The organism is Microbacterium oxydans (assembly GCF_000956405.1).
GTDB lineage: Bacteria > Actinomycetota > Actinomycetes > Actinomycetales > Microbacteriaceae > Microbacterium > Microbacterium oxydans_C.
Map to the genome: position 1 here is coordinate 1 of NZ_JYIV01000020.1, position 56,487 is coordinate 56,487.

Sequence of the window (56,487 nt, forward strand, 5' to 3'; positions counted from 1 at the left end):
CGACTTGCATGTGTTAAGCACGCCGCCAGCGTTCATCCTGAGCCAGGATCAAACTCTCCGTAAAAAAGAAATGCATACGAACCGGGGAAAAACCGGAACGCAGCGAGTTTGATGCTGACCAAAGAGATAAATCATTGCTGACTATCCGTTGCCAACCCCACAAGGAGGTTGGTCTTTGATCCAAAGGAATTCTCAACTAGCCGAAGCTAGACGAGGATAATTTGGCATTTGACAAGTGCACGCTGTTGAGTTCTCAAGGATCGGATGCTCCCACGACCCAGCCATCACAGCCAGGCCCGCAGGGCAACTTCTCTATCTTACCGATCTTGTTTCCGTTGTCAAGTCCGAGTTTCTTCGGCCTGACCGTGGGAACGGATCAGCATCCTTCATCCTGTTCACTCTGTGAGTGTGTGGGATTCGGGAGGTGTTAGCTGCTTGACGGGAGCCGGTCCGAGGACCTCCGCTCAACCGTTTGGGGCGAACAAGTAATAAGTTACGCGGGTTCTGGGGTTCCGGCAAATCAGGGCTGACCGCCGGGCGTGTCGCGCGCCTACGCCCGCGGATCCGGGTGATTCTCCTGCCTCACCCGGCGCGCAAGGGTGTGCTCGTCACGTCGATGCTGCCGAAGGGGAAGGGACTGAAGACCGTCCACGACCCGGAGGTGAATCCCTCCAAGGGGATCTGGAAGAACCAGAAGAGGGAGACGATGATTGCGACCCCCACCAGCGCCGCGATTCCGATGGCTGCGCGGTTCAGTGTCCCGAGGGCAGAGGCTTCGTCGCTTGCCTTCATCACTCGCCCCAGCGTGATCAGCACGATCGCGGCGATGCCGATGTACACCATGGGGCTGGGACGGAGCGCCAGATCGATGCACACGGGCGCCTGGTCGGTCGACTGTCCGTCCGAGTCGATGAAGCCCCCGCTCCCGTCGAAGCCACCGGGGCAATAGCTCCTGCTGGCGACCATGAGTGAGGAGTACACGAAGACGGCGAGCAGTGTCGTGATCAGGACGCGGCGGATCTCCGCGACGATCTCGATGCCGGGAAGGCCCGTGGCAGCGGCGGTTGCCGACGTGGTCGGTGCGAGCGACATGAGGGCCTCCTTGGTGGGCGGTCGTCTCATGATGGCGCAGCATGTGGAGGGAGGGAAGAGTGCGTCCACCGGCGCCCGTGATCGGGCTCTCCCCTGCTCCCCGGAATATCGGTAGTGTTCGCCCAGAGCCTGAGCAGAAGGAGGGCAATGATGCCCGCAGCACCCCAGGGTTGGTACGCCGACCCCGAGCACCCCGCACAGCAGCAGCGCTGGTGGGACGGCACTCAATGGACGATGCACACCGCACCTGTGGGTCAAGCACCGACTGCGGCCGTAGCTGTGACTCCCGTCGAGGCCGTGCCCGCAGGGGCGAAGTCGTCTCGGATGAAGATCGTCCTCATCGTGGGAGCATTGGTGCTCGCCATCCTCCTGCTCACCCGCAGCCTGGGTGTCATCATGATCCTCGCAGGGCTGGTTCTCTTCTTCGTCGCCATCTATGGGATCGTGCGCGGCTCGGCGAAGCTCTTTCGCGTGCGCTCGCGCGGAGCGGCGTGGGCTGCTCTGGGGATCGCGTTCGTTCTGATGTTCGCGGGGTCCGGAGCGAACGCTGCCCTCGGCGGACCGGGTTCGGACACGACGAGCTCAGGATCGTCGTCGGACGCCAAGCCGTTCGTCTCCACGCAGACCGAGAAGCCGACTCCCTCTCCCAAGCCCACCACCTTCGAGGAGGTCGAAGAGTCGACGGTCGTTCCTTTCGAGCGGACGACGGCCGATGATCCGCAGCTCGACGTCGGACAGACCGCCATCACGACAGCCGGTGTCGACGGAACCAAGGTCACCACCTACCGCGTGACCTATGTGGACGGCGTGGAAGTGCTGCGCGAAGTCATCGGCGAGATCATCACCGTCGCTCCGGTGAACGAGGTGACATCGAACGGAACGCGACAGCCTGCGCCGGCACCGGTGCCTCTGGTGCAGCCCGCGACTCAGTGCCACTCGAGCTACGCCGGGGTGTGCGTGCCGATCGCGTCGGACGTGGACTGCGCGGGCGGGAGCGGGAACGGACCGGCGTATGTGCGCGGGCCGCTGCAGGTGGTGGGGCCGGATGTGTACGACCTCGACCGGGACGGTGACGGGATCGCCTGCGACTGAGACAGGCCTGCGCCACCACCCGTCGATACGCTAGTCCTCAGCGGGGGCGCGACGCCTCGGGGATCGGGGCCACAGCCTCAGAGGGAGTGCGCAATGACGGGTGAGACCTTCTCTGAAGACGAGTTCCGCAGTCAGTGGAAAGAGCAGGCGGATGAGATCGGCCGCTTCAACCTCGCCATCTTCGGCAAGACGGGTGTCGGGAAGTCGACGCTGATCAACGCGATCTTCGGCGAAGAGGTCGCTCCCACCGGAGTCGGCGAGCCCGTGACGATGGACGAGCATCTCTATATCCATCGTTCCGGCTTCCTCGGCCTGCTCGACACGCGTGGCCTCGAGATCGGCAAGGACACCGATGAGCTGATCCGCGAACTCGGCGACTACCTGAAGACGATGCGCCAGCGGCCTCTCTCCGAGCAGATCCACGTCGCCTGGTACTGCGTCCGGGCGACGGACCGACGGTTCGAGGACACCGAGGCGGAGTTCATCCGTCGCCTGCACGAGCTCGGCCTGCCCGTCGTCGCCGTCCTGACACAGGTGCCGTCTCGGAACGGCGAGTATCACGCCGACGCTCTGACCCTGGCGGATCACATCGCCGGGCTCGGCCTGCCGATCGTGGGCGGTCGTCCGATCCTGGTGATGTCGACGGCGGACGAGTTCACCGGCCAGGTGCAGCACGGGCTCACGGAGCTCGTGGATGCCACGTTTCGCGCAGCTCCCGAGGGTGTTGAAGCAGCGTTCGCAGCCGCCCAGAAAGTCGATCTGGCAAGAAAGCGCAAGCAAGCTCAAACAGTTGTCCGCGCGGCTGCCACGGCGGCGTTGACGGTCGGAGCGATCCCGATCCCCGTCGCGGACGCCGGTGTGCTCATCCCCATTCAGCTCGGGATGATGGCGAGGGTCGCGGCGATCTACGGCGTCAGGGTCGAGACCGCCACGATCGCGGCGACCGCGGCGACCGTCGCCGTCTCTGCCGCAGGACGAAGCGCCGTCGCCGGCCTCCTGAAGTTCATCCCCGGAGCGGGAACGGTGGTGGGTGGGGTGATCTCGGGCACCGTCGCCAGCACGTTCACCCTGGCGATCGGATACGCGTGGGCGGTGGTCTGCGGTGAACTCACGCAGGGTCGACTGCGAGGCGTCGATGGTGCGCTCGACAGCAACCTGGTCCGCGAGCTGTTCCAGACGCAGGTCGGCGTGTGGTTCAAGAAGGTGAGTGGCGGGCGGGGTTGAGCGGCGGTCCGCACCCAACCGAGGCGCCGCCACCCACCCTTCGGACTAGTCCTTGTATCTGCGAACGGCCTCGCGGATTCCATCCGCGTGCGCGTAGATCTCATCGAGCTCTTCGATCGCGTGCCGCGTCTCGACCTTATCCTCGTCCAACAGCCCCAGGTACTTCTGCTTCCCGTTGAAGTGAAGGCGGGCCACAGGCTTCCGGTTGTTGTCATCGAGCAGCACAGCGAAGTAGCTCTTCGCATCGCGGTGCGTGACGCGCTGCGGCTTGACCTCGCCACAGGCGATCGCCTTCACGATCTGGTAGCCCTCTAGCTCTTCGAGAGTGGTCTCAATCTCGGTGTCGCGGTCGAGGTCTGCTTCCGCGACCTCAGCACTCGTCGCCGGCGAAGGGTCTGACGTGTGCGTAATTCCGCTCACGCCGAGGGCGGTCTTCAATCGATCATTCACGCGCTCGTTCAGGAACTGGTGCGCAGCTTTGCCAACCAGCCCAGTGAACTGCTGCCGCACTTTCTGTGTGTAAGAGCCGTCGTAGACACGCGTTGCGAAGAACTTGATCCACTCGTCCGTCGGCTCGCGGAATTGGCTTGCAATCTCTCGCTTCAGAGCTCCGATGTACTTGAGCTCCTCCGCCGCGCTGATGATCGAGTCGAGGTCGAAACTCTCCTTGCTCAGCTTCTGGATCTCGGGAATCAAAGTCTCGTCGATGTCCAGCAGGTCGAGGACAAGGAACGGCTTTGCATCCATGCGGTTCGGAGCATCGAGGTCTGTGTAGAAGTGCCAGACAACACCGTTCGTCAGAACTGCGATGCGCGCGTTCGTGACGGCGAAGTAGCGGAAGAGCTGCGAAGCGTGCTCGATCTTGAGGGATCCCATCGATGGCTTGCACTCGATGAGGATCTGAACCTCGCTGTCGCGCATGATGGCGTAGTCAATCTTCTCGCCCTTCTTGGTCCCGACGTCGGCCGTGAACTCGGGGACGACCTCCAGCGGGTCGAAGACGTCATAGCCAAGAATCGTCGAGATGAACGGCATGACGAATGCGTTCTTCGTCGCCTCCTCCGTCCCGATCGCCGTCGCCTGGTTCTTCACCTTCGTTGCGAGGGAATCGAGACGCTCTGAAAACTCCACCGTTACTCCGCTCTTCGTTGAACACGCTTTAGTCCAGACGATAGCGGACCTTGGGGTGAAGCATGTGCGGTGCGGCATATCGATATGCTGCGTCGCGTGAGCTCTACGACGCCGGCCCGACTCTCGCTCGAACTGAACGTCACCCAGAAGCGAATCCGCGCCTTCCTTCGGGAGCAATACGGCAGGCTGCCCGAAAGCCTCAATCGATGGGAACTCGAGGACAGTCAGGCTGACGCGGTGCGGGCTCAGTTCGATCGGCAGCTCCGACCCACCGACCCGATTGTCTGGGCATTGGAGATCGGCGACACTGTGCTGCGGCGAGAGTTGCACGCTGCCTACAGGGGTCAAGAGCAGGGCGGGATCATCACGCCCAAGTCGATTCCCGACATACTCGTCATCACTAGCCCGGAAAGCGGAGCGAGGCACGGGTACGACGCCTTTGAAGGGCTGCAGGGAGACGGTTCCTTTCTCTACACGGGCGAAGGTCAGTACGGTCCGCAAGTATTCGCCCGCGGGAACGCTGCGCTTCGAGACGCCGCCGTAAACGGCCGCCCCATCCGCCTGTTCACAAAACAGGGCACCTACGTCACCTACGTAGGGGAGTTCACCACCGGCGAGCCAGCGTTCAGTATCGAGACAATCCCGGACTCCGACGGGAATCCTCGCGAAGGAATCATCTTCAAGCTCGTTCCGGTTGACGCCGATGTGGAAGCACTCGATGCGCCATCCGCGCCCGCCCCAGAAAGCGCGCAGACCTGCTATTGGACACCTCCCGAGTCTTCGTCGTACGTCATCGGAGCACCACTCATCCCTGGCGAGCGCGTCGTCTCCCGAATCGAGTTCAAGTTGCAGACGGAATTCGGGCAGTGGGTCAAGTCTCGTGGTCAGACGCCTCAGCGCCTTCGCCTGAGCTCCGCAGGAGCCACGATCGAGCCCGATCTCTACGTCTCGGAGTCAGGCTGGGTCGTCGAAGCGAAGAAGTCGCCCGCTCGCGAATATGTCCGCACCGCGATTGGACAAGTCCTCGACTACTCCCGGCTGGTTCGGGAGTCCGGCAGGCCCGGAATCCCCGTCATCCTGCTTCCCAGCAGACCAATCGCTCACCTCGAAGCCTTGCTGTCCGATCTGGGCATCCTCCTAGTCGTCCGCGATGACGAGGGGTTCGTGGTCATCGATTAAGGTCCCCGGCTGCAAGTTCCGCGACTGCAGGCAGGTCCGGGGCAGCCCAATCGAGATCAGGTAGGTCGCTATGAGTAACCCAACGCAGTTCATCATGGTCGAGACTCTGCGTCGGTGGCTCTCCAAGCAGCCTGGCGCGAAGACAAATCAGGCGGATCGTGCTCTCGCCGACCCGGGTCTCATCGGTTCGAAGTGGGGCGATGACCTCGATGGAGGTGCTGAGCTCTTCTTGTATCTCTCGAACTAAAGCCTCGCTATTCGTCTCACCCTTTTCGAGTTTGCCCCCGGGAAACTCCCACTTCCCTCCAGCCGCCTTCTCAAGTCGACGGCGGCACGCGAGGATCTTGCCGTCATGCTCGATGACGGCTGCAACGACCTCAATAACTCGGCTCTCGCTCACTACGCCTCCGGAAGCAAGCTAACAGGGAGTGCTCTCGGGCCCCTACCCCGACCCTGCTAGCGTCGCATCATGCCGTCGCCGCAGACTCTCGCCGCCCTCCGCGCCTTCGTAGCTGAGCGCGACTGGGATCAATTCCACTCGCCGGAGAACCTCGCCAAGAGCATCTCGATTGAGGCCGGCGAACTCCTCGAGTGCTTCCAGTGGTCGCCTGACTTCGAGCAGGACCAGGTGGAAGCGGAGCTCGCGGATGTCGTCACCTACTGCATCCACCTCGCGAACAAGATCGGCGTAGACCTCGACGACATCATCATGAAGAAGTTGGAGTCGACGAAGGCGAAGTATCCCGTCGAGCTGGCCAAGGGCCGCATGACCAAGTACACCAAGCTTTCCGAGGCGCCGGAGTGACAGATTTCAGCATCCAGCGCCTCCCTTTCCGCCGCGACGCCGTTGATACGTGGGCGCGCGACGACGCCCGGCACACTAATTGGCCTGTTGTCTATGTAATCGAAGGCGACGCCCAGCGCAGCTCTCCTGGACTCTACGTCGGCGAGACAGTGAGCGCTGCCACCCGCATGCGTCAGCACCTCGCCGGCTCGAAGAAGAACGAGTCGCTTGAGTCGATCCGCGTCGTCGTGGATCACACGTTCAACAAGTCAGTCTGTCTCGACCTTGAATCGCATCTCATTCGCTGGTTCTCGGGCGACGGCCAGTACCGCATCCTCAATGGCAACGACGGTCTGACAGATGCTCAGTACTACGACCGCGCCCTCTACCGTGAGTCCTTCCGCGACGTGTTCGAGGCGCTACGCGCAGAGGGACTCTTCTCGCGCAGCATCCCGCAAATCGAGAACTCCGACCTGTTCAAGCTTTCGCCCTTCAAAGCGCTGACCGATGACCAAGGCATCGCGATCATGGACATCCTGGAAGGTCTGCTCGAAGATCTTCAGGACCCCGGCGCTCGGTCGACGCTGGTAGTCCAAGGCGATCCGGGGACTGGCAAGACGATCATCGCGATCTTCCTGATGAAGTTGCTCGCCGATATCCGGGACTACGACGACCGCGACGGAGTCGAGCCGGACTCGATGTTCTCGGAGTTCTTCGTCCCCGAGAATCGCGAGCTGCTCAAAACTCTTCGCATGGCTCTCGTGATCCCACAGCAGTCTCTGCGAATGTCGGTGAAGAAGGTCTTCAAGAAGACCCCCAAGCTCGATGCTGCGATGGTGATGTCACCGTTCCAGCTCGGTGAATCGGACGAGACTTTCGACCTCGTCCTCGTCGACGAGACCCATCGCCTCGGACAACGAGCCAACCAAGCATCAGGCGTGCAAAACAAGAAGTTCCGGGAGATCAACGAGGCGCTGTTCGGAAGCGACGACCCTCGCCACACTCAGCTCGACTGGATCAAGGCTCGGAGCAAGCATCGGCTCCTGCTCGTCGATGGGGAGCAGAGTGTGCGACCTCATGATCTTTCCCCGGCGGCACTTAGTACAGAGATCGCCGGAGCGAAGGACGCGCACCGCTTCTTCCGGCTGACGACCCAGATGCGCGTGCAGGCTGGCGCAGACTATGTCGAGTTCGTGCGCGCCGTCCTGCGGGATGAAGCGCGGTCGCTCCCTGACCTCGGCGAGTATGAGCTCCGCCTCTTCGACAACCTCGGAGAGATGCGCGATGCCATCCGCCAGAAGGATGCCGAGGTAGGCCTTTCCCGCCTCGTCGCAGGCTACGCGTGGGATTGGGTGTCAAAGAAGAACCCTGACGCCTTCGACATCGAGCTTGACGGTGAGCGACTGCGGTGGAACGGCACGGATAGGGACTGGATCAACTCGAAGGGGTCACTTGAGGAAGTCGGCTCGATCCACACCGTGCAGGGATACGACCTGAACTACGCCGGCGTCATCATAGGTCCGGACCTCCGCCTCGACCCGGCAACTGGGAGGATCGTTGCTGATCGCGAGAGCTATCGGGACAAGAAGGGCAAGGAGAACACCGGGCACCTGAAGCATGCATTCGGGGACGGCGACCTGCTGACGTTCATCCGGAACATCTATGGAGTGCTGTTGACGCGGGGGATGCGTGGAACTTACATCTACGTGTGCGATCCAGCCCTGAGAGAGCGGCTGGCGGCGCTCATCCTCTAGCTCCGTCTCCACTGAACCGCTCCCCCGACGCAACCTGTTGCGCCACCCGGCGCAACGCCAGCAACAACGGCTCCACCAACACCGACCCCAGCACCACGTACCGCACGGCCGCCTCCGCAGACTCCCCCGGCACCCCCGCAATCTCCGCCTCCGCAATCCGCCGCGCACTCGCGAGATACTCCGCCATCGCCGCATCCGGCACAATGAACCCGACGCGCTCCAACCCCTGCAGCGCCCGCGCGACCGCATGCAGTACCGCCTGATCGCACATCCCCGGCTTCCACCCGAGCCCCGCGACAAGAGCCTCAGCATCCGTCAAGTCCAGCGACTCATCCACCGGCGGAGTGATCGCCGCATGCGCTGCCCCCAGCAGCTCGTGCGCACTCTCCGGCGGATCATCCAGCGCCCCGAGCACCCGCCGCGTCTCGGCAATGCTCACCCCTGCGTCGAGCAGGGCCCGGATCACCCGCAGCCGCTCCACGTGCTTCTCGCCGTACGCGGCCTGAGTCGCAGACGACCGCTCACCCTCGGGCAGCAGCCCCTCGCGTAGGTAGTACTTGATCGTCGGCACGGTCACGCCGGTCTGGGCTGACAGTTCGGAAATCCTCATGGCCACCTCTTGACTTCGATAGTAGCGCTATCCATTATGGATAGCGACGCTATCCAATCAAGGAGACATCATGTCGAAAGTCATCACGGGCCGCATGACCCACCGCCACGAGGGCGAGCTCGTCGTGTTCCACATCGGGATGCAGATCAACCGCTGGTGGCGACCCGACCTGTGGATGCCGGCCTTCTTCGCCATGCCGGGGATGCTGCGCGAGCTCAGCACCGACCCCGACTCGGGCATGCTCGGCTACCACCTGCTCTTCGGCTCGGGCGGACCCTACGTCGTGCAGTACTGGTCATCCGTCGACAAGCTGTACGCCTACGCGTCCAGCCCGAACCAGCAGCACCGCCCCGCCTGGACCGCCTTCAACCGCGCAGCCCGAAAGGCTCCGGGAGCCGTGGGCGTCTGGCACGAGACCTTCCGCGTCGACACCGCGGAGAGCATCTACGTCTCGACGAAGCCGATGGGGCTGCCGAAGGCCACGGAACTCGTCCCCGTCGGCAAACGGCACGACCGAGCCCAGGCGCGGTTTGCAGACGGGCGGACGGGCACGTCACCCTCGGCACCGATCGAAGGTGAGCGCTCGGTCTAGGCCATCTTTTCCGCATCGTTCGCGGCTCGAGTCCACGTTCCGGAGCCCAGCACCATGCCCGCTTCGTCGGGTCCTCAAACGCGATGCGCGTCACAGCGTTGTTCCGTGCCTTGAGGAGGGGCCGATAGTCGCCGTCGGAGCGAGCCGTCTGAGCACCACCCCACGGCTGACTCGAACCGGCTCGGGTGCTCATGAGAGTGTACGACCCTTGCGGCAACGACGTCAGGGCGATGGCATCGCTCGCGTCTATGCACCACGCGACGAATCGTACTCATCGCCTTGTGGTCGCGGTTCGCACTCATCGCATGCTTCGGCCACGATCCGAGCGCTGCACCCGACCTTCCGGAGCACCCCAGGCCCTCCCGCCGAAACGGTCGTGACGGCAGTCAGCCCCGTTGGCTCCGAGCCTGACCCCGAGCAGGAACCGGGTCAGATGGAGAAGCTCCACGACGGACCGAGAAGCCCCGGCGCTCGCCTGGTCCGCGAGGAGAATGGCGAGTCCACCCCGGCTCCGCGTTCATGAACAGCGACCTCGAATATATTGCTTGTGCACTCATACGTGGTCTTCAATGGCTTCAACAGCGACAGTGAAGTCGACCGATTGAGGGGCAGCACATGAAGAAACGAATTCAGATCGCGGGGCTGATCACGACGCTCGCGATCGGTGCAACAGCACTCACGGGTGCATCGGCCACGCCGGCCGACGCCGGCTCGCTGACCTCCACCACGGCGAGCACCATCAGCACGAGCACGTCGAACTTCGGCCTTGCCGCCGCTGAGGACTCGGATTCACCCGACTGCGTCGCTTGCGGCGCCCCGATCAAGAAGGCCACGAAGGTGAGCGGCCCTGTCCTCATCTCGAAGAGCTTCGTCCGGTATCTGACCGGCGCCTGGGCCCGGTCGACCGGCTATTCGTGGAGCTCCGCCACCACCGTCAACGCCACCATCGATGCCAGCGTCGGCATTTCTGCAGCCGGCGCAGCCAGCAACCTCGGCGTCTCAGCGAGCGCGACCAGGAGCTACTCGATCACGGTCAACATCGCCGCAAGCAGCAGCAGGTACTCAAAGCTCGGGCTCGCATCCAACTTCAACCGCTACTACGTCAAGTCCACGTACTACCAGAACGGCACGCAGCTCCCCGGGTCCCCCTGGACCTACGGCTACCTGTACTCGCCCACCAACGATCAGTATCTCGTCGTGTACTACCAGTGACGTGAGCGGAGCAAGACGGATAGCGGAGGCCGCGATCGTGCTCGGCATGGTCCTGGCCTGCGCTACGGCCTGTGCGTCGGAAGCTGAACCCCCACGGAGCTCTCCGCCCTCGTTCGCCGTCACCTCGGCAGACGTGGTCCTCGCCGAGGGAGAGCCCTACCCCGTCAACCTCATCTTCATCGCGGAGGAGGGCGATCCGATCTGGACTGGCCTGACGGGCGTCGAGCTACCCGGCGACGCATCCGTCGGCCCTGGCCAGTTCGACATCATCCGAGGCGAAGGATCTGACGGCTTCCAGCTCGGCAACATCACCTTCGCGGTCGACGTCCCACCGAACGGCCTCTCTTTCACCTCCGTCGGTCTTGTCTACGAGGGTTCGACTGACCCCGTGCCGGTCGACGTCGGGTCGTGGACGTTCTCCGAGGCGTCGCGCGAAGAGTTCGCCACCGATGAGGCCAAAGCGGCTGTTGCGGCGATCGAAGGATGTACGCGCGCAGACCTTCCCGTTCCGGCGACAATGGCAGCGGTGAACGAGTTCCGCACAGGGTCAGCCGACGTGACAGCAGACGAGATCGTACTCAGCCCCGAAAACGGGGCGATCAGCGTGGACTTCTCCTGCACCGATGATGCGGACTTCTACGGCACTCGCTTCGCTCCCATCGCACTCGGATTCCAAGACATCGACGACGCCGATCTCCAGCGCATCCGACGACGTTAGGCGCCACCGCTAATCCGGAACCACATCACCGTGCCGCCTCGCTCAACACCGACCGACGCGGAACCCACTACCCTCACACCATGCCCACCGATCGCCCGCGCGCCTGGATCTTCGACGTCGACGGCACCCTCGCACTCATCGGCGACCGCTCGCCGTACGACATGCGCAACGTATCGATCGACACCCCGAACCACCCGGTCGTCGTCGCAGCTCAAGCGTTCGCCGCGCACCCCGACGTCGACGCGCTCATCGTGGTCTCGGGCCGCGACGAGACCGCCCGTCGCGCCACCGAGGCCTGGCTGACGTTCAACGAGATCCCGTTCGACCGCCTCCTGCTCCGCCGCACGGGCGACCAGCGCGCCGACAACATCGTCAAGGCCGAGATCTACGACGCCCACATCGAACCGCACTTCTCCGTGATCGGCGTGGTCGATGACCGCCGCAGCGTGGTCGAGATGTGGCGGTCCCGCGGACTGGTCTGCTTCCAGGTGGCCGAGGGAGATTTCTGAGGCCCACCCCTTCGCGTTCAGTGTTTCGACGCAATCCATTTCCCGGATCTGTGTCCTGTGCGCTGGTGGTCGTCCGTCGTCTGGGTAAGTAGATGTAGAAAGACCTGGAGGAGAACACATGCGCTACGTACTTTTCATCTGCACCGACCCCACCGCTGAGCCCTACGTCGAGGCCGAGGACAACGCCGGGGAGTGGGTGGCGTCGCTGCAGGACAGCGGCTCCTATGTCTTGGGCGACCGTCTGCGGCCTGTCGAAGACGCCACGACCGTGCGCGTCCGAGCTGGCGAGCGGATCGTGGCCGACGGACCGTTCACCGAGAGCCGCGAATGGATCGCCGGGTTCGACGTGATCGACGCCGACGACCTCGACGCCGCGATCGAGATCGCCGCCGCACACCCGATGGCCCGATTCGGCTTGGTGGAGGTGCGCCCCGTGTGGCCGCTCGGGTCGACGATGTGACCACCCCGGAGGAGTCGCCGGGCACTTTTCCGGATGCCATGGCCGCCGTGCGACACGTGGCGTCGATCGAGTACGGCCGTGTGGTCGCGAGCGTGATCGGCACAGTCCACGACTGGACTCTCGCCGAAGACGCCGTGCAGGACGCTCTGGCGCGAGCAGTCGAGCGGTGGCCAGGCGACGGGGTTCCGGCGAACCCCGCCGCCTGGGTCACGACCGTCGCCCGCCGCCGCGCGATCGACCTCGTCCGTCACGCTGACGCCGAGCGCCGGGCGGTGGCACGCCTGGAGCACGAGCCGCACCAGAGGTCCGACATCACCCCGAAAGCCGACGACCACGACGCGTTCCCGCACGGGGACGAGAGGCTGAAGCTGATCTTCACCGCCTGCCATCCCGCGCTGACCTTGGAAGCCCGCGCGGCGTTGACGCTCCGCACGGTCCTGAACGTGTCGATCGAACAGCTCGCCGCGATCTTCGCGGTCGCACCCGCGACGATGGAGAAGAGACTCGTGCGCGCTCGAGCCAAGATCGCGCACGCGAACATCCCGTACCGCGTTCCGGATGCCGCGCAGCTCGACAGTCGAAGTGCCAGCGTCTGCGAGGTTCTGTCCGCCCTGTTCACCATCGGCTATTCCGATCCGACGCTCCAGCCCGATCCCGGCGTCGAGGCGATCCGACTTGCTCGGCTGTGCCGGCAGCTACTCCCCGCGGATTCCCCGGCTCGACTCGAGTTCACGGGGCTTCTCGCCCTCCTGCTTCTTCAACACTCCCGCCGCGCAGCACGCACGACGACCGACGGCCTGTCCGTGCCGTTCGACGAACAGGATCGCGAACTGTGGGACGTCTCCGAGATCGAGGAAGGGCTGCGGCTTCTTGACGGCGCCGTAGACGAGGCGGCACGGGCGGGCATCCACGGCGGACGGCACCTCATCCGCGCCACCGTCGCGGCCGAGTACGTCCGCCCTGCCTCGGGGACGGAGATCGACCACGCCCGCATCGCCGACATCTATGGGGTGCTGGAACAGGTGGATGCATCGCCGTTCGTACGGCTGAACCGTGCGGTCGCCGTCGCGAACGCGGGACGACCGGCCGAAGCCCTCGCGCTGACGGAGGCGCTCGAGAGCTCGCTGGGAGGACACCACCTCTACTCAGCGGTGCGGGGAGATCTCCTGCAGCGCCTCAGGCGCGTCGAAGAAGCGAGATCCGCGTTTCGCGATGCCGCACGCACCGCCCCGACGGAACGCGAGCGACGGTCATACTCCCAGCACGCTGACGACATCGCCTCGGCGTCGACCTAGCCGGCACCAACCTAGCCGGCACCGAAGAGTCCGGCCGCTCCAGGCCTCCGATCCTCACCGCGATCGCTTCCATGCGATCGCGAGATCGGTCCTACTCACTGCATATCGACTCGAGAGCGATACCTGCCCCAGTCGCGGCACCGATGACGAGGAGGCCAGCGAAGATGTCCGCGAATATATTGCTTTGGTCCTCCTTTGCGAGCTTCTATGAGACAGGCGGGTCGATTCTGACATCCAGGAGGACTCATCATGAATCACCATCGAACGACCGCACTGAGATGCGAACCTCGAAGCTGGTTCGGCGTGATCACGGAACCCGGTCGCCAGTTGAGCGTGACGGTCGCGATGGGCTTGCTGATCGTGGCCGCGACGGTACTGTCCGTCCGCTTCCCCGAGCTCGGTTCCTGGCTCTTCGTTGCCACGGGGCTCCTTGCCGCCATGTGGTACGCCCACATGATGAAGCGGTGGCGAGCTGCACATGGTGATGAGGTACAGCGACGTCTCGGCCGCAGGATGCAACCCGTAGGAGCGATTGTGAAGCAACGAACGAGACGAGCAATGGTCGGCATAGGATTCGTCGGTGCCGGCGTCATCATCCTCGCCATCGTCATGGCGATTGCTGAGGGCTACATCTCAGACGCTGAGCACACGGCTGGGAACCTCGCACCTGCCGCTCTGACCGGCCTGCTTGGCGCATGCCTCATGCTCGTCGGCTTCGGGAGCATCCTCTTCCGAAAAGAGTGACCAAGGGCCTACAGCTCAGCTCATCCGGCCCCGCTGCCCGTCAGGGCGGCGGGGCCATCCCCTGCCCGCACACCGTTCGTGGCGCGGCGATCCGCCCCGAATCGGGCTACGGTACCGAGATGAACCAGTCGACCCCGACGATCGAAGCGCTGCACGCTCTCACGGACGCAGACGCCGAAGCAATCGCATCGCTCCTGGTACAGCTCTCCGCATCCGCGGCATTCGACCGCGCTCGAACCGAGGCGGTCATCGCGCACGAGGCGACGGAGCTCTTGGTTGCACGTGACTCTGGGCGCATCGTCGGCACCGCGACTCTCGTGACCGCACCTTCCCTGACCGGATTGCGCGGCCATGTCGAAGACGTCGTGGTCGACGAGGCGGCACGCGGGCGCGGCGTCGCGCGGCTCCTCCTGGAGCACATGACGCAGCTCGCGCAAGAGCGCGGAGTCCGGACGCTCGAGCTCACTTCCCGCCCATCCCGAGAATCCGCGCTGCGACTTTACGAGTCCGTCGGGTTCCACAGACGTGAGACGAACGTGCTCCGATTCACCCCCGCCACGGACTAGTTACCCACTCCGTGAAGCCCTCGATCGTCACGGCCTCGTTCGTGACTGACGCGAGCGTGCTTCGTCAATCGGTACTCCGCAACGCTGGTTGAGCACCGCGATCACACGATTGCCGAGGACCCATCCTCGATACCGGGCTCGTAGCCTGCGGCCGGGGTTGTCATCGCTCTCCACCACGATGACGATCGGTCGGGGCGGCACATCCCTCCCGACAGTTTCGCGTCAACACGTCGATCATGGCTTCCGTCGCGCCTTACGCGAGGCGACGGTCCACCCGGCGAGGTTCGATCCGGCGAGGAACGCGAGAAGTCCGATCACGAGGTAAGCGGGGAGCGCATCTCCGGCTGGACAGTCAAGCGTGCCGGTCCACTCGAACCAAGCCAAGAACCCGAACCACACGGCCACGGGAATGAGCGAGAGAACCACACCCAGCTTCCGTCCCGCTCGTCCGACCAAGATTCCCCAAAGAAGAAGAGCCACCCCTGCAACGACGTACCCCATGCTTGCGTCCTAGCAATTCCGTACCCACGGCCACCAGACGCCCGCGGGTCCACCGATACCGACGACGTAGTGGATTGAGATGCATCGATTGCCCACCAACTGCGACGCCCCGATCGCGGCGACTGTCGCACAAGAGACCTGGAGGAGCTTTGCGAACGGCACAGGAGACTTGCTCAGCACTCCGGCACAAGCTGCGTAGCCGCCGATCGCTGCGCGACTCTCCGCTTTGTTCAGGTGGACTTGAATGTACGGCCCGAAGAACTGAACGGTGGGATCCGCGACGACGGGGAAAACCGCTCCGGTCGTGTCCACAATCTGCGACAGGGTTGAGCCGGAGATCTCGTAGCGCGTGGGGAGCGCCTGACCCGCAGCGTCAATAGCCCAGGGAGCTTCGATGCCTCCCACGAAGCCATTGGCGTTCGACACAGAGACCGAACCATCGTCGAGGAGAAGCAGCTGAGTGCCACCGTTGAAGGTCCACTGGGGATCTTCTCCGAGCGGGTCCGACAGCATTGCGGAGAGCCGCGTCGCCCCCTCCTCAGGAAAGCTGACGGCGTATGTCACAGATTCGCCCTCCGCGAGTGCATACTGCCCGGCTTCCGAGATCGCCGCGTTCTCGGAAGCGCCGAGGGTGACGTCCACATTGATCCCGTCCAGAGCCACAGATGCAGAACCCCCATCCATCTGCAGCGCAGGCACTTCGGCGTCCGCCGGCGTGGAAGCGCCCACGGCGGCAACCTCCGCATCCTCGAGGACACCCGTGATGTCGTCGGATTCTTCGGGAACGGATGCCTGCGCAGTGAACGGCACGAGAGCAAGAACGAGACTTAGTGCGCTCCCGCAGAGAACGGTCCGGCGGGAAGCAGTATTCGTCATGCGAACCACATAAGCACACGAATGAGGACATACCAGTATGCAATGCTGGCGGACTCCCGGTCAGCTCAAGGACTGCCTACGCCGCAATCCCCCGCAGCAACCGCACCACCGTCTCCTCCACCCGCTCCGCACTCAACGGCTGCCCGATCAGCGCGGAGTACGACGCCATCGCGATGAACTGATCCGCGATCGCCCCCGCATCCACATCCGCCCGCACATCCCCCGCAGCCCGTCCGCGCGCCACCCGCTCCGACACCCACTCCCGGATCGGCGCCGCCAGCCGCTCGTTCAAGACGAGCCCCAACTCAGGATCAGCCGCCGTCACCTCGATCAGCGCCCGCGCCAGCGACACGCCCTCGGGCCGCGCAAGCCCTACGGACACCGCCGTGAACCAGGCGCGCAGGTCGGCTCCGAGGTCGTCAGTCATCGGCACGACGACATCCGAACCAGGGACCACGCCCTCGAGCAACGCCTCTCCGAGGATCGCGGCCTTCGACGGCCACCACCGGTAGATCGTCTGCTTCGACACTTCCGCCTCAGCCGCGAGGCCCTCGATCGTCACGGCGTCGTATCCGTCTGCGGCGAGCGCGCGCCGCATCGCGTCCAGCACGGACTGGCGGGCTTTCTCACTGCGAGGTCGAGGCACCCATCCACCGTACTCAGGCGTACACTGGAACATAAGTAGACGCACCGTTGCGAAACTACAACGGCACCCGAGCAAGGAGAACGAGCATGGCCCTCACCGCACACTCCACCATCGGCGACTGGATGAACGACCCCACCGGCGGGCCTCTCATCCGCGGACTCTTCGAGAAGACGGGCGCCGACCCCGAACTCCTCACCCCCGTGCTCGGACTCCCCCTGCAGCAGCTCGTCGCCATGAGCCAGGGCCAGCTCCCGCAGTCGGTCGTCGACGACCTCGTGCGCGCCGCGAACAACGGCGAGATCCCCGAGGCCGACGACTCCGAGGGCTGGACCGAGAAGGTCACCTCCGGCCGCTTCGCCGGCAAGACCGTCATCGTCACGGGCGCCGCATCCGGCATCGGCAAGGCCACCGCCTCGCGCATCGCCCGGGAAGGCGGACGCGTGATCGCCAGCGACATCGCCGCCGAGAAGCTCGACGCCCTCAAGGCCGAGCTCCCGGACGCCGACATCGTCACGGTCGCAGGCGACCTCACCAAGCAGGACGCGATCGACGCCGTGCTCGCCGCCGCGGGCGACCGCATCGACGGCCTCGCGAACGTCGCCGGCATCAACGACGACTTCTCCCCTGCCGGCGAGACCCCGGATGCCGTCTGGGACCGCGTCATCGCGATCAACCTCACGGCTCCGTTCAAGCTCATGCGCGCGGTCATCCCCGTGATGGAAGCGGCCGGTCGCGGCGCGATCCTCAACGTGTCGAGCGAGGCGGGCCTGCGCGGCAACGCCTCGGGCAACGCCTACACGGCCAGCAAGCACGGCATCATCGGCGTCACCAAGTCGGCAGCGTTCATGTACGGGCCGAAGGGCATCCGCGTGAACTCCGTCGCCCCGGGCGGCGTCGCCACCGGCATCCCGATGCCCCCGCACATGTCCGAGTACGGCTCCGGCCGCCTCGCCCCGTTCCAGCAGGCCATCCCGACCGTCGCGACCGCCGAGCACCTGGCCGCCTCGATCACCTTCCTGCTGTCGGACGACGCCGTGAACATCAACGGCGCCATCCTCGCCTCCGACGGCGGCTGGTCCGTGCAGTAAGCCCGCACCCGCGACGAAACGCTCCCGCTGACCGACAGCGGGAGCGTTTCGTCTTCCCCCACGCGTCCCGTGACGTACAGGCATCCGCCAGGATATGTATCGGAAACACACCTGCCCTAGATTCAGAAAACCAGGGCCACAAGCCCCCTCCGCACCACGACGACGTGACCGGTCGCCCCGAGTTCTGCCTATCCGAAAGCACCCATGCCTCGACTGACCTCTGCCAGCCGTAGACGACTGATCGCGACTCTTCCGATCACCGCTCTCCTCGCCGGATCCCTCCTCGCCACATCACTACCCGCCGCGGCCGCCGCCGCAGACCCGATCGACGGAGCCCACACCTCGGGCGACCCCATGTTCCCGAACATCGGCAACGGCGGATACGACGCCCTCGACTACGTCGTCTCCCTCAGCTGGAGCCCGACCGGAGTCGCGAACGGACTCATCACCGGGGACATCACGACGGCCACGACCACCATGACCGCCCGCGCGCTCTCACCGTTGCGCACCTTCTCCCTCGACTTCGAGGGCATGAGCGTCGACGCCGTGGTCGTCAACGGAGTCCCCGCCACCTGGACGCGCGAGATCGACGAGGCCACCGAGAAGTTCAAGCTCATCGTCACCCCCTCCACCCCGGTCGACGGGGACTTCATAGTCGCCATCACCTATCACGGCACGCCAGTGGTGCACGTCGACAGCGACGGCGCCTTCGAGGGCTGGAACGGCACGAACGACGGCGCGATCCTCCTCGGACAGCCGATCGGCACGATGGCCGGATTCCCCCACAACAACACCCCGAGCGACAAAGCCACCTACACGATCTCGGTGGATGCCCCCTCGGTGCTCGCCAACGTGGCCGGCGTGCAGGGCAATGCGGCCGTCGCCAGCAACGGCGAGCTGAAGTCGAAGACCGTCTCGGGCGACCGCACCACCTGGGTATGGCGACAGGACAATCCGATGGCCTCCGAGCTCGCGGTCATCGCGATCGGCCGCTTCGACGTGATCGAGGGCTCGATCACCCTGACCGATGGCCGCACCATCCCCTCCTGGTCGTTCATGGACACGGGGCTCAGTGACGCGAACAAGACCACCATCCGCAACCGCGTCGCACAGCTCGAGACCATCACCCGCAACCTCGAGTCGATGTACGGCCCCTACCCCGGCAACAGCACGGGCGTGATCGTCGACACGGTGCCCAGCGGCGTCAACTACGCGCTCGAGACGCAGGACCGCTCGTTCTTCCCGAGCGCGAACTCCGTGAACGGCAACACCCTCATCCACGAGCTCGTCCATCAGTGGTACGGCAACAACGTCGCACCGACCACCTGGACCGACATCTGGATCGGCGAGGGCATGGCCACCTGGGGGCCGACCCACTACAACAGCGCCGCGGGCTTCGGCGGGGGCACGAGCACGGAGCAGAGCTACTTCACGTCGTGGAACAACAAGGCCGCGTCGAGCTCGGACTGGAACATCCCCCCGGGCGCGCAGACCGCCTCGGACGAACTCTACGGTTACCAGACCTACACCCGCAGCGCGCAGTTCTGGGAGGCACTGAAGATCTCAATCGGCGACGACGCGTTCTTCGCACTGATCAAGGAATGGCAGACGCGCTTCGCCGGTCAGAGCCGCACGAGCGCCGACCTCAAAGCCCTCGCCGAGGAGCTCTCCGGCCGCGACATCACGGCCCTCTGGAACGACTGGATCCTCGAACCAGGCAAGCCCGCCTGGCCCGACAAGCTGTCGCTCTCGTTGACCACCGGCGTGCCGGCGACGGAACCGCTCGACACCGGCGACAGCGTCACCTACTACCTCAGCGCCACCAACACGGGCCGGGTCGCACTGGCCTCATCCGTGGTCACGGTCGATCTCAGCGAGGTGCTGTCACGAACGACCTCGTTCACCCCGCCGCCCAGCATGGTCCTCGACGGCACCACGCTGACCTGGACAGTGCCCGCCGGCACCCCGCCGGGCACGGTGGCGGGCATCGCATTCTCGATCGACATCGCAGCGGACGCACCGAGCGGCGCCTTCTCGGCGACCGCACGCGTCGCGAGCCTCGGCGGCACCTGCGTCACCTGCGTCGCGGACCTGTCCGTCATGGAAAAGGTCGCACCGACCACACCACCGACGATCACAGGCACGGCCGCCATCGGCGAGACCCTGACCGCGACCTCGGAAGGGTGGCCGGCAGGCACGACACTCAGCTACTCGTGGGCGATCGACGGTGAACCTGTCATCAGCTCAGCCCGCGCGGCCGCGCCGGACGCCCGGTTCGTCGTGCCCGCGGGTGCCCTCGGCAAACGGATCACGGTCACCGTGACCGGGACACTCGACGGATTCCGCGCCGGTTCCGTCACGAGTGCCGCCACCGAAGCCGTGGCGCCCGCGGTGACCTCCGGCGGCGGAGCCACCGCCCCGGGTGGCGCCGGCCCGAGCACCGGCCAGCTAGGTCAGACGGGTGCAGAGCTGCCCGTCGGCGGAGCGATCGTCGGCGTGCTGCTGCTCCTGCTCGGCGGGGCTGTCATCGCCCGGCGTCGCCGCCACCACGTCGACGCCGCCTGAGACATCGGGGATGCCGTGACCCGATCGCGGCATCCCCCGATGTTCGCTCTACCCCGCGCTCACGGGCAGTCCTACACTCGCTCCATGCTGAAGCTCGTGTAGATCGTGATCCGCGTGACGGACCTTCCCTCGCAGTCCGCGTTCTGGAAGGCAGCCCTCGACTACGTCGAACGCGACCCGGCGGATGACGACTGGGTCGTGTTGAAGCCGCGCGACGCCGACGCTCCCTGCATCGCCCTCGACGCCCACCGCTCCGAACGCGTGCTGCCTCCGCGCATCCACCTCGACATCTACGCCGAGGATCAGGCAGTCGAGGTGCAGAGGCTCCTCGACCTGGGCGCGCGCGAGGTGCACTGGGACGGACGTCCGGCCGACGCCGACTACGTGATCATGGAAGACCCGGAAGGCAACCGCTTCTGCATCGTCGATCGCCCGGATTGGTCAGGCTGGAACCGGTCCGATCACACCTGACCGGACCGCCCGTCCCGCGCCATCGCCTGCCGGTGCGAGGTCAGTGCCGCACGCACGGCGGAGTAGATCACCAGCCATGTGATCAGAATCCCGATGAGGATGAACGCGAGGTTCATGAGAAGGAGGGGTACGAGCGAGTCGGAGAACATCGCCCCAGGATGCCGCACCCCACGCACCCGCCCGATCAGACTCCCCGCATCCGCGCCACGGCCGCCCGCACCAACGCGGCATTGCCGGGAGCGGTCGCCCCGTCGGGGAGCAGCAGCGTGTCTTCCAGGCCGATGCGTGACGCCAGGCCGAACTCGACAGCGAGGTCGAACACGGGCCAGGTCGACCCCTCCTCGCCGTGCAGCAGGATAGGGAGGTCGGGTTCCTCGAGCTGCACGTGGGCGATCATCCCCTCGGCGTGGTCGCGCAGCACCTCGGTCGGCTCATCGGGGAGCTCGATCAGCACCCGCAAGCACTGCCCACGAACGGGCGACCGCTTCCACACCTCGAATCCGGCCGCGTCCCACAACCCGACCTCGACCGCGACGCCACGCTTCAGCAGCAACGCCGCCACGTCGTCGGCACCGGCCTCGTGCCAGTTGACCGACGCGAGATCAGGCAGCTCCGTCCACGCCCCGATGGCGGCGAGCCGTCGCTCGACATCGGGTTCGGCCCATGCGCCCGTCGTCACGCCGACCGGCACTCCGGGGCTCGACGCGCGGACCGCCGTCACCCAGCGAGCGACATCGTCGGCGGCGAGGCTGTCTCGACCGGCGGCATCCTTCGGGTGCACATGCACCTCATCCGCCCCCGCAGCCACCGCGCGCGCGGCATCGTCGGCCACGACCGAGGCATCCGCACTCAACCACGGGTGCTCGACCGCATCACGCGCGCCGTTCACGCACGCCTGCAGCAGTGGACGTGCAGACCGGGCGGGCGGGTCGGAATCCGCCGCGGTCATCGGCCGATCAGCTCGCGCGGGTGCAACTCGTAGGAAGAGGCATCGGTCGACGGGCACTCTTCAGTGCGCACCGTGTGCTCGACCTGACGCGCGACCGCCGCGCTGCGGCCGACCTTGACCGCCTCGGCCTCGCTCATGAAGCTGCTGCCCAACGTCTGCGATTCACCCTCGATGCGGTTGAACCAGATGCCGTTGCGGTGGAACGTCTCGATGTCGCCTGCAGCCATGGCGGGATCCCTTCTCTCACATTCCTTTCTACGTGAGACCACCGACACGACAGAGGGGCTTGACAGCCCCCGCACCATCGCCCGAGCGAGACCGGTTCAGACCGGAAGACCCGCCCGACGCACTGCGTCACCCATCGCCGCGAACGCCTCTTCCAGGATCGGGCGCGGAGTCGCGAAGACCACCCGCACGTGCCCCTCGGCACCGCGTCCGAGCAGGCGCCCCTCGGTCAGGACGACCCCGGCCTGCTCGCGGAAGAACTCGGCCGGCGGCCCCGGAATACCCAGCGCCGATGTGTCGATCCACCCGATGTACGTCGCCTCGGGCACACGGTACACAGCGCCTGGCAGGTGCTCTTGCGCCAGGGCTGCGAGCTGCCGACGCGAACCGTCGAGGTAGTCGGTCACCTCCGTCAGCCAGGACTTGCCCGACCGGTACGCCGCCGTCGAGGCCACCACGCCGAGGGTGGCCGCACCGTGCTGGACCGCGAAGCCGAACCGCTTGTACAGCTGCTGGTCGGCCTCGTTAGAGGTGATCAGCTGCGCGGTCTTCAACCCTGGGATGTTCCAGGCCTTCGAGGCGCTCGTACCTGTGACCGTGTGTGCGGCCGTCGCCTCCGACACCGACGCGTAGGGCACGAACGGCGCACCGTCATAACGCAGCGGGGCGTGGATCTCATCCGCGAACACCCGCCCGCCGCGCCGTTCGACGATCTGTGCGATCGCCTCCAGCTCCTCACGCCCGACGATCGTGCCCGTCGGGTTGTGGGGGTTGCAGAGCACGAGCGTCCGCGCCCCGGCGGCGAACGCCTCATCGATGCGTTGCAGGTCGTGCTGCCAGCGTCCGTCGACCTCGACGCCGGGGACCTCGATCACCGGGTGCCCTATCGCAGGCAGATACGTCAGGAACGGCATGTACGCGGGCGTGGGCACGATCACGGGCGAACCCGCCGGCGCATACTCCTGCACCGCCACACCGAGGGCCGCCATCACGTCCGAGACCGGATGCACGCGTTCGGGATCGACCGCCCAGCCGTACTCGTCGCGCATCCACTCGGCCGTCGCCTCACCCAGCTCCGCAGCCTGCGGGGGTGACAGGTAGCCCAGGTTCTCGTCGTCGATCGCGCGATGCAGTGCCTCCGCGATCTCGGGCGCCACTCCGAAGTCCATCTCCGCCACCCAGGCGCCGATCCGTCCTGGGTGCAGACTCCACTTGCGGCTCTGCGGCCGGTCGAGGAACAGGCGGGTACGGGCGTCGAACGGGTGCGCGGGAGAGGCGGAGGTCATGGTCTGGGTTCCCGCCGAGTCAGCCGGCGGCGTCGATACAGGAAAGACGCAGGACGCGGATCTCGGACACGGGGAACTCCATTCGCAGCGGGACCAGTCCAATCTACGGACGCCCACGCCCCGCCGCATTTCGCGTGTCGATCCGTGACACCCTGCTCCGCCCCGCGGCACGCCTGCCTGCCCGCTCGCCCGCCGGGACGCCTGCCGGACGCGATTGCCGGAGGATCGGACGGATGCATGAAGATACGCAAGAACTCCTCATGCATCCGTCCGATGTTCATGCATCTGTTCGGGGAAGGCCGGGAGCCGGGGGGCCGGAGGGCCGGGAAGTCCGGCCGTCCGGATCAGGCGACGTCGAGCACCCAGGTCACGCCGAAACGGTCGGTGAGCATGCCGAAACCTGCCGACCACGCCGATGCGGCAAGCGGCTCGATCACGGTCGCGCCCTCGGCGAGCCCGTCCCAGTACCGCTGGACCTCGTCGAGCGAGTCGGCGCGCAGGGACTGGAAGAAGGTGCGATCGGTGATGGTCATTCCGTTGTCGCGGCGCGTGGTTCCCGCTGTCGTCGTGGGGTCCTGCTCGTCCTCACCCGGGATGTCATACGCCATCAGGCTCACGGCACCGTCCAACTGCCCGAACACGACCTTGTCGAACCCGGGAACACCCTCGGGCATACCGAACTGTCCATAGGTGGCGACCGTCACCTGCCCGCCGAACACGGACTGGTAGAAGTCAAGCGCGTGCCGGGCGGTGCCGCGGAAGTTCAGGTGCGTCGTCGTGGTGATGGTCATGGTCTTCTCCTCGTCACGGGCCCCGCCGATCGGGACCTACTGACGACCACGATCACAGGAGTAGCGGTCGGTTCCTGTCCTCTACTTCGGGCAGACTGAATCGCATGACCGGGAGTTCGTCACGCATGCTCGCACTGCTGTCGCTGCTGCAGACCCCACGCGACTGGCCGGGGTCCGTACTGGCGGAACGCCTGGAGGTCAGCCCGCGCACTGTACGCCGCGACGTCGACCGGCTGCGCACGCTCGGCTACCGGATCAGTGCGATCAAGGGACCTGACGGCGGCTACCGTCTCGCGGCAGGGTCGGAGCTCCCGCCGCTGCTGTTCGACGACGACCAGGCCGTGGCGATCGCGGTCGCCCTGCAGACGGTTCCCTCGAGCGGGATCGACATCGATGAGGGCGCCGCCCGAGCCCTCGCCACCGTGCGCCAGGTGATGCCGTCCCGACTGCGACATCGAGTGGACGGCATCCGCTTCGCCGATACCGCCGCCGAAGTGCGCGTCGAGCCGGCCGTCCTGGAGGCGGCGAGCGCAGCCGTCCGCGACCGGCAGATGCTCCGCTTCGACTACGGCCCCGACCGCGACCGCCCGGCCCGTCGCACCGAGCCGCACGCGGTGGTAGCTCGCGAGGGACGGTGGTACCTGCTCGCCTGGGACCTGGAGGCCGACGACTGGCGCACGTTCCGCCTGGACAGGATGACACCGCGGATCCCGACCGGCCCGTCGTTCACCCCGAGACCCATGCCCGCCGCGGATGCGCAGACATACCTCGCCGCCCGGGCCAAAGGGTCGACGACCGAAGACCGATGGCCGTGCGTAGGCGAGGTCGTGATCGCGCTCCCTGCCCGCGATATCGCTCCCTGGGTCGGCGACGGGGAGCTGGAGGAGCTCGCCGACGGGTCATGCCGCGTCACGGTCGGATCCTGGTCGTGGGTGGGGGTACTCGCCTCGGTCGCCCGGTTCGACGCGCCGTTCGCCGTCGTCGGACCGGAAGCGCTGCGGGAGGCGGCGGGAGTCCTGGCGCAGCGCTTCACCGCGGCGGGCGACTCGTCCTCCTGAACCACCCATTCGCGGAAGGTATCCCCATTTCCCGGAAGAACCTCCTCGATCGCGGCCACACCACCTCCCCGTTCGCTTGACTGGCTCGAGGACGAAGGATCTGCGGGGAGATGCATCAGGCCCTCACCGCACATATCTAGTACTTCTACTAGTTACACCGTAGAGTCGAAGGATGGGGACAGTGACGAAGACGGAACTCAATCAGCAGACCGCGCGGGTGCTGGCGCGCGTCACCGCGGGCGAGCATCTGACGGTGACGGATCGTGGGCGTCCGATCGCGGAGCTGACGCCGCCCGCTGAGACGGCATGGACACGCATGATCGCCAGCGGGCGCGTGACGCTCCCGACCAAAAGTGGGCCTCTCACCAACGCCCCGGTTCCCGACACGATGTCGACCGCAGAGGTCCTTCGAGACCTCCGCGCGGACAGCGCGTGATCTACCTCGACGCCTCGGCTGCTGTGAAGGCACTCGTCCTCGAAGCAGAGACCTCGGCGATCGTCGAGGCCTTCGGCGCCGGAGCGGAATTCGTCGCCTCCCGACTCCTCGCCGTCGAGCTGCACGCCGTGGCAGATCGACGTTCTCTTGATCACGGAAGCGCTGATGACCTGCTCGATCGAGTCGCGCTCGTCTCCCTCGACGATGACACGATGGCCCGAGCCATCCGCCTCCGCAGCGGCCTGCGCACTCTCGATGCCCTGCACCTGGCAACAGCGATCGAGCTGAGCGACGTGGTCACGTCCGTTCTCACCTATGACGACGAACTCGCGGCGGCGGCACGCGCGCATGGACTTCCTCTCGCTGACCTCTCGTGAGCGCAGTGCCGCCGTCCTCCGTGACCGACTCTGACTCCGCAGCCCGCGCGAGAGCGTCCCCACCCGCGCCGGTAGACTGAACCTGCCCCGCCGGCCCCTTCCTTTGGAGTGCGCGTGACCACCGCCCCTGCACCTTCCCCCCAGCACGTCCCCGACTCCGTCGAGAACGCGATCGCGACCCCCGAGAAGGAGCAGCCGTACGGCGCCCTCGGGCTCAAGGACGACGAGTACGCGCGCATCAAGGAGATCCTCGGCCGCCGCCCCACCTCGGGCGAGCTGGCGATGTACTCGGTGATGTGGTCGGAGCACTGCTCCTACAAGTCGAGCAAGAACTACCTGCGCCGCTTCGGCCAGAAGGTCTCCGACGAGATGAAGGAACGCCTCATGGTGGGCATGGGCCAGAACGCGGGCGTCGTCGACGTCGGCGAGGGCTGGGCCGTGACCTTCAAGGCCGAGTCGCACAACCACCCATCGTTCATCGAGCCGTTCCAGGGCGCGGCCACGGGCGTCGGCGGCATCGTCCGCGACATCATCTCGATGGGCGCCCGCCCCGTCGCCGTCATGGACGCGCTGCGCTTCGGGGCGATCGACCATCCAGACACCGCCCGCGTCGTGCACGGCGTGACCAGCGGCATCAGCTTCTACGGCAACTGCCTGGGCCTTCCGAACATCGGCGGCGAGACCGTCTTCGACAGCGTCTACCAGGCCAACCCGCTCGTGAACGCGCTCGCGGTGGGCGTGCTGCGTCACGAAGACCTCAAGCTCGCCAACGCGACCGGCGTCGGCAACAAGGTCGTCCTGTTCGGCGCCCGCACCGGTGGCGACGGCATCGGCGGCGCGAGCATCCTGGCCTCCGACACGTTCGCCGACGGTGGCCCGACCAAGCGCCCCGCTGTGCAGGTGGGCGACCCGTTCGCCGAGAAGGTGCTCATCGAGTGCTGTCTGGAGCTCTACCGCGGCGAGCTCGTCGAGGCGATCCAGGACCTGGGCGCCGCCGGCATCTCGTGCGCGACCAGCGAGCTCGCGGCCAACGGCAACAGCGGCATGAAGGTGTCGCTCGACAACGTGCTGCTGCGCGACCCCACGCTCACGGCCGAGGAGATCCTCATGTCGGAGTCGCAGGAGCGCATGATGGCGATCGTCGCCCCCGAGAAGCTCGACGCCTTCCTGGCCGTCGTGAACAAGTGGGAGGTCGAGACCTCCGTGCTCGGCGAGGTCACCGGCGACGGACGCCTCATCATCGACTGGCAGGGCGAGCGCATCGTCGACGTCGACCCCTCGACCGTCGCGGTCGACGGTCCCGTCTACGACCGCCCGGTCGCCTACCCGACGTGGATCGACGCCCTACAGGCCGACGCCGCCGAGAACCTGCCGCGCGCGAACGACGCGGAGACGCTGCGCGAGCAGTTCCTCGCCCTCGTCGCCTCCCCGAATCTCGCCGACACGAGCTGGATCACGAACCAGTACGACTACTACGTGCTCGGCAACACGGCCCTGAGCTTCCCCGACGATGCCGGCATGATCCGCGTGGACGAGGAGTCCGGCCTGGGCTTCGCGGTCGCGACCGACGCCAACGGCCGCTATTGCCAGCTCGACCCGTACGCCGGCGCACAGCTCGCGCTCGCCGAGGCCTACCGCAACGTCGCCGTGACCGGTGCCGTGCCGACCGCCATCACCGACTGCCTCAACTTCGGCTCTCCCGAGAACCCCGAGGTCATGTGGCAGTTCGGCCAGACCGTCGACGGCCTGGCTGACGGCTGCTACGAGCTGGGCACCCCGGTCACCGGCGGCAACGTCTCGTTCTACAACCAGACCGGCGACGTGCCGATCCACCCGACCCCGCTGGTCGGCGTGCTCGGCATCATCGACGACGTCTCCCGCCGCATCCCGTCCGGCTGGCAGGACGAGGGGCAGAACATCTACCTGCTCGGCACCACCTCGACCGAGCTCTCCGGTTCGGCGTGGGCCGAGGTCGTGCACCAGCACCTCGGCGGTCTGCCCCCGAAGGTCGACCTCGCGGGCGAGAAGCGCCTCGCCGGCCTGCTCGCCGCGGCCCGTGACGAGTGGCTCATCTCCTCCGCGCACGACCTGTCCGAGGGTGGCCTCGCGCAGGCTCTGGCCGAGGGCGTCATGCGCTTCGGCGTCGGCGCCCGCGTCTGGCTCAACGAGATTATCGAGCGCGATGGCGTGGACGCCGCGACGGCACTGTTCTCCGAGTCGACCGGCCGCGTGATCGTGACCGTTCCGCGCGAGGACGACGTGAAGTTCCGCGGACTCTGCGAAGGCCGCGGCTACCCGGTGATGCGCATCGGCGTGACCGACAGCGAGGGCGCGAAGCTCGAGGTGCAGGACGTCTTCACCGTGACGGCCGCCGAACTCCGCGAGCGTTCGCAGGCCACGCTGCCGTCGTACTTCGGCCCGACCGTCACCGAGGCGGTCAGCGCATGAGCAACGACGGTCTCAGCGAGGACTACGGCGACCTCGGCGAGAAGCGCAACCGGCGCATGCGCATCGTCGCGTGGACCGTCATCATCGCGCTGATCCTCGGCGGTGGCGGCGCGACCGTGCTGACGCTGCTCCTCGGCTGAGTCGGGAACAGCAGACTCGGGCTCCGATCGAGCGGCACTCCGTCGGCGCGGTCAGCCCTGCGCGTGGAGCCGGCGTGGTTCCGCCACCCCGTCCACGGAGGTCAGCTCCCAGACCTGATCGCCCTCCGGGATGAGCGGCTCGAGCCACTCCGCGACGGTCTCGAACACCGCATCCTCGAGGTCTTCCCAGCTCCACCCCTGCGGACGCGGCGGTACGTCGGGCTCCCACCCCTCCTCGCCCCAGTCGACACCGAAGAGCTGCCGCTCGTCGTCGAAACGACGGTCGAGCACGAACGCGTCGTCACCCGTGAACCGCACCCACACATCGAACGGCCCCTCGCCGTCCTGCCCTAGGAAGAGGTCGATCGCGACCGCGTCGGTGGCCGCGTCCTGGAAACGCCGGAGCTTCCCGGCGACGTGGTCGGATGACGCAGCCAGGACGCGCATCAGTCGCGCACGGTAATCGCTGGTGTGCATGCCACCAGAGTAGACAGCGATCCGTCACGACGGGCGAATACCCCGCACCGTCAGGCGCCGACCTCAGCGCGTGAAGAGGTAGTGGACCAGGTCGACGATGCCGTCGGGGCCGCGGCTCTCCCGCCCGAGCGAGTCCACGATGATCGCGCCCAGGATGGCGCGTCCGATCTGTGCGACCGGGGCGTCCTCCGGCAGTTGACCGTCGCGTATCCCCCCACGCAGCCGTTCGGAGAGATGCTGCTCGACCCCGAGGCTACTCCCGAGATGCGCGCCGACCGCCGCGTCTTCGGCGGCAGCGGCGACGAGTGACTGCAGCAGCGCCTGACCCTGTGCGGAGGCGAGGATCGAGAACACCGACTGCAACCAGGTCTCGACGTCGGAGGACAGGTCACCCGTGTCTGGTACGACGAAATCGACGGGGATGAGCCGCCCGTCCACGAGGCAGTCGGCGATCAGGGCACCACGCGACGGCCACCAGCGGTAGATGGTCTGCTTGCCCACCCCGGCTTCCTTGGCGATGCCCTCGATCGTGAGCCGGTCGTACCCCTGCGCGTGGAACAGTCGGGAGGTCGCATCGAGGATCGCTTCGCGCGCCGCCGTGCTGCGCACGGGGCCGCTTCGATGCTCGTTCGCCATCCGTTCAGGATAGCCACAGATCGCTAGACGAGACGTGCCGTATGATCTTCGAGTCTGAAGGAGACCACTGTGGCATCACTGCTGTACCGTCTGGGTTCGTTCGCTGCGCGCAAGGCATGGACGGTGATCGTGTCGTGGGTGCTGATCCTCGGCCTCGGCATCGGCGCGTTCCTCACCCTGGGCGGCACGCTGAGCAACAGCTTCGACATCCCCGGCACTGCGTCCGGAGCCGTGACCGATGAGCTCGCCGACAAGCTGCCCGACACCGCCGGCGGCACCGGAACGGTCGTGTACAGCACGAAGGACGGATCACCGTTCACCGACGAGCAGAAGCAGGCGATCTCGGACCTCGCCGTGAGCGCCGAAGACCTCGACGGCGTCGCGCGAGTGATCGATCCGTTCGACGCCCAGAAGCAGCAGGACGAGCAGGCGCAGAAGCTCGCAGACGGCCAGACACAGGTCGCCGACGGCCGCACCCAGCTGGATGCCGCCCAGACGCAGCTCGACGACGGTCGCGCACAGCTCGAGGCCGGGCTCACGCAGCTCACGAACGCTCGCGCCCAGGCGGAGCAGTCCGGAGCCGGATCCGCACAACTCGCAGCCCTCGATGCCCAGATCGCCGCCGTGAACGCGCAACTGGCTCAGGTCTCCGCGCAGAACGCGCAGCTCGACCAGTCCCGCATCACCCTCGATGACAACGCCGACCAGGTGGAACTGGGTTCGACCCTGCTCGACCTGGCCGACGGCATCGGCGTGGTGTCCGACGACGGTTCGACCGCCATCGTCAACATCTCGTTCGTGGACCCGCGCCTCGAACTCTCCGAAGAGGTGAAGCAGGACGCCATCGACCACTTCGCGTCCTCACCCATCGACGGCGTCGAGGTCGACTTCGGCACCGACATCGCGCAGGGCGTGCCGGAGATCTTCGGTGTCGGCGAGGCGGTCGGCCTCGCGTTCGCCGCGATCGTCCTCATCGTGATGCTCGGCTCCCTCATCGCCGCCGCCCTCCCGATCGTCACCGCCATCGTGGGCGTGGGCGTCGGCGTCACGGCCTCCCTCGCCTTCTCGGGCGTGGTGAACATGGCGTCGGTCACACCGGTATTGGGCGTCATGCTCGGTCTCGCCGTCGGCATCGACTACTCGCTGTTCATCGTCAACCGACACCGCAAGCAGCTGCTCGCGGGAGTTCCGGTGCGGGAATCCATCGGCCTCGCGACGGGCACATCCGGCACGGCCGTCGTGTTCGCCGGCACGACCGTGATCGTGGCCCTCCTCGCCCTCAACGTGACCGGCGTGCCCTTCCTCGGCCTCATGGGCACGGTGGGCGCGGTGTGCGTCGCCGTGGCCGTGCTCGTCGCCATCACCCTCGCCCCCGCCATCCTCGGCCTCGTCGGCACGCGCTTGCTCAGCCGTCGCGCGCGCACCACGATCGGCGAGGAGCACGCCGCGGGCAAGCCGGTGAAGCGCATGTCGACGCTCCGCGCCGTCGTCACCGCGCTCGTGAGCGTCGTCGCCCTGCTGATCATCGCGATCCCCGCCATGTCGATGCGACTCGGACTGCCCGACGGATCGAGCGAGCCGAGCGACTCGACCAGCTACCGCGCCTTCCAGACCGTCGACGAGCAGTTCGGCGAGGGCGCGAACGGCCCCCTGCTCGTGACCGCGACCCTCGACGAAGCGGTCAGCGACGACGACCTGCTCCCCACGCAGGTGACGATCGCGCAGGCCATCGCCGACCAGGACGATGTGGCTGCGGTCGCCCCGATCGCCACCTCCGACGACAACACGCTGCTCGCGTTCCAGGTCGTGCCGAAGGAAGGCCCGAACAGCGCGTCGACCGAGCGGCTCGTGCAGGACCTCCGCTCCATGTCGCCCGTCGCGGAGGGGGTCACCCTCGGCGTCGCCGGTCAGGCCGCGATCAACATCGACATCTCCGAAGCCCTGGCGGGGGTGCTGCCGCTGTACCTCGTGGTCGTCGTCGGCCTCTCGCTGCTCATCATGATCGTGGTGTTCCGGTCGCTGCTCGTGCCCATCATCGCGACGGGTGGCTTCGTGCTCTCGCTGTTCGCGACCTACGGCCTGATCGTGGCGGTGTTCCAGTTCGGTTGGGGTGCCGAGATCATCGGGCTGCACAGCACCGGGCCTATCCTGAGCTTCCTGCCCGTGATCCTCGTCGGCATCCTGTTCGGGCTCGCGATGGACTACCAGCTGTTCCTCGCCTCCGGCATGAGGGAGGCTTTCGTGCACGGCGCCTCCGCCCGCGATGCCGTCGCCCAGGGCTTCCGTGCCGGGCGCTCGGTCGTGATCGCCGCGGCCCTCATCATGGTGTCGGTCTTCGGCGGGTTCATCTTCTCGGAGTCGACGATCATCCGCTCGATCGGATTCGGGCTCGCGTTCGGCGTGCTGCTCGACGCGTTCGTGGTGCGGATGCTGTTGATGCCCGCGCTCATGCACCTGCTCGGACGCTCGGCCTGGTGGCTGCCGCGCTGGCTCGACCGCATCCTGCCCAACGTCGACATGGAGGGCGCAGCGCTCGAACGCGACCACCCCGGCATGAAGGCCGTGGCGGTGCCGACGACCACCGACTCGGTGCCGACGACCCGCACCTCCGACTGACGGCACCCTCGACGTTCGAATCGCGTGAATGGTTCCATCTGGCCCTCAGATGGAACCATTCGCGCGATTCGAACGCGCCCCGGGATGGGGTGCCTAGAGTGGGCAGATGACCGCCGATGTCCGGGAACGCCTGCTCCCACTGCGCGCGCACGCCGAAGCACGCGTGCGGGCGACTGCGGCGGTACTGGACGAGCTCACCCACGACCGCGCAGGCTCGAACGACGACGACGAGCACGACCCCGAAGGCGTGACCCTGTCGTCGGAGTGGTCCCGCCTGACCGGCCTCGCCGAGGCGGCGGCATGCGAGCTGCAGCAGGTCGACGACGCACTGGCACGAGTGGACGCCGGCACCTACGGCATCTGCGCGAACTGCGGGCGCCCCATCCCCGCGGGGCGCCTGGAGGCACGACCGTTCGCCGAGTACTGCGTCGCGTGCGCCGAGAAGCTCGGCCGATAGCCCCTGACGGCGGCGACGATCGCGAGTAGCATCCCACCCATGCCCATCACCCTCGAGAACGTCGGCATCGCGGTGCGCGACCTGGAAGCCACCATCTCCTTCTTCACCGACCTGGGCCTCACCGTGCTCGGTCGAGACGAGGTAAGCGGAGAGTGGGCCTCGACCGCGGTCGGCCTCGACGGCAACCACGCGAAGATCGCCGTGCTGCAGACCCCCGACGGACACGGCCAGATCGAACTGTTCGAGTACATCCATCCGGACGCGATCGACACGGAGCCGACACGGCCGAACGAGATCGGCATGCACCGCATCGCCTTCTCGGTCGACGACATCGACGAGTCGCTGGCCATCGCCGCCCGACACGGATACCGCCCGCTGCGCGGTGTCGCGAACTACCAAGACGTCTACAAGCTCACCTATCTGCGCGGCCCGAGCGGCATCCTGCTGATGTTCGCACAGGACCTCACGAAGAGCTGACCATCCCGCACCTGCGAGTCCCGCGCTGGACCGTCAGCCCCTCGATATGGCCTCCGCGATCGCGCTGCCCAGGTCGGTCGTCGAGGCCGTGCCGCCGAGATCGGGGGTGAACGGCGCAGCGTCCGCTCCTCGTGCGAGCACCTCTTCGATCGCGGCGAGCACGGCGGCACCGGCCTCGTCGTAGCCGAGGTGTTCGAGCATCATGGCTCCGCACCAGATCTGGCCGATCGGATTCGCGATGCCCTTGCCCGCGATGTCGGGCGCCGACCCGTGCACGGGCTCGAACAGGCTGGGGTAGCGGCCTTCGGGGTTGATGTTCGCACTCGGGGCGATGCCGATCGTGCCGGTGCACGCGGGGCCGAGGTCGGAGAGGATGTCTCCGAACAGGTTGCTCGCCACGACCACGTCGAACCAGTCGGGGTGCAGCACGAAGTTCGCGGTGAGGATGTCGATGTGGAACTGGTCGCGCCGCACCTGCGGGTAGTCGGCACCGATCGCGGCGACCCGCTCGTCCCAGTAGGGCATCGAGATCGAGATGCCATTGCTCTTGGTGGCCGAGGTCAGATGCTTCGCGTCGCGCTTCTGCGCCAGGTCGTAGGCGTAGCGCAGCACCCGGTCGACGCCGGTGCGGGTCATCACGGTCTCCTGCAGCACGAACTCGCGGTCTGTGCCCTCGAACATGCGCCCGCCGATGGACGAGTACTCGCCCTCGGTGTTCTCGCGCACGACGTAGAAGTCGATGTCACCCGGTACCCGACCTGCCAGTGGAGAGACCACGCCGGGCATCAGCCGCACCGGCCGCACATTCACGTACTGGTCGAAGGCGCGACGGAACTGGATGAGGCTCCCCCACAGGCTCACGTGATCGGGCACGACATCGGGCCAACCGACCGCTCCGAAGTAGATCGCATCGAATCCGCGCAGAGTCTCGAACCAGTCGTCCGGCAGCATCTGTCCGTGCTCCTGCCAGTACGCGGCGCTTGCGAAGTCGAACTCCTCGAACTCGAGCGCGATGCCGAAGCGGTCAGCCGCTGCCCGCAGCACGCGCAGCCCCTCGGGCATGACCTCGGTGCCGATGCCGTCTCCGGCGATCACGGCGATGCGGTGGGTGGTCGTCATGGGGTTCCTTCCAGTGGAGGTTCGAATGGCGCAACTTGTTGTGAATCGTGGTCGGATGCGACCATTTGCGCGATTCGAAGGTCAGGGCACGTCGGGGTGGTGGCACGCGACGCGGTGAGAGGCGCCGTGGTCGTCGAGAGCGGGGACGACCTCGGCGCAGATCTCCGTCGCCTTCCAGCAGCGCGTGCGGAAGCGGCATCCGCTGGGCGGCGACACCGGGCTCGGCACGTCACCGGTCAGCACGATGCGCTCGCGCGCCCGCTCGGCCCGCGGATCCGGCACCGGGATCGCCGAGAGCAGCGCCTGGGTGTACGGGTGCATCGGCCGCTCGTACAGCTCGTCGACGGGGCCTTCCTCGACGAGCTTCCCGAGGTACATGACCCCGACGCGGTCGCTGAGGTGCCGCACGACCGAGAGATCATGCGCGATGAAGAGGTACGTGAGGCCGAGGTCGCGCTGCAGGTCGTCGAGCAGGTTCAGCACACCGGCCTGCACGCTGACGTCGAGCGCACTCACCGGCTCGTCGAGCACGATGACCTCAGGCTCCACGGCGAGAGCCCTCGCGATGCCGAGTCGCTGCCGCTGTCCGCCGGAGAACTCGTGCGGGAAGCGGTCGGCGTGCGCGGGGTTGAGGCCCACCTGCGCCAACAGCTCCTCGACGCGACGGTCATGGTTCCCTCGGTGCAGGCCATGGATCACGAGCGGTTCAGTGAGCGTGGCCCGCACCGACTTGCGGGGGTTCAGCGACGCATACGGGTCTTGGAACACGAACTGCACGCGACGACGCAGAGCGCGCAGGCGTGCCCCCTCGACCCGCGTGATGTCGTCGTCCCCGAGAAGGATCGCTCCGCCGTCGCTCGACTGCAGCCGCGCGACGCTGCGCCCGAGCGACGACTTCCCGCACCCGGACTCACCCACGAGCCCGAACGTCTGCCCGCCCTCGATCGACAGGCTGACGTCGGACACCGCCTGCACCACGTCGCGTGTCCGTCCGAACAGCCCGCCGCCGACCCGGTACTCCTTGACGAGGCTCTGCACGGTCAGACCGGTCCTCACGACACCACCTCAGACTGCCATTCGTCGACGCGCACGCATGCGGCCGTGTGTCCGTCTCCGACCTCGACCGACGCAGGCACCGCCACATCGCACCGGCCCACCACCGCATGCGCGCACCGCGGTGCGAAGCGGCATCCGACCGGCCAGGCCGTGGCTACCGGGGGCTGCCCTGCGATCTGATACAGCCGTTCGTCGCGCGACACCCTGCGGTCGATGCGTGGCAACGATGCCAGCAGTCCGGCCGTGTAGGGATGCGCTGTCTCGTAGAACAGCGGATCGACGTCGGCCGTCTCGACCAGTCCCCCCGCGTACATCACGAGCACCCGGTCGGCGGTGCCTGCCACCACGCCGAGGTCGTGCGTGATCAGCAGCACCGTCGTGCCGGTGCGGTGCTGCACCTCGCGCAGCACCTCGAGCACCTGCGCCTGCACCGTCACGTCGAGCGCGGTCGTGGGCTCATCCGCGATCAACAGATCGGGTTCGTTCGCGATGCTCATGGCGATCATGACCCGTTGCCGCATGCCGCCGGAGAACTCGTGCGGATAGCGGTCGACGCGCAGCTCGGGCGAGGGGATACCGACGAGGTCGAGCAGCTCGATCGCTCTGGCGCGGCGCTCGGCAGCGGTCGACTCCGGTGTGTGCACCCGCACCGCCTCCACCAGCTGCTCGCCCACGCGCATGACCGGGTTGAGCGCGGTCAGCGCATCCTGGAACACGACCGCGATGTCCTTGCCGCGGACCTCCCGAAGCTGGTCGTCCGCGAGTCCGACGAGTTCCCGGCCGCGGAATCTGATCGACCCGGTGACGACGGCCTTCTTGGGCAGCAGTCCCATGATCGCCATCGCGGTCATCGACTTGCCAGAGCCCGACTCGCCCACGATCCCGACGGTCTCCCCCTCGCGCAGCACGAACGAGACACCCTCGACCGCCTTCGCCAGCCCGGCATCGGTGCGGAAGCTGATGGACACGTCCTCGACCTCGAGGAGCACTGGCGCCGCGCTCACAGGTTCTTCCCCTGAGGGTCGAGGGCATCGCGCAGCCCGTCGCCGATGAAGTTCACGCACAGCACCGTCACCAGGATGAACAGGCCGGGGAAGTACAGCAGGTACACCTGGGGTGTGCCGACGTAGCCGGCCGCCTGGCTGAGCATCGAACCCCAGCTGGTCTGCGGGGGCTGCACTCCGAACCCGAGGAAGCTGAGGGTCGACTCGGCGATGATGGACGAGGCCACCGCCAGACTCATCGCGACGGCGATCACGCCCGCGAGGTTCGGCAGCAGGTGCGAGATCACGATGCGCGGCCCCGATGCTCCGATGCCTCGTGCCGCATCGATGAAGTCCTTCTCCCGGAGCGACAGCACCTGCGCGCGCACCACCCGGGCGATGTACGTCCACCCGAGAGCGGTGAGCGCGAGCACGATCGTGGTGGGCGAGGGGCCGAGCCCCTGCAGGATCACCGCGAGCAGGGCGATCGCCGGCACGATCAGGAACAGGTCGGTGATGCGCATGATGAGTTCGCCGATCCATCCGCCGACGTAGCCCGCGATCGCGCCGAGCGCGGTACCGACGACCGTGGCCAGCAGCGCGACCGACAGGCCGATCGCGAGCGACACCTGTCCGGCGAACAGGATCTCGCTCAGGTAGTCGCGCCCCAGCTCATCAGTACCGAGCCAGTGCTCCGGCGACGGCGGGGTGGGGCCGAGCAGCAGATCCTGCTGCCCCTGCGAGTAAGGCGCGATCACGCCGGCGCCGAAACACGTCACCAGCAGGATCACCAGCACGACGAGGCTCACGACGCCGAGCCGGTGCCGGAGGAAGCCTTTCAGCAGCTGACGGGTGGGAGCCTTCTGCGGATCCTGCTCGGCGAGCAGCTCCTCGCTCCCGGCGATGCCTGCACCGCTCATGACAGCCTCACTCTCGGGTCGAGCACCGCATAGGCGATGTCGGCGATCAGGTTGCAGACGACGACCGCCACGGCGACCACGAGCATCCACGGCAACAGCACGAACACGTCACCCGCCACGAGCGACTGCAGGAAGAGACGACCCATGCCGGGGATCGCGAAGATCTGCTCGGTGACCACGAGGCCCCCGATCAGGATCGCGGCATCGAGCGCGACGACCGTGACGAAGGGCGCCATCGAGTTGCGCACCGCGTGCTTCCAGATGACCTGGCGTCGGGGAACGCCCTTGGCCCTCGCGGTGCGCACATAGTCGCTCGACAGCGCATCGAGCATGGCCGCACGCCCGAACCGGCTCCATGACGCGACGAGCGCGATCATCAGGGCGGCCACCGGCAGCACCAGGTGGCGGATGTAGTCGAGCACACCGGTCTCTCCCGGTGAGTTCAACCCGATGAAGAACAACGGGGGTTCGCTGAGCCCGAACTGCTCCTTCGGCCACACGGCGAGGGTCTGGATCAGGATCAGCCCGAACCAGAAAGCGGGCATCGCGATGCCGATGTACGACGCTCCCGTGAGCAGGTTGTCACCGAGCGAGTACTGCCGGACGGCGGAGTACACGCTCACGCCCCCGGCGATCAGGATCGCGACCAGGAGCCCCCAGAACGCGAGCTGCAGTGTGGGCCACAGCGCCTCGCCGATGAGCGGCAGCACGGGGGTGCCGGTACGGGTGCTCACACCCCAGTCGCCCGTCACCATCGCCCGCAGCCAGAGGAAGTACTGCTCGGGGATGGACCGATCCAAGCCCAGCCGTTCGACTTCGCGTGCGATGACCGAGGGGTCGTGCGCCTGGCGCAGTTTCGCGAGCGGGTCGAACGTCGCCCTGACCGCCCAGAACAGGATGAACGAGGCGACGAGGATGACCGGCACCGAGTACAGCACCCGTCGTGTGATGAAGGTGATCACGTCGTCGCCTCGTTCCTGTCCTGACTGTCGAAACCGACCGGGCTCAGCCCGCCAGGCCCCATTCGGCCAGGTTCCAGAACGGACCCTCGACCGGGTTGATCTGCAGCGGGCCGCCGACCTTGTCGCTCCACAGCAGCACGTTCGGCACGGTGTCCAAGGGCAGGGAGGGGACGTTCTCCGCGATCAGCGCGTCCGCGTCGTGCGACGCCGCGACGCGGGCGTCCTGATCGAGCTCGCTGTCGACCTGTCCGAGCAGGTCGTCGAGGCCGGGGATGCTCGTGCGGTAGAAGTTGATGCCGGAGAAGCCGTTGGCCTCGCTCGGGATGTTCACCGACGAGAAGGTCGAACTCAGCGTGGGGTCCGGGAAGGTATCCACGAGCGCCCACAGCCCGGCCTGGAAGTCGCCCTGCGGGGCGATCGTGCCGAACAGGTCGGCCGGGGTCACCTGGTCGATCGTCATCTCGAACCCGGCATCGGCCAGCTGCGACTGCAGCACCTGCACCGTGAGGTCCCGACGCTTGTTGCCGGCGAGAGTCTTGATCGAGAAGGTGGCCGTCTCACCATCCTTCGCCCACACGCCGTCGGCGTTCTTGGCCCATCCGTCGCTCGTCATGAGCTCGTCGACCTTGTCGAGATCGAGCGTGTAGGCGGAGAAGTCGTCTGCGGCGAACGGAGCGACCATCGGGGTGTTGAAGCTCTGCTGGGCCTTGTCGATCCCGAGGCTCCCGAACAGGCGCTTCACGATGGCGTCGCGGTCGATGGAGTAGGCGAGTGCCTGTCGCACCGCGACCGAGTCGAAGGGGGCGACGGCGTTGTTCAGCCAGATCGCTTCGAGGTTGCCGCTGCGGGCGTCGACCTGCGAGGTGATGCCGGGCAGCCCCGCCTCGATCTGCGTGAGGGCGTCGAGCTGCGGCGAGGGGTAGAGCGCGCTGACCTGCCCGCTCTTCAGCGCCTGGAACGCCGCCGTGGTGTCGGGCAGGAACAGGAAGGTCACCTTGTCGAGGTGCGGCTTCTGGCCCCAGTAGTTCTCGTTAGGCACCAGCGTGACCGAGGTGCTACGGGTCCACTTCTCGATCTTCCAGGGACCTCCGCTGAAGTCGTAGCCGTCGGACATGAGAGCACTGCGGTCCTTGCCCTGGAGCAGGTGGGCGGGCATCAGACCGTACACGCTGAACAGGGTGCGCCACCCCGCGTAGGCCGAGCTCAGGGTGATCACGGCGGTCTGCGGGTCGCTGGCGTCGATCGACGAGATCCGGTCGTAGCCCGTCTTGTCGAAGATGTCGTCGCCGTCGCGGACCTGCAGCGCCGTGTATTCGAAGTCGGCCGAGGTGATGGGCTCGCCGTCGGACCACACCGCATCCGGATTGATCGAGTACGTGATGGTCTGGGTACCGTCGTCCGCGACCTCGGCGACCGGCTCTCCGGTGACGAGATCTGAGGGCACCGGCACCCATTCGTCATCGACCTGGCGGGTCTGGAAGACGCTGGGCAGCGTCGGGGTCTGCATGATGTAGCTGCCCCAGATGGAGCCGGCGCAGGTGGCGATCCAGTCGGCGCAGTCGGGCTCCTGCTCGGCGCCGATCACGAGTTCGCCGCCGTCGACGACGGCGACGTCGCTGGGCGCGGGAGTCGAATTCGACGTCGTGCAGGCGGTGAGCGAACCCACCAGCGCGGACACGGCGAGCGCCGCGACGAGGACGCGACGGGATGAGGGTACGGCGGTGCGGAGGGGTGATTTCGACATGGACGGATCTCCAGTGATCGAGCGACTGAGGGGGCAGTGCGAACGTGCTGTCGTGCGGGTAGTGGTCTGACTCTAGAGCCGACCGGAAGAGATAGCAAGCACTTTAGTCAATGTTCGTGACTAGGAGCGAGATCAGCATTGTCCCACCGCTCGCCGGCCAGAGTCCGCAGAGCCAACTGCTGCATGCGGCGCTGATCGTGGATCGCTCCGTTCAGCCCGGTGGGCTCGTGTCCGCCGTCGAAGATCTCGAGCACCGCATCTCCACCCTTCGTACGCAGCCGATCGACGTAGCCCTGCACGCCGATCACAGGGGTACGGGTGTCGATCGAGCCCTGATTGACCCAGACAGACGCCGTGACCTCGTCGAGATACGAGATGGCGGAGAAGCGCTCCACGAGCTCAGGGGGCACCCAGGAGGTCCACACCGTGCGCACCGCGGGATTCATGGCCTCGATGGTCACCGACCAGTCCGCGACCGCGACGTGCGCGAGCCCGCCCGCGAACAGTTCGGGGAGCCGCCCGATGCTCAGCAGCGTCATGTGCCCGCCGTACGAGGCTCCCGTGATGAAGGTGGAGGCCGGATCGGCGAGGCCCTGTGCGCGCAACCACGCGATCGCCGCGGCGACGTCCTCGATCTCGCGATCGCCGCCCGCATTCCAGAACCCCTCCCGGAAGGCGCGCCCGAACGTCACCGAACCTCGGTAGTTGAGCGAGGCATACGCGAAGCCCGCGTCGATCCAGGCCTGCGCCGAGGGGTTGTACGCGTCGACGGCCACGAGCATCGGTCCTCCGTGGATCTCGAGCACGGTGCCGAGCGGTTCTCGCCCCTCGGGGGACCCGGACCACAACTGCACCCTGGTGCCATCGGCGCTGGCCACGAGGGTCGAGGTGAGCGGCCGGCCCGGCGGGACCGGCGCAGGTGCGATCAACGGCGTCTCGGCACCGTCGGAGGCGACCTCGGTCACGTGGATCGGCACGTCCCAGCTCGAGCGCAGAGCCCGGATCCTGCCATCGGGCGCATAGTACGACGTCCAGTAGAAGGGATGCACGCTGGCGATGTCGGGCTCCGCGAAGCTGCCCCCTTCGAGCACGACCCGCACCGACCCGTCGGCCTCGTCGAGTTCGAGCAGTCGGTGGATGCCGCCGTCGACATGCAGGACCAGGATGCGACCCCCCGCGGCGTTCCAGTCGAGCGCGATCACCTCGCCGGCGAGGTCGGTCAGATCGAAGTCGCGCCGTTCACCGGTGCGCGGATGCCAGAGGACCGGTCGCGAGAATCCGCTGCGCTCGGTGTTGAGCAGCAGCCGATCGTCGCCGGTGACCGGAGAGAACCGCACGGCGCGCACCGGACCGTCGGGAAGGTCGTCGAGCGTCGCCACGGTCTCGCCGGTCGCACCGTCCACGACCGTGATCAGCGGGCGACGGATGCCGGGGTTGTGGTCGGTCGTGTCGATCGATACGAGTGAGGCATCGGCAGCCGGCAGCCCGAACCACGCCTCGACGGGGTTCGAGTAGACCACCCGCGGTTCACCCCACGGGGAAGCAGGGATCATCAGCACGTGGAAGCCCTTTTCATCGACGACCGTGGCCACCAGCGCGGAGCCGTCGAACGACGTCGCAAGGCCGCGGAGCACGAAGGGTTCGCGCCCAGGGGTGAGCTCGACCCGGGCGGTTCCGTCGATCGACGTGGCAACGAGCGAACCCACCTCGGAACCGCCGCCGTCATCGAGGTCGATGATCCATCGCCCGTCGTTCGTGAGGATCGCGCTCGTGCTCACCTCGAACGGCAGGAGCTCGCCCGGAGCTTCCGGCGAGCGCCAGACCCGGCCCCGCGCACCGTCAGGGTGGTTCTCGACGACGAGCGCCAGGTCGACCGCGCCCACGGACGGCCGCACCGTCAGCAGGTACGGAGCCGCGAAGCGCTCCTCGAGTGCCTCGGTCGCGGATCCTTCCGGGGTGTGCAGCATCCTTGCTCTCCTCACCATCGTCATCGACGTCTTCGCCAATGGCGTTGACTATAACACTGGCTATGCTGCCTTGGACAGTGTTGTACGCATTGTCGACGGCACTGACTGGCTGCCTGACCAGTGTGGGGTACCGTGATCTCTGCGTGACCGAAACCGGTGGCGTGCGAACGGAGGAACTCGATGGCGACTCGGAAGGCCGCGGACTCGGCGAAGACGCCCGCCCGCACGAAGAGCACCACCACCACCCGACCCCGGCGCGCACGGGACTCGCTCAGCCGCGAGATCATCGTCGCCGCCGCCGATCGCGTCGTGGAGCGCGACGGGCTCGACCGCCTCACGTTCCAGGCAATCGGCGAAGAGCTCAGCGCCCACCCCACCTCGATCTACCGCCACTTCCGCGACAAGGACGAGCTGCTCCTCGCACTCATCGACACGCTCCGCGCCCGCTCCTACAGCGGCGCGATGGTGCGCACCGACGACTGGCTCGCCGACCTGCGCACGCAGGCGCACCTGATCCATGACCACTACATGCGCTATCCCGAGTTCGCACTGCAGATGGCACTGCGCCGCCCGACCGACCTCTCCTCGATGGAATACTCGATCGGCGCGCTGCGCCGCGGCGGGTTCGACCGCGAGCAGGCGACGCTCTACGCACGTGCGCTCGGCCAGCTGATCCGCTCGGCGTCCAGCATCCAGGCCGCCCTCACTGCCCTTCCCGCCGACGTGCAGGATGCCGACGAGCTCACCTGGCAGATGGATCTGCGCAAGATCGACGCCGAGGAGTTCCCGGAGATCGCGTGGGCCGGCGAGACGCTCCCCGACGTACGGGACCCCCGCGCCTGGGAGACCGCCCTCGACCTACTGCTCGAAAGCATCGCGCGCCACGCGCCGAGCGCCTGACGCCTGGCGACCCCGGTCAGCGCGCTCGCGCGTCCGTCAACTCATCGAGCATCCCGACGAGCAGGTCGATCCGCTCGAGCATCGACTCAACCGAGACCCACTCATGGTCGGCATGCGCGCCGGCCCCGCGTGGCCCGAGTCCGTCGAGAGTGCGCGCTCCGACGGCGGCCGTGAAGTTGCCGTCCGAGGCACCACCCGCCGAGACGGCCTCGATCGGCGGAAGCCCCAGCCGTTCCGCGACCCGTCGCGCGCACGCGAGCAGCTCCGCGGACGAGCTCTCCTCCATCGGCGGACGGTTGATGCCGCCGACGACCTCCACGCTCACGCCGTCGGTGTGCGGATCGAGCTTCTGCATCTCGTCATCCACCCGTTCCAGTTCCCCGAGCGTCCAGGCGCGCACATCGACGCGCACCTCGGCATGCTCGGGAATGACGTTCGTCGCGGTGCCCGCCCGTGCGACCGTGGGGCTCACGGTGGTGCCGCGATCATCGTCGGCGAGCGCGGGCAAAGCCAGCACGTGATGGGCGAGCTCGGTGAGGGCACTGCGCCCCTTCCACGGCTCGAGACCGGCATGTGCCGCGCGCCCGGTCAGCTCGACGCGGTAGATGCTGCCCCCGCGGCGGGCGATCTTCAGCGCACCGTCGAGGCTCGGCTCCAGCACCAGCACGCTGCCGGCGCGGGCGGCCTCACGCTCGATCAGAGCACGCGAGGTGAGCGATCCGACCTCCTCGTCGCTCGTGAGCAGCACGGCGACCCCGGCCGGGTTCGCGATGCGGGCGAGGGCCGCAGCCATGATGACGATGCCGGCCTTCATGTCGAAGACCCCGGGGCCTGTCGCGATATCGTCCTCGACACGGAACGGGCGCTCCGCGATGGTGCCCTTCGGGAAGACCGTGTCGAGATGACCGAGCAGCAGCACGGAAGGGGCGTCTCCGCTCGTCCAGAGCATGTGCTCCACGCCGTCGACGGCTTCGACTGTGCCCGGGGTTCCGAGCACAGGGTCGAGCCACGACCGCACCAGAGCCTGCGCGGCGGCGAGGCCCGTCGCGTCGCCCGTGGGGGTCTCGATCGACACGAGCGCGTCCAGGCGCTCGATCGCCTGCGCACGCGCGGTCACGCAGCCACCTCCCCGGTGAGAAAAGCGCGAAGCGCGGAGGCCGTGGCCCGGGGAGCCTCTTCCGCCAGATAGTGATCGGCGTCGATCGCCGCCCCGGCGACGCCCGGCGCGTACGTCGCCCAGGCTGCCCGCACGTCGAAGGTACGGCCCACGTAGCTGTGGGCGCCCCAGAGCGCGAGCACCGGGAGGTCGAGCACGCGGCCCTCCGCCCGGTCCGCACGATCGTGTTCGAGGTCGATCCCGGCTGCGGCGCGGTAGTCAGCCCCCGACGCATACACGGTGTCGACGTCGAAGCACCGGAGATACTCGCCGTATGCGTCGGGAAGCGCATCGCCGTCGTGGCGACGTCCGACGAAGCGGCTGCGCAGCCAGGTCTCACGATCGGCCGAGATCAACGCCTCAGGCATGCCGTCGCCTCGGGCCAGGAAGAACCAGTGGAAGTACGCGGTCGCCATCTGGCGGTCGACGTTCTCGAACATGTGCAGCGTCGGCACGATGTCGAGCACGGCCAGCGCGGACACCGCGTCCGGATGATCCAGCGCCAGCCGATGCCCGACCCGGCCGCCGCGATCGTGCCCCACCACGGCGAACCGCTCGTGACCGAGTTCCCGCATGAGGATGACCTGGTCGTCGGCCATGTCTCGTTTGGCGTAGCTCGCGCCACGGGGCTTGTCCGAGTCGCCGTATCCGCGCAGGTCGGCGGCGACGACGGTGTGATCCCGCGCCAGGTCGGCGGCGACGGCGCTCCACATGGCCTTGGTCTCCGGATAGCCGTGCAGCAGGAGAACCGCAGGACCGGAACCGCGCACCTCTGCTGCGATCCGCGTGCCGTCGCAGTCGATGGTCATCGACGTGGGGACTGTGGTCATCTTCGTCCAACTCTCCGTGCTCGACATGCAAGTCAGTTGCGTTGACTATATCAATGACCATTGGTTCCGGAAGCCCCGTCGAGACACACGCGATCTCTGTGACCGTGCGGCGAGACACCACAGGCCAGGAGAAGCCCGCCGAGAAGTAGGCTGAACGCATCATGGACGAGTTCATCCAGGGCTTCTGGAACTTCGCGCAGCACTACTGGTGGCTCATCTTCCCGATCATGGGAATGGCCGGTGGCATCGCGAAGACCTGGGAGCGCAGCTCCAAGCGACGACACGAGCGCCGCCTGGAGACCCTTCGCATGAAGGCGCAGCTGAAGACCGCCGAGATCGAAGCGCGCGCGCTCACCCAGCAGGCCAAGCGCCGCGGGCCCTCGGTCGTCGACACCACCGCGTCCGTGGCCCCGAACGACCTGGTCGCGCGCCTGTTCGCCGAGCACGACGAGATCACCGCACGCTGGCTCGACTACGAGCTCGACGTCGCGAAGCTGATCGCCTTCCCCGCCATGAGCGATGGGCGCCAGCCGCTGACCGCCGCGTTCCTGCGCGCCAAGAAGACGGCGGATGCGCTGCGCCCCGCGTCCGCCGACGCCAAGGTCTCGGAGCAGCAGGTCACCGAATATCTCCAGGCCGTCGGCGACTACGCGGTCGCGTTCGAGATCGCCGAGAAGGATGCCAGGCGCCTGCGGGATTCGACCTTCACCGAGCCGGAGCGCAAACGCCTCGAACGCGCGCAGCAGCTGCTGAAGGTCGCGGTCGACGAATCGGCCACGCAGGCCGAGCGCAACGTCGCCTACAAGCGTGTGCGCGAGGAGCTCGACGGTCTCATCCTGCTCTCCGACGACGCGGTCACCGTGCTGGAGAAGCAGGTGGCGAAGGAGCTTCCTGCGCAGGCGAGCACTGCCACCGCGACCCCTCCCGCCGAACCCGGAGCCGAGCAGGAGCCCGAGCACATGCCGGAGCCGATGCCGGTCGCCGACCCGCTGCGCCCCGCAGCCCCGCGCGCACTCCCGCGCGACGACGCATGACTCCGGAGAACGTCACCGGCCCGGTCGCGCACCACGCCGAGGCGCCCGTCTGGTGGCCGGGCTGGGGCGGACTCCGCTGGGTCGACGGCGACGCCGGCGATCTTCTGTCGCTGCGACCGGATGGCGTGTCCCGTCAGCACATCGACGACGAGTACCTGGCTTTCGCCCGCCCGCGATCCGGTGGCGGTCTGGTGGCGGTCGGCGCCCGCACGCTCTACCTCGCGGACGACGTCGATGGAGAGGTCCGGGCGGCCGCATCGCTGGGCGACGACCCCGGCGTGCGCATGAACGATGGATGCTGCGACCCTCGGGGACGCCTGCTCGCGGGGTCGATGGCCTACGACGCGGCGCCCGATGCCGGGGCTGTGCTGCGCATCGACACCGACCTGACCACGGGCACTGTTCTCCCGCGGGCGACGATCTCGAACGGCATCGGCTTCTCGCCGGACGGCCGACGCGCCTACTACGTCGACACCGCGACGCATCGCATCGACGTGTTCGACGTCAGCGAGGGCGAGCTGCGAGGCCGTCGCGCCTTCGTCACGATCCCCGAGGAGCAGGGGTCTCCCGACGGGCTGAGCGTCGCCGCGGACGGCAGCGTCTGGGTGGCCCTCTGGGGCGGCAGCGCGGTGCACGGCTACGATCCCGCTGGACAGCGCATCGCGACGATCGAGCTCCCGGTGCCCCAGGTCAGCGCCTGCACCTTCGGCGACGACGACCTCGGCACGCTGTACATCACGACGTCCGCGCAGGGCCTCGAACCCGGCCACGGCACAGAGGCGGGCTCGCTCTTCGCCGTGCGACCCGGCGTGCATGGCCTTCCCGTGACACCGTTCGCGGGCTGATCCCGCCGCGAGAACAGGCACACTCGCCAGAACAGGCCACTTCCCAGCCAGGTCACCTGATGCGGCGTGATCGCCTGAGCCCACGCCGCCCCACGCGCCTCACTCCCGGTGACCTCTACCCGGGACACGGTGCACTCAGCAAAAGGAACCGTGCCCCGGGCACAGGCCGCCGGGGCGAGCGGAGTCAGCCCAGGTGCACCCGCTCGGTGCGCTGCTGCTGACGTCCGAGACCCTCGATCTCGATCGTCATCTCGTCGCCGTCCTGCAGATAGGGGAAGCGTCCGGAGAGCGCGACGCCCTGCGGGGTCCCGGTGTTGATCACGTCGCCGGGCTCGAGCACCAGATACTGACTCAGCTCGTGCACGATCTGCAGCACGGAGAAGATCATGTCCGCGGTCGACGAGTCCTGCCGCGGGTCGCCGTTCACGAACGACCGCAGCCGCAGCGCCTGGGGGTCGACCTCGTCGGCGGGGACGAGTGCGGGCCCGAGCGGGTTGAACGTCTCGGAGCACTTGCCCTTCGACCACTGCCCGCCCGACACGTCGAGTTGATACGCGCGCTCGGAGACGTCGTTCGAGATCGTGTAACCGGCGATGACCTCGCGCGCGGCGTCGGGAGAAGACAGGTAGCGGGCGGTCTTGCCGATCACGATCGCCAGCTCCACCTCCCAGTCGACCTTCTCGGCTCCGGGCGGCAGCAGCACGACATCGTCCGGTCCGACCACCGTGTTGGGGTGCTTGAAGAAGACGACCGGATGCTCGGGCGGCTCCGATCCGGATTCGGCCGCATGGGCCGCGTAGTTCTGCCCGATGCAGATCACCGCTGTCGGACGAGCGACCGGGGCCCCGATACGCAGCCCGTCGACGTCAGCGGTGACCAGTTCACCCCGGCCGAGCGCGGAGCGCACGCGACTGATGCCGTCGGCGGCGAGGAACGCGCCGTCGATCTCGGCGGTGAGCGGAGACAGGTCGTACACGACGCCCGCCTCCCGCACGTAGGGACGTTCGTGGCCGGACGGGCCGAGTCGCAGGAGTTCCATGGGGGCCTTCCAGGTCAACGCGCGGCGGCGAAGGCGGGGTTGACGATCGGCACGGACTCGCCGGCCAGGTAGCGGATGATGTTGTCGGCCGCGTGCACCGGCAGGTCTGCCAGCGCTTCGGGCGAGTACCAGGCGGCGTGCGGTGTGAGCAGCACCTGATCGAGGTCGCGCAGCGGCGAGTCGGCGGCGAGCGGCTCTCCCGCGAACACGTCGAGGGCCGCGGCGCCGAGGTGCCCCGCGCGCAGTGAGGCAGCAAGCGCTTCCTCGTCGATGAGCGGACCACGGCAGGTGTTCACCACGACCGCCCCCGGCTTCATGGTCGCGAGCGCGGCTGCGTCGATCAGGTGCCGGGTGTCGTCGGTGAGCGGCACATGCAGAGTGAGGATGTCGGCCCGTGCGACGGCTTCCGCGATCTCCACGGGCTCGCACCCGGCTTCGCGCACAGCATCGGCAGGGGCGAAGGGGTCGGCGACGAGGACGCGGAAGCCCAGCGCGCGACAACCACGAGCGACCATCGAGCCGATGCGTCCGAAGCCGATCACCGACACCGTGGTGGCGGAGGGGCGCACGGCAAGCGGGCGGGCGTCGACCGCCTTCCAGGTCCCGGCGCGCACGGCGCGGTCGTAAGCGGACAGGCCGCGCGCCTGGGACATGATCATCGCGATGGTGTGCGCTGCGACCTCTTCGATGCAGTAGCTCGGGGTGTTCGCGACGGCGATGCCACGAGCGGTCGCGGCCTCGACATCGACCATGTCGTACCCGATGCCGACACGGCTGATGATGCGGAGGTTCGGCATCCGGTCCATCACATCACCCGTGATCTGCGCCCACTGCACGACCAGTCCTTCGGCATCGGCGCCGAGAGCGGCGATGTCGTCCGGGCTTCCGGATGCGGCGCGATCGGCGCGCAGCCCTGCCTGTCGGAGCGTGTCTTCGATGACGGTTCCCGGCAGGTCGCAGTCGCTGACGAGGATGAATGACTCGGTCATGGATGCGATGCTATAGCATCTAGCGAATCGTCGCACCGCGATGCGGGTCATCGGCCCTTTCGCTGCTCCGAAATCCTGGGCCGCTCGCTCGGGCGCCCGCGCGTTCACGCGTGAGGGTTCCCGAAACCCTCCGAATCTCCGTCTGAGCAGGGGGATCACCCACCGTGTTCGCCAGACTGGGGAGATCGAAGGGGAGTAGTTCCGGGCTCGCGAGAGCCTGAGGCCGCATCGACATACTGACGTTCACGATGATCGTCCGGTGCCCCTGTCTCCCGGATGAACGAGACCTTCGGCCCATGCGCGGCCGGAGCTCTGTCTTGTCCTCCCTCGGTCGCGCCCGACCGAAAGGACCGTTCCCCATGCCACGCGCATTGATCGGCCGTCTCGCCCTGTGTCTTCTCATCGCGACCCCCGCCCTGGTGTTCCGCACACTGGGCTTCCACCCGAATCCCGTACTGGACCTCGTCGTCTTCGGGGCGGCGGTCGTGGCGGCGAGCTTCGTGCTCGCCTGGGCCGCCGAGGCCGCGCAGAAGGACATCTCCGGCGCCCTCGCGATCGCCATCCTCGCCCTCATCGCCGTGCTCCCCGAATACGCCGTCGACCTGTACTACGCGTTCCGCTCCGGCTCCGACCCCGAGTACGCGCAGTACGCCGCCGCGAACATGACGGGATCGAACCGACTGCTCCTGGGTTTCGGGTGGCCGCTCGTCGTGATCGTCGCGCTCCTGGTCGCGAACCGCGCACGCCGCGGCGAAGCCCGGCGCCTCGCCCTCGAGCTCCCCGTCACCGCACGCCTGGACGTCGGCTTCCTCGCGGTGCTGGCAATCCTCGCGTTCGCCATCCCACTGCTCGGGAACATCCCGATCTGGTTCGGCCTGGTGCTCATCGGGGCGTTCGTCACCTACCTGTGGCGGGCCGGCCGCGCGGAGGGCGCGGACCGCGAAGAGGAGTTCGTCGGAGCGGCCGCACACATCGCCGGCATGCCGACCCGCGTCCGACGGATCACCGTGATCTCGATGTTCGTCGTCTCGGCCGGCATCATCCTCGCGTGCGCCGAGCCGTTCGCGACCGGTCTCGTCGATTCGGGTACCGCGCTCGGGATCGACAGCTTCTTCCTCGTGCAGTGGCTCGCGCCCCTCGCCTCCGAGGCGCCCGAGTTCATCATCGCTGTGCTCTTCGCCGTCCGGGGCATGGGTGCCGCCGCGATCGCCACCCTCATCGCGTCGAAGGTCAACCAGTGGAGCCTTCTGGTCGGCTCGCTCCCCCTCGCGCACTTCTTCGGTGGCGGAGGGTCCGATCTGCCGCTCGATGCCCGGCAGATCGAGGAGTTCGTGCTCACCGGCACCCAGACCGTGATGGGCGTCGCGATCCTCCTCGCCCTCCGATTCCACCTGGGATCGGCCATCGCCCTGGCGGCGATCTTCCTCGTGCAGTTCTTCGTGACCGACACCGGCGGCCGTTACGTGCTCTCCGCCGTGCAGCTGATCATCGCCGCCGGGTTCCTGATCGTCCACCGTCGACACATCCTGCCCACCCTCGCGGCGCCGTTCCGTCGATCGCAGCCTTCGCTGGCCACGACCGCGGGCGGATCCGCAGACGGTGCCGGAAGTCGCGGATGACCACCCTTTTGCTATAGCGTTTAGGGATGACTGTGCGCCGCGCTCTGATCACGGGGGCGAGTTCCGGCATCGGGACCGCCGCCGCCCTCGAACTCGCCCGCGAGGGTGCTGCCCTCTGGATCACGTATGCCGGACGGGAGACCGAAGCGCTGCGCATCGCGGAGGAGTGCCGGGCGGCAGGGTCGCCCGAGGTGCACGTGTCGCGCCTCGACCTGCGGGAGCGCGAGTCGATCGACGCGCTCGTCGGTGAGATCACGGACGCATGGGGATCGCTCCATGTGCTCGTCAACAACGGCGGAGTCTGCCCGTACACGCCCTACGACGACATCGAGTTCGACGAGTGGGACATGGTGCTCGAGACCAACGCCCGCGGCACCTTCTTCCTGACCCGCGGGGCGCTCCCCCTGCTCCGGGCAGCAGAAGGCGACCGCTCTGTGATCAACATCGCGTCGATCGCGGGCCAGGTCGGCGCGCTGCAGACCGGCATCCACTACGCCGCGAGCAAGGGCGCGATCCTGGCGATCACGCGCAGCTTCGCCCGGCACCTCGCTTCGGAGGGCATCCGCGTCAACGCCGTGACCCCCGGCCCGGTCGCGAGCGCCATCACGGACCAGCTGCAGGGGGCGGGGCGCGAGAAGCTCGAATCGGGCATCCCCCTCGGCGCGTTCGGGCAGCCGGAGGACGTGGCCTGGATCATCGCATCACTCGCCTCAGAGCGAGCCCGCTTCATCACCGGCGCCACCTACGACGTCAACGGAGGAGTTCGCATTGACTGACCACGCACCCCTGGATCGCTCTGCCCTCGAGACCGTGCAGGCGCAGCTCGACGCCTTCAACGCACACGACCTCGACGCATTCGTGGCCACCTATGCCGAGGACGCCGTGATCACCGGTGTCGCCGCCGAACCCGTCATAGGCGCTGCCGCGATCCGTGCGTTCTACGAGCCTCGGCTGCAGAACCCCGAGCTGTCGTGCGTCATCGAGACCAGCGTGCTCTTCGGCACCCGGTGGGTCGTCGCACAGGAGCAGGTCATCAACGCCGGCGTCGCCACCGAGACCATCGCGACCTTCGACGTGGTGGACGGGTTGATCGCTCGGGCGTCGATGCTCAAGGCCTGAGGAGGGGGTTCTCCGCAAGCGGACCCTCGAGGAAGCGATGCACTGCGTCGGCCAGCTTCGGTTCCAGCCGACGCAACGGGTGCCTGCCCCCCGCTTGAGAGCCACGGCCGATCACTCGTGCTCGGGCAGGACAGGCGACGACCAACCTTGGTCACGACCGAGCTGCGCAGCGCGCGACACGGAGCCCGCACCGAAGCGATCGCGCAGGGTGTCGAGTACCGTGTCGAGGCGCGCTTCGTCGCCCCAGTCGATCGGCAGCTCGGGCGCCACGTTCCCTGCACGGTCGAGCTGCGAAAGCGAGATCCCGAGCAGGGTGATGCCACGCGCAGTGATCTCGGGCTGCGCTGCGGCGAGCAGTCCGCGAGCGAGGGTGAGCAGCACAGCGGTGCGGTCGGTCGGAGCGCGGAGCGAACGGGAGCGGGTGGCTTTCGTGAAGTCGCCGAAGCGCCGACGCAGCACGACTGTCCGGCACACGCGATCGCCGTCGCGGAGTCGCCTGCCGAGACGGTCGATGATCTGCGTGAGGATGAGGTCGAGTTCCTCGGCCGAGCGTGGACGAGTGCCCAAGGCACGCTGCGAGCCGATGGATCCCCGACGCCGTGTGGTGTCGACCGGCCGCGGGTCGCGCAGCCGGGCCAACGCGTGCACATGCGCACCCGTCGCTTTGCCCAGCATCCGCTCGGCGGTCGCGGCCTCCAGCTCAGCGAGCTCGCCCACGGTGCGGATGCCGTAGCGGTGCAGCTTCTCGGCCGTGACGGTGCCCACACCCCACAGCCGCTCGACCGGGAGCGGAAGCAGGAACTCCTCTTCGCGGTCGGGCTCGACGACCAGCAGACCGTCCGGCTTGCTCACGGCACTCGCGACTTTCGCGAGGAACTTGGTGCGCGCGACGCCCACCGAGATGGCCAGCCCCGCCTCCGCCCGCACGCGCTCACGCAGCCGCGTCGCGATCTGCTCAGGGCTCCCGGCGATCCGCCGCAGGCCTCCGACCTCGAGGAAGGCCTCGTCGATCGACAGCCCCTCCACGAGCGGGGTGGTGTCGCGGAAGATCGCGAACACGTCCTTGCTCGCTGCGGAGTACGCGTCCATGCGCGGCGGGACGACCACGGCATCGGGGCAGAGCTCGCGCGCCTGCCGGCCTCCCATCGCCGTGCGCACCCCGCGCGCCTTCGCCTCGTAGCTCGCCGCCAGCACGACCCCGCCGCCCACGATCACGGGTCGGCCCCGCAGTTCCGGGGCGTCGCGCTGCTCGACCGACGCGTAGAACGCATCGAGGTCGGCGTGCAGCACGGTCGCTTCCCCACGCATCCTGCTCTCCTGTCGACGAGCGGATCGTCGCACGGACCGGGGACATCCGTGGGCGTCGCGCCCGCCCTGCACGCGGTGTCGGTGCCGGCAGGTAGGTTCGGCGCGTGCCGGAACCGGTGATGCAGTGGTGGGCGCGACGGCAGTTCTCCCGCGGTCGCGCGATTCCGTATGAGGTGGGGACCTATCGCGCCGGGTGGGCCGCCTACCCGGAGCTGATCCGCCAGTATCACCCCGAACTGAACCACGGCATCGCACTGTCGCAGATCCCGCTGGCCGCCGACGTGCTCGTGTGTTGGGAGTGCCCCGTCGGCCACCGGTTCGCTGCCACACCGACCGAGCAGCGCGAACGTCCTGGTCGCGTCCGGCGCCGTTCCGCGTGGTGTCCGGACTGCTCCGCGCTCGCCCGCCCGCAGCCGGTCGTGCTCGGGGAAGCTCGCGCCATCCCCCGGAAGCCCCGTCGCTCCGCGCCTGCGCTCTGCACCAAGACGCCCGACCTCCCCTCGGGGACCGCTTTCGCGAGTGAGTGCGCGCCGAAGCCCGCCTCGGCCGCAGAGGGCCGCCTGCGGTCAGGGCTCAGTGCCGCGATCGAGTTCGACACACGCGTGAACGCCGTCAAGGTCTCGCGCCCGTTCTTCCGCCACACCGAGGTCTGGCCGGACATCGTGCTGCCCGAGCTGCGGGTCGCGATCGAGTACGACACCGTCGGCCGACACGGCCTGGAGCACGTCGGCAAGCGGCAGGATGCGGATCTGCGCAAGGACCGCGCCCTGCGTGCGGCGGGGTGGGAGGTGATCCGCATCCGGACAGGGAAGCTCCAGCCTCTCGGCCCGCATGACCTGGCGCTGTCATCCGTCGGAGCGAAGAGCATCGCCAGGATCATCGACGAGCTGCGCGTGATCCGGGGCGCGCTGATGGTGGACGCGTATCTGCGGTAGACGCCCCGTCAGCCCTCGAAGCGCTCCCGCAGAGCAGGGTCGATGGCGATGTCGCCGAAGGACGCCGTCCATGCCCCGTCGACCGCGATCGACTGCCCCGACAAGTAGGGCGCCTCGTCGGAGAGAAGGAACGCCGTGAGTGCGGCCACCTCTTCCGCGCGGGCGATCCGACCCATGGGCGGCCCCTCGGCGAGGGCACGCTCCTCGGCGGCGGGGTCGGCAGCGCGGGCGATCTGCGCCTCCAGATGCGGGGTGCGCACGCCACCGGGAGCGACCGTGTTGGCGCGTATGCCCAAAGCGCCATACGACACGGCCACACTGCGGGTGAGGGCGTCGATGCCGCCCTTGGCGAACTCGTACGCGGCATGGTCGGTGAAGCTCGAGCGCCCGTGGATGGATCCGATGTTGACGATCGCGCCCGCGACGCCCTGATCGACGAACGCGGAGACGGCGGTCGAGCAGCCCCAGATGTAACCGAAGCCGTTGATGTCGAGCACCTCGCGCACCACGGACTCGTCGAGCTCGTGCAGGGGTGTCCGTTTCGTGATGCCGGCGTTGTTGACCCAGCCGGCGAGCGGGGCCCTGGCGCGGGCAGCAGCAGCCGCGCGCTCGTGCGTCGAGCGATCCGACGCGTCACCGAGCACCACCTCGGCCACGATGCCGTCTTCGACCGTGCCCGAACCCGCAGAGCGCTCGAGTCCGACCACGGTCCATCCGTCAGCCGTGAGGCGTTCCGCGATGGCACGGCCGATGCCCTTGCCACTGCCGGTCACGACGACGCTGCGCGCAGATTCTGTCATGTCAATCCCTCTCGAATCGGAACACGGCGGGGTCCAGAGCGAAGCCGAGTCCCGTAGCATCCGTCGGGCGAACCAGGCCCTCGAACGACGGGCCGCCGAGAACGAAAGACGGAGCAGGGTCGTAGGGGTTCACCCCTCTCGCGAACGTCTCCACGCCGATGCCGAGGTGTGCGGTGACCTCGGGATACACGTGCCCGGAGACCGGGACCCCGCGCTCCGCGGCCCATGCGATCATCTCGCGGGCGGGCGTCACACCACCGATCGCCACGACGTCGAGCCGCAGCGCTTCGACACCCCCGACCTCGACCAATGCTCTCAGCACCGCGGGATCGGTGACCTCGTCGCCAACAGCGACCGCCAGGCCCGACTCCTGGCGGATGCGCGCGACGCCTGCCGCGTCTTCGGGAAGCAGCGGGTCTTCGAGCCACGCGAGCTGCGGGTCACCCCACTGCGCGATCTCCTCCAGTGCGGCATCGGCATTCCGCCAGCCGAAACCCACATCGACGACGAGGCCGGTGGCGGCGGGGAGTTCGGCGTTCAGGGTCGCCAGGAGTTCTCGCATGTATGCCGGATCAGGAATGCGGGAGATCTTCACTGCGGACCAGCCGTCAGCCTGCGCGAGGACCTCGTCCGCGACTTCCCGAGGAGCCCGGTCCGCAGACGGATACGCGGCGACCAGCATCGACTCGCGAGGAGCATCACCGGTGCCGAGCATCTTCCACAGCGGCACACCGGCGCGACGGGCGGCGGTGTCCCACAGCGCGATGTCGACCAGCCCGATGGCACGTCGCACCAGGCCCACGCGGCCGACGATCGCGCTGCCGCGCAGCATCCGCTCCCACGTCGCCGCGGGGTCGTCGGCGTCCGCACCCAACGCGTGCGGGGCCACGAGACGGTCGGTGATCTCGGCCATCGGCGCCTCCCGCGAAAGGCAGTACGCCACCCCGGTCGTGCCGTCGTCGGCCGTCACCTGCACCGCGGAGTACTCTCGCCGCACGACCGTCATCGCGCCGAGCTGCAACGGCGCAGGGAGAGGCAGTACGGCGGTGGCCGTGTCGATGCGCGCGATCGTGGTCATTCGGGCTTCTTCGCCAGCGGCACGCCGTAGTCGACCATGAAGCCGCCGTCGACGTAGAGGGTCTGGCCGTTCATGTAGCGCGACTGGTCAGAGACGAGGAAGCTGACCGCGGCCGCGATCTCACTCGCCTCGGCCAGGCGCTTCGCCGGGATGCGGGACAGGATCGTGTCCAGGCTCAGCGTGCCCTGCTCGACGCCCTGACGGAAGACGCCCGTGTCGACGTAGCCCGGGGCGACGGCGTTGACACGGACACCGCGCGCCGCCCATTCGGCTCCTGCCGTGGAGGTGAGTCCGATGACGGCGGCCTTGGTCGTGGCATACGGCGCGCGCCCCGCGGAGCCTCGCGAGGAGATGGAGGAGATGTTGACGATGCGGCCCTCACCCCGGTCGAGCATCCGCTTCCCGGCAGCCTGGAGCGCGGAGAACACCCCGTGCAGGTTCACGTCCACCACGGCGGACCACTCGTCCCACGTGAGGTCTTCGATGCCACGGTGGCGCTGGATCCCGGCGTTGTTCACGAGCACCTCGATGGGTCCGAGCTCCGCCTCGATCTCTCCGAAGACCCGGTCCACGGCGGCATGGTCGGTGACGTCGAGCTCCCG

General features: G+C 67.5%; 59 protein-coding genes and 1 rRNA gene (1 of these 60 only partly in view). 31 read left to right on the plus strand and 29 right to left on the minus strand.

Features of this window, described 5'->3' with window-relative positions:
• Positions 1-64: ribosomal RNA gene (locus tag RN51_RS04950) — 16S ribosomal RNA — on the minus strand; the annotation flags it as partial.
• A 518-nt stretch (positions 65-582) separates the two neighbouring features.
• Entirely contained in the window at positions 583-1,092 is a 510-nt protein-coding gene (locus RN51_RS04955; RefSeq protein WP_045262950.1) for a hypothetical protein, read from the minus strand.
• Positions 1,093-1,242: 150 nt separating this feature from the next.
• Between RN51_RS04955 and RN51_RS04960 the strand changes: the two genes are divergently transcribed.
• Positions 1,243-2,184, plus strand: coding sequence for a G5 domain-containing protein (locus tag RN51_RS04960; RefSeq protein WP_231579221.1), 942 nt, complete (start codon positions 1,243-1,245; stop codon positions 2,182-2,184).
• 93 nt (positions 2,185-2,277) lie between these two features.
• Positions 2,278-3,408, plus strand: a complete 1,131-nt coding sequence (locus RN51_RS04965) for a GTPase family protein (RefSeq protein ID WP_045262951.1) — start codon at positions 2,278-2,280, stop codon at positions 3,406-3,408.
• A gap of 45 nt (positions 3,409-3,453) precedes the next feature.
• Here the strand turns inward: RN51_RS04965 and RN51_RS04970 are convergent, their stop codons facing one another.
• Positions 3,454-4,539 carry a type I restriction endonuclease gene (locus tag RN51_RS04970; RefSeq protein ID WP_045262952.1) on the minus strand — a complete coding sequence of 362 codons (1,086 nt, stop codon included), beginning with the start codon at positions 4,537-4,539 and terminating at the stop codon, positions 3,454-3,456.
• Between the two features lie 96 nt (positions 4,540-4,635).
• Between RN51_RS04970 and RN51_RS04975 the strand changes: the two genes are divergently transcribed.
• Positions 4,636-5,718, plus strand: a complete 1,083-nt coding sequence (locus RN51_RS04975; RefSeq protein ID WP_231579222.1) for a YDG/SRA domain-containing protein — start codon at positions 4,636-4,638, stop codon at positions 5,716-5,718.
• Here RN51_RS04975 and RN51_RS18165 read toward each other — a convergent pair.
• Positions 5,708-6,118 carry a (deoxy)nucleoside triphosphate pyrophosphohydrolase gene (locus tag RN51_RS18165; protein ID WP_082066422.1) on the minus strand — a complete coding sequence of 137 codons (411 nt, stop codon included), beginning with the start codon at positions 6,116-6,118 and terminating at the stop codon, positions 5,708-5,710. The two genes, RN51_RS04975 and RN51_RS18165, sit on opposite strands and share 11 nt — an antisense overlap.
• A 69-nt stretch (positions 6,119-6,187) precedes the next feature.
• Between RN51_RS18165 and RN51_RS04980 the strand changes: the two genes are divergently transcribed.
• Complete coding sequence (locus RN51_RS04980) at positions 6,188-6,523, plus strand: nucleotide pyrophosphohydrolase (protein ID WP_045262953.1); 336 nt, start codon at positions 6,188-6,190, stop codon at positions 6,521-6,523.
• The gene (locus RN51_RS04985; RefSeq protein ID WP_045262954.1) at positions 6,520-8,256 is read left to right on the plus strand and encodes a DUF2075 domain-containing protein; all 1,737 of its coding nucleotides are present in this window, start codon (positions 6,520-6,522) and stop codon (positions 8,254-8,256) included. The genes RN51_RS04980 and RN51_RS04985 overlap by 4 nt, the downstream gene beginning before the upstream one ends.
• On the opposite strand, the gene RN51_RS04990 is transcribed toward RN51_RS04985, so the two are convergent.
• Positions 8,246-8,866, minus strand: a complete 621-nt coding sequence (locus tag RN51_RS04990) for a MerR family transcriptional regulator (protein ID WP_045262955.1) — start codon at positions 8,864-8,866, stop codon at positions 8,246-8,248. The two genes, RN51_RS04985 and RN51_RS04990, sit on opposite strands and share 11 nt — an antisense overlap.
• A gap of 70 nt (positions 8,867-8,936) precedes the next feature.
• On the opposite strand from RN51_RS04990, the gene RN51_RS04995 reads away from it, so the two are divergent.
• The 8 genes from RN51_RS04995 (at position 8,937) to RN51_RS05030 (ending at position 14,962) form a co-directional block, all read left to right on the plus strand.
• Positions 8,937-9,458: a DUF4188 domain-containing protein gene (locus RN51_RS04995; protein ID WP_045262956.1), complete on the plus strand. Its 522-nt coding sequence runs from the start codon at positions 8,937-8,939 to the stop codon at positions 9,456-9,458.
• Positions 9,459-10,073: 615 nt separating this feature from the next.
• On the plus strand, positions 10,074-10,670 hold the full coding sequence (locus tag RN51_RS05000) for a hypothetical protein (RefSeq protein ID WP_045262957.1): 597 nt from the start codon (positions 10,074-10,076) through the stop codon (positions 10,668-10,670).
• A 1-nt stretch (position 10,671) separates the two neighbouring features.
• Positions 10,672-11,388 (plus strand): hypothetical protein, encoded by a 717-nt coding sequence (locus RN51_RS05005; protein ID WP_156149095.1) that lies wholly within the window; start codon positions 10,672-10,674, stop codon positions 11,386-11,388.
• An 80-nt stretch (positions 11,389-11,468) separates the two neighbouring features.
• A complete protein-coding gene (locus RN51_RS05010) occupies positions 11,469-11,897 on the plus strand; it encodes a hypothetical protein (RefSeq protein ID WP_028501445.1) in 429 nt (142 codons plus the stop codon).
• Between the two features lie 118 nt (positions 11,898-12,015).
• The gene (locus RN51_RS05015; RefSeq protein WP_017202934.1) at positions 12,016-12,357 is read left to right on the plus strand and encodes a YciI family protein; all 342 of its coding nucleotides are present in this window, start codon (positions 12,016-12,018) and stop codon (positions 12,355-12,357) included.
• Entirely contained in the window at positions 12,333-13,652 is a 1,320-nt protein-coding gene (locus tag RN51_RS05020) for an RNA polymerase sigma factor (RefSeq protein WP_082066424.1), read from the plus strand. Before RN51_RS05015 ends, RN51_RS05020 begins: the two co-directional genes overlap by 25 nt.
• Before the next feature lie 333 nt (positions 13,653-13,985).
• The gene (locus tag RN51_RS05025) at positions 13,986-14,396 is read left to right on the plus strand and encodes a hypothetical protein (RefSeq protein ID WP_156149096.1); all 411 of its coding nucleotides are present in this window, start codon (positions 13,986-13,988) and stop codon (positions 14,394-14,396) included.
• A gap of 119 nt (positions 14,397-14,515) precedes the next feature.
• Positions 14,516-14,962, plus strand: coding sequence for a GNAT family N-acetyltransferase (locus RN51_RS05030; protein ID WP_045263052.1), 447 nt, complete (start codon positions 14,516-14,518; stop codon positions 14,960-14,962).
• 510 nt (positions 14,963-15,472) lie between these two features.
• Here the strand turns inward: RN51_RS05030 and RN51_RS05040 are convergent.
• Positions 15,473-16,339, minus strand: coding sequence for a hypothetical protein (locus RN51_RS05040; RefSeq protein WP_156149097.1), 867 nt, complete (start codon positions 16,337-16,339; stop codon positions 15,473-15,475).
• A gap of 76 nt (positions 16,340-16,415) precedes the next feature.
• Positions 16,416-16,985 carry a TetR/AcrR family transcriptional regulator gene (locus RN51_RS05045; protein ID WP_231579223.1) on the minus strand — a complete coding sequence of 190 codons (570 nt, stop codon included), beginning with the start codon at positions 16,983-16,985 and terminating at the stop codon, positions 16,416-16,418.
• A gap of 86 nt (positions 16,986-17,071) precedes the next feature.
• Here RN51_RS05045 and RN51_RS05050 point away from each other — a divergent pair, with 86 nt between their 5' ends.
• The 3 genes from RN51_RS05050 to RN51_RS05060 all read left to right on the plus strand — a co-directional run bounded on the left by RN51_RS05050 (position 17,072) and on the right by RN51_RS05060 (position 21,109).
• Entirely contained in the window at positions 17,072-18,073 is a 1,002-nt protein-coding gene (locus tag RN51_RS05050) for an SDR family NAD(P)-dependent oxidoreductase (protein WP_045262963.1), read from the plus strand.
• Between the two features lie 204 nt (positions 18,074-18,277).
• Positions 18,278-20,638 (plus strand): M1 family metallopeptidase, encoded by a 2,361-nt coding sequence (locus RN51_RS05055; protein WP_045262964.1) that lies wholly within the window; start codon positions 18,278-18,280, stop codon positions 20,636-20,638.
• Positions 20,639-20,752: 114 nt separating this feature from the next.
• Complete coding sequence (locus tag RN51_RS05060) at positions 20,753-21,109, plus strand: VOC family protein (RefSeq protein WP_331454183.1); 357 nt, start codon at positions 20,753-20,755, stop codon at positions 21,107-21,109.
• Here RN51_RS05060 and RN51_RS18350 read toward each other — a convergent pair.
• From RN51_RS18350 to RN51_RS05080, 5 genes are all read right to left on the minus strand, one after another.
• Entirely contained in the window at positions 21,100-21,258 is a 159-nt protein-coding gene (locus RN51_RS18350; protein WP_156149098.1) for a hypothetical protein, read from the minus strand. The genes RN51_RS05060 and RN51_RS18350 overlap by 10 nt on opposite strands.
• A 35-nt stretch (positions 21,259-21,293) precedes the next feature.
• The gene (locus tag RN51_RS05065; RefSeq protein WP_045262965.1) at positions 21,294-22,058 is read right to left on the minus strand and encodes a 3-keto-5-aminohexanoate cleavage protein; all 765 of its coding nucleotides are present in this window, start codon (positions 22,056-22,058) and stop codon (positions 21,294-21,296) included.
• The gene (locus RN51_RS05070; protein WP_045262966.1) at positions 22,055-22,285 is read right to left on the minus strand and encodes a hypothetical protein; all 231 of its coding nucleotides are present in this window, start codon (positions 22,283-22,285) and stop codon (positions 22,055-22,057) included. Before RN51_RS05070 ends, RN51_RS05065 begins: the two co-directional genes overlap by 4 nt.
• A 96-nt stretch (positions 22,286-22,381) precedes the next feature.
• On the minus strand, positions 22,382-23,569 hold the full coding sequence (locus tag RN51_RS05075; protein WP_082066427.1) for a MalY/PatB family protein: 1,188 nt from the start codon (positions 23,567-23,569) through the stop codon (positions 22,382-22,384).
• 344 nt (positions 23,570-23,913) lie between these two features.
• Entirely contained in the window at positions 23,914-24,360 is a 447-nt protein-coding gene (locus tag RN51_RS05080) for a VOC family protein (RefSeq protein ID WP_045262967.1), read from the minus strand.
• 104 nt (positions 24,361-24,464) lie between these two features.
• Between RN51_RS05080 and RN51_RS05085 the strand changes: the two genes are divergently transcribed.
• The 5 genes from RN51_RS05085 to RN51_RS18515 all read left to right on the plus strand — a co-directional run bounded on the left by RN51_RS05085 (position 24,465) and on the right by RN51_RS18515 (position 28,819).
• Entirely contained in the window at positions 24,465-25,418 is a 954-nt protein-coding gene (locus tag RN51_RS05085) for a helix-turn-helix transcriptional regulator (RefSeq protein ID WP_045262968.1), read from the plus strand.
• Between the two features lie 181 nt (positions 25,419-25,599).
• Positions 25,600-25,854, plus strand: a complete 255-nt coding sequence (locus RN51_RS05090) for a type II toxin-antitoxin system prevent-host-death family antitoxin (RefSeq protein WP_052674589.1) — start codon at positions 25,600-25,602, stop codon at positions 25,852-25,854.
• Positions 25,851-26,231: a type II toxin-antitoxin system VapC family toxin gene (locus tag RN51_RS05095; RefSeq protein WP_045262970.1), complete on the plus strand. Its 381-nt coding sequence runs from the start codon at positions 25,851-25,853 to the stop codon at positions 26,229-26,231. The genes RN51_RS05090 and RN51_RS05095 overlap by 4 nt, the downstream gene beginning before the upstream one ends.
• Positions 26,232-26,345: 114 nt before the next feature.
• Positions 26,346-28,679: a phosphoribosylformylglycinamidine synthase subunit PurL gene (purL, locus tag RN51_RS05100; RefSeq protein ID WP_045262971.1), complete on the plus strand. Its 2,334-nt coding sequence runs from the start codon at positions 26,346-26,348 to the stop codon at positions 28,677-28,679.
• Complete coding sequence (locus RN51_RS18515; RefSeq protein WP_164734066.1) at positions 28,676-28,819, plus strand: hypothetical protein; 144 nt, start codon at positions 28,676-28,678, stop codon at positions 28,817-28,819. Before purL ends, RN51_RS18515 begins: the two co-directional genes overlap by 4 nt.
• Before the next feature lie 51 nt (positions 28,820-28,870).
• Here RN51_RS18515 and RN51_RS05105 read toward each other — a convergent pair whose 3' ends face one another.
• Complete coding sequence (locus RN51_RS05105; RefSeq protein WP_045262972.1) at positions 28,871-29,296, minus strand: DUF6389 family protein; 426 nt, start codon at positions 29,294-29,296, stop codon at positions 28,871-28,873.
• Positions 29,297-29,359: 63 nt separating this feature from the next.
• Entirely contained in the window at positions 29,360-29,932 is a 573-nt protein-coding gene (locus tag RN51_RS05110; protein WP_045262973.1) for a TetR/AcrR family transcriptional regulator, read from the minus strand.
• A 69-nt stretch (positions 29,933-30,001) separates the two neighbouring features.
• Between RN51_RS05110 and RN51_RS05115 the strand changes: the two genes are divergently transcribed.
• From RN51_RS05115 to RN51_RS05125, 3 genes are all read left to right on the plus strand, one after another.
• On the plus strand, positions 30,002-32,548 hold the full coding sequence (locus RN51_RS05115; protein ID WP_045262974.1) for an MMPL family transporter: 2,547 nt from the start codon (positions 30,002-30,004) through the stop codon (positions 32,546-32,548).
• Between the two features lie 106 nt (positions 32,549-32,654).
• Positions 32,655-33,005, plus strand: a complete 351-nt coding sequence (locus tag RN51_RS05120) for a TraR/DksA family transcriptional regulator (RefSeq protein WP_045262975.1) — start codon at positions 32,655-32,657, stop codon at positions 33,003-33,005.
• Positions 33,006-33,044: 39 nt separating this feature from the next.
• Positions 33,045-33,482, plus strand: a complete 438-nt coding sequence (locus RN51_RS05125; RefSeq protein ID WP_045262976.1) for a VOC family protein — start codon at positions 33,045-33,047, stop codon at positions 33,480-33,482.
• Between the two features lie 33 nt (positions 33,483-33,515).
• Here RN51_RS05125 and RN51_RS05130 read toward each other — a convergent pair whose 3' ends face one another.
• From RN51_RS05130 to RN51_RS05160, 7 genes are all read right to left on the minus strand, one after another.
• Complete coding sequence (locus RN51_RS05130) at positions 33,516-34,601, minus strand: tartrate dehydrogenase (RefSeq protein ID WP_045262977.1); 1,086 nt, start codon at positions 34,599-34,601, stop codon at positions 33,516-33,518.
• A gap of 81 nt (positions 34,602-34,682) precedes the next feature.
• Positions 34,683-35,657: an ABC transporter ATP-binding protein gene (locus tag RN51_RS18355; protein ID WP_045262978.1), complete on the minus strand. Its 975-nt coding sequence runs from the start codon at positions 35,655-35,657 to the stop codon at positions 34,683-34,685.
• Positions 35,654-36,661: an ABC transporter ATP-binding protein gene (locus tag RN51_RS18360; RefSeq protein WP_045262979.1), complete on the minus strand. Its 1,008-nt coding sequence runs from the start codon at positions 36,659-36,661 to the stop codon at positions 35,654-35,656. Before RN51_RS18360 ends, RN51_RS18355 begins: the two co-directional genes overlap by 4 nt.
• Positions 36,658-37,560: an ABC transporter permease gene (locus RN51_RS05145; protein WP_082066428.1), complete on the minus strand. Its 903-nt coding sequence runs from the start codon at positions 37,558-37,560 to the stop codon at positions 36,658-36,660. The genes RN51_RS18360 and RN51_RS05145 overlap by 4 nt, the downstream gene beginning before the upstream one ends.
• Positions 37,557-38,522, minus strand: a complete 966-nt coding sequence (locus RN51_RS05150) for an ABC transporter permease (RefSeq protein ID WP_045262980.1) — start codon at positions 38,520-38,522, stop codon at positions 37,557-37,559. The genes RN51_RS05145 and RN51_RS05150 overlap by 4 nt, the downstream gene beginning before the upstream one ends.
• Before the next feature lie 43 nt (positions 38,523-38,565).
• The gene (locus RN51_RS05155) at positions 38,566-40,266 is read right to left on the minus strand and encodes an ABC transporter substrate-binding protein (RefSeq protein ID WP_082066431.1); all 1,701 of its coding nucleotides are present in this window, start codon (positions 40,264-40,266) and stop codon (positions 38,566-38,568) included.
• A gap of 107 nt (positions 40,267-40,373) precedes the next feature.
• Positions 40,374-42,233: a prolyl oligopeptidase family serine peptidase gene (locus RN51_RS05160; protein WP_052674590.1), complete on the minus strand. Its 1,860-nt coding sequence runs from the start codon at positions 42,231-42,233 to the stop codon at positions 40,374-40,376.
• 180 nt (positions 42,234-42,413) lie between these two features.
• Between RN51_RS05160 and RN51_RS05165 the strand changes: the two genes are divergently transcribed.
• Positions 42,414-43,133 (plus strand): TetR/AcrR family transcriptional regulator, encoded by a 720-nt coding sequence (locus RN51_RS05165; RefSeq protein WP_045262981.1) that lies wholly within the window; start codon positions 42,414-42,416, stop codon positions 43,131-43,133.
• A gap of 16 nt (positions 43,134-43,149) precedes the next feature.
• Here RN51_RS05165 and RN51_RS05170 read toward each other — a convergent pair whose 3' ends face one another.
• The gene (locus tag RN51_RS05170; RefSeq protein WP_045262982.1) at positions 43,150-44,250 is read right to left on the minus strand and encodes a M20 family metallopeptidase; all 1,101 of its coding nucleotides are present in this window, start codon (positions 44,248-44,250) and stop codon (positions 43,150-43,152) included.
• On the minus strand, positions 44,247-45,119 hold the full coding sequence (locus tag RN51_RS05175; RefSeq protein WP_045263057.1) for an alpha/beta fold hydrolase: 873 nt from the start codon (positions 45,117-45,119) through the stop codon (positions 44,247-44,249). Before RN51_RS05175 ends, RN51_RS05170 begins: the two co-directional genes overlap by 4 nt.
• Positions 45,120-45,280: 161 nt before the next feature.
• On the opposite strand from RN51_RS05175, the gene RN51_RS05180 reads away from it, so the two are divergent.
• Both RN51_RS05180 and RN51_RS05185 read left to right on the plus strand, forming a co-directional pair.
• The gene (locus tag RN51_RS05180; RefSeq protein WP_045262983.1) at positions 45,281-46,153 is read left to right on the plus strand and encodes a hypothetical protein; all 873 of its coding nucleotides are present in this window, start codon (positions 45,281-45,283) and stop codon (positions 46,151-46,153) included.
• The gene (locus RN51_RS05185) at positions 46,150-46,998 is read left to right on the plus strand and encodes an SMP-30/gluconolactonase/LRE family protein (RefSeq protein WP_045262984.1); all 849 of its coding nucleotides are present in this window, start codon (positions 46,150-46,152) and stop codon (positions 46,996-46,998) included. Before RN51_RS05180 ends, RN51_RS05185 begins: the two co-directional genes overlap by 4 nt.
• 184 nt (positions 46,999-47,182) lie before the next feature.
• Here the strand turns inward: RN51_RS05185 and RN51_RS05190 are convergent, their stop codons facing one another.
• Together RN51_RS05190 and RN51_RS05195 are read right to left on the minus strand one after the other, a co-directional pair.
• The gene (locus tag RN51_RS05190) at positions 47,183-48,037 is read right to left on the minus strand and encodes a fumarylacetoacetate hydrolase family protein (protein ID WP_045262985.1); all 855 of its coding nucleotides are present in this window, start codon (positions 48,035-48,037) and stop codon (positions 47,183-47,185) included.
• Positions 48,038-48,051: 14 nt separating this feature from the next.
• Complete coding sequence (locus RN51_RS05195; protein ID WP_052674591.1) at positions 48,052-49,026, minus strand: C-terminal binding protein; 975 nt, start codon at positions 49,024-49,026, stop codon at positions 48,052-48,054.
• 359 nt (positions 49,027-49,385) lie between these two features.
• Between RN51_RS05195 and RN51_RS05200 the strand changes: the two genes are divergently transcribed.
• The 3 genes from RN51_RS05200 to RN51_RS05210 are packed head-to-tail and all read left to right on the plus strand — an operon-like array spanning position 49,386 to position 51,764.
• Positions 49,386-50,645 carry a sodium:proton exchanger gene (locus RN51_RS05200; RefSeq protein WP_045262986.1) on the plus strand — a complete coding sequence of 420 codons (1,260 nt, stop codon included), beginning with the start codon at positions 49,386-49,388 and terminating at the stop codon, positions 50,643-50,645.
• 26 nt (positions 50,646-50,671) lie between these two features.
• Positions 50,672-51,421: an SDR family NAD(P)-dependent oxidoreductase gene (locus RN51_RS05205; RefSeq protein ID WP_045262987.1), complete on the plus strand. Its 750-nt coding sequence runs from the start codon at positions 50,672-50,674 to the stop codon at positions 51,419-51,421.
• Positions 51,414-51,764 (plus strand): nuclear transport factor 2 family protein, encoded by a 351-nt coding sequence (locus RN51_RS05210; RefSeq protein ID WP_045262988.1) that lies wholly within the window; start codon positions 51,414-51,416, stop codon positions 51,762-51,764. The genes RN51_RS05205 and RN51_RS05210 overlap by 8 nt, the downstream gene beginning before the upstream one ends.
• Positions 51,765-51,875: 111 nt before the next feature.
• On the opposite strand, the gene dinB is transcribed toward RN51_RS05210, so the two are convergent.
• Positions 51,876-53,072 carry a DNA polymerase IV gene (gene dinB / locus RN51_RS05215; RefSeq protein ID WP_045262989.1) on the minus strand — a complete coding sequence of 399 codons (1,197 nt, stop codon included), beginning with the start codon at positions 53,070-53,072 and terminating at the stop codon, positions 51,876-51,878.
• Between the two features lie 104 nt (positions 53,073-53,176).
• On the opposite strand from dinB, the gene RN51_RS05220 reads away from it, so the two are divergent.
• Positions 53,177-54,007, plus strand: a complete 831-nt coding sequence (locus RN51_RS05220; RefSeq protein WP_082066437.1) for a zinc-ribbon domain-containing protein — start codon at positions 53,177-53,179, stop codon at positions 54,005-54,007.
• A gap of 8 nt (positions 54,008-54,015) precedes the next feature.
• On the opposite strand, the gene RN51_RS05225 is transcribed toward RN51_RS05220, so the two are convergent.
• The 3 genes in view from RN51_RS05225 to RN51_RS05235 are tightly spaced (at most 1 nt apart) and all read right to left on the minus strand, a layout consistent with a single transcriptional unit that may run on beyond the window.
• Complete coding sequence (locus RN51_RS05225; RefSeq protein WP_045262991.1) at positions 54,016-54,807, minus strand: SDR family NAD(P)-dependent oxidoreductase; 792 nt, start codon at positions 54,805-54,807, stop codon at positions 54,016-54,018.
• A 1-nt stretch (position 54,808) separates the two neighbouring features.
• On the minus strand, positions 54,809-55,885 hold the full coding sequence (locus RN51_RS05230; protein WP_045262992.1) for an enolase C-terminal domain-like protein: 1,077 nt from the start codon (positions 55,883-55,885) through the stop codon (positions 54,809-54,811).
• On the minus strand, positions 55,882-56,487 hold the 3' portion of the coding sequence (locus RN51_RS05235; RefSeq protein ID WP_045262993.1) for an SDR family NAD(P)-dependent oxidoreductase. It continues 153 nt past the right edge of the window; 606 of the gene's 759 nt are visible here — the last part of the coding sequence; its start codon lies off the right edge, out of view — the gene reads right to left on this strand; the stop codon is at positions 55,882-55,884. The genes RN51_RS05230 and RN51_RS05235 overlap by 4 nt, the downstream gene beginning before the upstream one ends.

Coding starts and splice junctions, on each gene's coding strand:
- RN51_RS05075 (WP_082066427.1), bottom strand. CDS start 23,569: ATGACCTCCGCCTCTCCCGCGCACCCGTTCGACGCCCGTACCCGCCTG.
- RN51_RS05175 (WP_045263057.1), bottom strand. CDS start 45,119: ATGACCACAGTCCCCACGTCGATGACCATCGACTGCGACGGCACGCGG.
- RN51_RS05000 (WP_045262957.1), top strand. CDS start 10,074: ATGAAGAAACGAATTCAGATCGCGGGGCTGATCACGACGCTCGCGATC.
- RN51_RS05130 (WP_045262977.1), bottom strand. CDS start 34,601: ATGACGACCACCCACCGCATCGCCGTGATCGCCGGAGACGGCATCGGC.
- RN51_RS05165 (WP_045262981.1), top strand. CDS start 42,414: ATGGCGACTCGGAAGGCCGCGGACTCGGCGAAGACGCCCGCCCGCACG.
- RN51_RS05180 (WP_045262983.1), top strand. CDS start 45,281: ATGGACGAGTTCATCCAGGGCTTCTGGAACTTCGCGCAGCACTACTGG.
- RN51_RS04955 (WP_045262950.1), bottom strand. CDS start 1,092: ATGTCGCTCGCACCGACCACGTCGGCAACCGCCGCTGCCACGGGCCTT.
- RN51_RS05010 (WP_028501445.1), top strand. CDS start 11,469: ATGCCCACCGATCGCCCGCGCGCCTGGATCTTCGACGTCGACGGCACC.
- RN51_RS05155 (WP_082066431.1), bottom strand. CDS start 40,266: ATGTCGAAATCACCCCTCCGCACCGCCGTACCCTCATCCCGTCGCGTC.
- RN51_RS18350 (WP_156149098.1), bottom strand. CDS start 21,258: ATGTTCTCCGACTCGCTCGTACCCCTCCTTCTCATGAACCTCGCGTTC.
- RN51_RS05110 (WP_045262973.1), bottom strand. CDS start 29,932: ATGGCGAACGAGCATCGAAGCGGCCCCGTGCGCAGCACGGCGGCGCGC.
- RN51_RS05125 (WP_045262976.1), top strand. CDS start 33,045: ATGCCCATCACCCTCGAGAACGTCGGCATCGCGGTGCGCGACCTGGAA.
- RN51_RS05230 (WP_045262992.1), bottom strand. CDS start 55,885: ATGACCACGATCGCGCGCATCGACACGGCCACCGCCGTACTGCCTCTC.
- RN51_RS05040 (WP_156149097.1), bottom strand. CDS start 16,339: ATGACGAATACTGCTTCCCGCCGGACCGTTCTCTGCGGGAGCGCACTA.
- RN51_RS05225 (WP_045262991.1), bottom strand. CDS start 54,807: ATGACAGAATCTGCGCGCAGCGTCGTCGTGACCGGCAGTGGCAAGGGC.
- RN51_RS04990 (WP_045262955.1), bottom strand. CDS start 8,866: ATGAGGATTTCCGAACTGTCAGCCCAGACCGGCGTGACCGTGCCGACG.
- RN51_RS05120 (WP_045262975.1), top strand. CDS start 32,655: ATGACCGCCGATGTCCGGGAACGCCTGCTCCCACTGCGCGCGCACGCC.
- RN51_RS05055 (WP_045262964.1), top strand. CDS start 18,278: ATGCCTCGACTGACCTCTGCCAGCCGTAGACGACTGATCGCGACTCTT.
- RN51_RS05085 (WP_045262968.1), top strand. CDS start 24,465: ATGACCGGGAGTTCGTCACGCATGCTCGCACTGCTGTCGCTGCTGCAG.
- RN51_RS04980 (WP_045262953.1), top strand. CDS start 6,188: ATGCCGTCGCCGCAGACTCTCGCCGCCCTCCGCGCCTTCGTAGCTGAG.
- RN51_RS05200 (WP_045262986.1), top strand. CDS start 49,386: ATGCCACGCGCATTGATCGGCCGTCTCGCCCTGTGTCTTCTCATCGCG.
- RN51_RS04960 (WP_231579221.1), top strand. CDS start 1,243: ATGCCCGCAGCACCCCAGGGTTGGTACGCCGACCCCGAGCACCCCGCA.
- RN51_RS05195 (WP_052674591.1), bottom strand. CDS start 49,026: ATGACCGAGTCATTCATCCTCGTCAGCGACTGCGACCTGCCGGGAACC.
- RN51_RS05080 (WP_045262967.1), bottom strand. CDS start 24,360: ATGACCATCACCACGACGACGCACCTGAACTTCCGCGGCACCGCCCGG.
- RN51_RS05160 (WP_052674590.1), bottom strand. CDS start 42,233: ATGCTGCACACCCCGGAAGGATCCGCGACCGAGGCACTCGAGGAGCGC.
- RN51_RS05105 (WP_045262972.1), bottom strand. CDS start 29,296: ATGCACACCAGCGATTACCGTGCGCGACTGATGCGCGTCCTGGCTGCG.
- RN51_RS05015 (WP_017202934.1), top strand. CDS start 12,016: ATGCGCTACGTACTTTTCATCTGCACCGACCCCACCGCTGAGCCCTAC.
- RN51_RS05145 (WP_082066428.1), bottom strand. CDS start 37,560: ATGAGCGGTGCAGGCATCGCCGGGAGCGAGGAGCTGCTCGCCGAGCAG.
- RN51_RS18515 (WP_164734066.1), top strand. CDS start 28,676: ATGAGCAACGACGGTCTCAGCGAGGACTACGGCGACCTCGGCGAGAAG.
- RN51_RS05205 (WP_045262987.1), top strand. CDS start 50,672: ATGACTGTGCGCCGCGCTCTGATCACGGGGGCGAGTTCCGGCATCGGG.
- dinB (WP_045262989.1), bottom strand. CDS start 53,072: ATGCGTGGGGAAGCGACCGTGCTGCACGCCGACCTCGATGCGTTCTAC.
- RN51_RS05030 (WP_045263052.1), top strand. CDS start 14,516: ATGAACCAGTCGACCCCGACGATCGAAGCGCTGCACGCTCTCACGGAC.
- RN51_RS05185 (WP_045262984.1), top strand. CDS start 46,150: ATGACTCCGGAGAACGTCACCGGCCCGGTCGCGCACCACGCCGAGGCG.
- RN51_RS04965 (WP_045262951.1), top strand. CDS start 2,278: ATGACGGGTGAGACCTTCTCTGAAGACGAGTTCCGCAGTCAGTGGAAA.
- RN51_RS05070 (WP_045262966.1), bottom strand. CDS start 22,285: ATGGCTGCAGGCGACATCGAGACGTTCCACCGCAACGGCATCTGGTTC.
- RN51_RS05065 (WP_045262965.1), bottom strand. CDS start 22,058: ATGACCGCGGCGGATTCCGACCCGCCCGCCCGGTCTGCACGTCCACTG.
- RN51_RS05050 (WP_045262963.1), top strand. CDS start 17,072: ATGGCCCTCACCGCACACTCCACCATCGGCGACTGGATGAACGACCCC.
- RN51_RS05190 (WP_045262985.1), bottom strand. CDS start 48,037: ATGGAACTCCTGCGACTCGGCCCGTCCGGCCACGAACGTCCCTACGTG.
- RN51_RS04995 (WP_045262956.1), top strand. CDS start 8,937: ATGTCGAAAGTCATCACGGGCCGCATGACCCACCGCCACGAGGGCGAG.